Origin of the sequence: Stenotrophomonas sp. LST15-1-1.1 (assembly GCF_040815575.1) — a bacterium.
Taxonomy (GTDB): Bacteria; Pseudomonadota; Gammaproteobacteria; order Xanthomonadales; family Xanthomonadaceae; genus Stenotrophomonas; species Stenotrophomonas lactitubi_B.
In genome coordinates this window covers 180762-236341 of the sequence record NZ_JBFPNJ010000032.1, presented here as the reverse complement: position 1 = coordinate 236341, position 55580 = coordinate 180762, and the positions used below count along the sequence as shown (strand labels likewise).

General features: G+C 64.8%; 38 protein-coding genes (1 of these 38 only partly in view). 7 read left to right on the top strand and 31 right to left on the bottom strand.

Translation table 11 applies throughout. From position 1 onward, the window contains the following. Nucleotides 1-107: 107 nt before the first annotated feature. The 7 genes from MRBLST15_RS18845 to MRBLST15_RS18810 all read right to left on the bottom strand — a co-directional run bounded on the left by MRBLST15_RS18845 (nt 108) and on the right by MRBLST15_RS18810 (nt 23016). On the bottom strand, nt 108-2390 hold the full coding sequence (locus MRBLST15_RS18845) for a hemagglutinin repeat-containing protein (RefSeq protein WP_414716161.1): 2283 nt from the start codon (nt 2388-2390) through the stop codon (nt 108-110). A gap of 410 nt (nt 2391-2800) precedes the next feature. Beyond that, nucleotides 2801-3448, bottom strand: coding sequence for a hypothetical protein (locus MRBLST15_RS18840; protein WP_367787336.1), 648 nt, complete (start codon nt 3446-3448; stop codon nt 2801-2803). After that, on the bottom strand, nt 3345-5225 hold the full coding sequence (locus tag MRBLST15_RS18835) for a hemagglutinin repeat-containing protein (RefSeq protein WP_367787334.1): 1881 nt from the start codon (nt 5223-5225) through the stop codon (nt 3345-3347). Before MRBLST15_RS18835 ends, MRBLST15_RS18840 begins: the two co-directional genes overlap by 104 nt. 287 nt (nt 5226-5512) lie before the next feature. Then, nucleotides 5513-7828 carry a hemagglutinin repeat-containing protein gene (locus tag MRBLST15_RS21075; RefSeq protein ID WP_414716162.1) on the bottom strand — a complete coding sequence of 772 codons (2316 nt, stop codon included), beginning with the start codon at nt 7826-7828 and terminating at the stop codon, nt 5513-5515. 743 nt (nt 7829-8571) lie between these two features. Further along, nucleotides 8572-8922, bottom strand: a complete 351-nt coding sequence (locus tag MRBLST15_RS18820) for an Imm8 family immunity protein (RefSeq protein ID WP_367787332.1) — start codon at nt 8920-8922, stop codon at nt 8572-8574. Nucleotides 8923-8934: 12 nt separating this feature from the next. Continuing rightward, nucleotides 8935-21318 carry a hemagglutinin repeat-containing protein gene (locus tag MRBLST15_RS18815; protein WP_367787330.1) on the bottom strand — a complete coding sequence of 4128 codons (12384 nt, stop codon included), beginning with the start codon at nt 21316-21318 and terminating at the stop codon, nt 8935-8937. Nucleotides 21319-21339: 21 nt separating this feature from the next. Continuing rightward, the gene (locus MRBLST15_RS18810) at nt 21340-23016 is read right to left on the bottom strand and encodes a ShlB/FhaC/HecB family hemolysin secretion/activation protein (protein ID WP_367787328.1); all 1677 of its coding nucleotides are present in this window, start codon (nt 23014-23016) and stop codon (nt 21340-21342) included. A gap of 369 nt (nt 23017-23385) precedes the next feature. Between MRBLST15_RS18810 and MRBLST15_RS18805 the strand changes: the two genes are divergently transcribed. Beyond that, nucleotides 23386-23778, top strand: a complete 393-nt coding sequence (locus MRBLST15_RS18805; RefSeq protein ID WP_367787326.1) for a barstar family protein — start codon at nt 23386-23388, stop codon at nt 23776-23778. 27 nt (nt 23779-23805) lie between these two features. Here the strand turns inward: MRBLST15_RS18805 and MRBLST15_RS18800 are convergent, their stop codons facing one another. Then, nucleotides 23806-24435: a hypothetical protein gene (locus MRBLST15_RS18800; protein WP_367787324.1), complete on the bottom strand. Its 630-nt coding sequence runs from the start codon at nt 24433-24435 to the stop codon at nt 23806-23808. Between the two features lie 322 nt (nt 24436-24757). Here MRBLST15_RS18800 and mutS point away from each other — a divergent pair, with 322 nt between their 5' ends. The 3 genes from mutS to katG all read left to right on the top strand — a co-directional run bounded on the left by mutS (nt 24758) and on the right by katG (nt 30481). After that, nucleotides 24758-27349 (top strand): DNA mismatch repair protein MutS, encoded by a 2592-nt coding sequence (gene mutS / locus MRBLST15_RS18795; RefSeq protein ID WP_367787322.1) that lies wholly within the window; start codon nt 24758-24760, stop codon nt 27347-27349. Nucleotides 27350-27478: 129 nt separating this feature from the next. Further along, a complete protein-coding gene (locus tag MRBLST15_RS18790; protein WP_367787320.1) occupies nt 27479-28096 on the top strand; it encodes a DUF937 domain-containing protein in 618 nt (205 codons plus the stop codon). A 144-nt stretch (nt 28097-28240) separates the two neighbouring features. Further along, on the top strand, nt 28241-30481 hold the full coding sequence (katG, locus tag MRBLST15_RS18785; RefSeq protein WP_367787318.1) for a catalase/peroxidase HPI: 2241 nt from the start codon (nt 28241-28243) through the stop codon (nt 30479-30481). A 140-nt stretch (nt 30482-30621) separates the two neighbouring features. Here katG and MRBLST15_RS18780 read toward each other — a convergent pair whose 3' ends face one another. From MRBLST15_RS18780 to MRBLST15_RS18770, 3 genes are all read right to left on the bottom strand, one after another. After that, nucleotides 30622-31818: a glycoside hydrolase family 5 protein gene (locus MRBLST15_RS18780; RefSeq protein ID WP_367787316.1), complete on the bottom strand. Its 1197-nt coding sequence runs from the start codon at nt 31816-31818 to the stop codon at nt 30622-30624. A gap of 214 nt (nt 31819-32032) precedes the next feature. Then, on the bottom strand, nt 32033-32440 hold the full coding sequence (locus MRBLST15_RS18775) for an RNA-binding S4 domain-containing protein (protein ID WP_265951294.1): 408 nt from the start codon (nt 32438-32440) through the stop codon (nt 32033-32035). Nucleotides 32441-32449: 9 nt separating this feature from the next. Further along, nucleotides 32450-32689 (bottom strand): hypothetical protein, encoded by a 240-nt coding sequence (locus tag MRBLST15_RS18770; protein ID WP_265951293.1) that lies wholly within the window; start codon nt 32687-32689, stop codon nt 32450-32452. A 62-nt stretch (nt 32690-32751) separates the two neighbouring features. Here MRBLST15_RS18770 and MRBLST15_RS18765 point away from each other — a divergent pair, with 62 nt between their 5' ends. Further along, on the top strand, nt 32752-34209 hold the full coding sequence (locus MRBLST15_RS18765) for an MATE family efflux transporter (RefSeq protein WP_127564167.1): 1458 nt from the start codon (nt 32752-32754) through the stop codon (nt 34207-34209). 60 nt (nt 34210-34269) lie between these two features. Here MRBLST15_RS18765 and MRBLST15_RS18760 read toward each other — a convergent pair whose 3' ends face one another. The 12 genes from MRBLST15_RS18760 to ffh form a co-directional block, all read right to left on the bottom strand. Continuing rightward, nucleotides 34270-34677 carry a DUF1801 domain-containing protein gene (locus MRBLST15_RS18760; RefSeq protein WP_265951292.1) on the bottom strand — a complete coding sequence of 136 codons (408 nt, stop codon included), beginning with the start codon at nt 34675-34677 and terminating at the stop codon, nt 34270-34272. A 34-nt stretch (nt 34678-34711) separates the two neighbouring features. Then, on the bottom strand, nt 34712-35146 hold the full coding sequence (locus MRBLST15_RS18755) for a DUF1801 domain-containing protein (protein ID WP_367787313.1): 435 nt from the start codon (nt 35144-35146) through the stop codon (nt 34712-34714). Nucleotides 35147-35222: 76 nt separating this feature from the next. Next, complete coding sequence (locus MRBLST15_RS18750; RefSeq protein ID WP_312705699.1) at nt 35223-35597, bottom strand: DUF6404 family protein; 375 nt, start codon at nt 35595-35597, stop codon at nt 35223-35225. Between the two features lie 81 nt (nt 35598-35678). Further along, nucleotides 35679-36080 carry a 50S ribosomal protein L19 gene (gene rplS / locus MRBLST15_RS18745; RefSeq protein ID WP_223494549.1) on the bottom strand — a complete coding sequence of 134 codons (402 nt, stop codon included), beginning with the start codon at nt 36078-36080 and terminating at the stop codon, nt 35679-35681. Between the two features lie 152 nt (nt 36081-36232). Continuing rightward, nucleotides 36233-36991: a tRNA (guanosine(37)-N1)-methyltransferase TrmD gene (trmD, locus tag MRBLST15_RS18740; RefSeq protein WP_312705698.1), complete on the bottom strand. Its 759-nt coding sequence runs from the start codon at nt 36989-36991 to the stop codon at nt 36233-36235. Between the two features lie 8 nt (nt 36992-36999). Next, nucleotides 37000-37512 (bottom strand): ribosome maturation factor RimM, encoded by a 513-nt coding sequence (rimM, locus tag MRBLST15_RS18735; RefSeq protein WP_025873820.1) that lies wholly within the window; start codon nt 37510-37512, stop codon nt 37000-37002. A 45-nt stretch (nt 37513-37557) separates the two neighbouring features. Then, nucleotides 37558-37818: a 30S ribosomal protein S16 gene (gene rpsP, locus MRBLST15_RS18730; RefSeq protein ID WP_025873821.1), complete on the bottom strand. Its 261-nt coding sequence runs from the start codon at nt 37816-37818 to the stop codon at nt 37558-37560. Nucleotides 37819-38008: 190 nt separating this feature from the next. Next, nucleotides 38009-38617 (bottom strand): suppressor of fused domain protein, encoded by a 609-nt coding sequence (locus MRBLST15_RS18725; protein WP_230110529.1) that lies wholly within the window; start codon nt 38615-38617, stop codon nt 38009-38011. Between the two features lie 129 nt (nt 38618-38746). Continuing rightward, nucleotides 38747-39529, bottom strand: a complete 783-nt coding sequence (locus tag MRBLST15_RS18720) for an aminotransferase class IV family protein (protein WP_367787309.1) — start codon at nt 39527-39529, stop codon at nt 38747-38749. After that, complete coding sequence (locus MRBLST15_RS18715) at nt 39526-40602, bottom strand: NAD(P)H-dependent flavin oxidoreductase (RefSeq protein WP_312705696.1); 1077 nt, start codon at nt 40600-40602, stop codon at nt 39526-39528. Before MRBLST15_RS18715 ends, MRBLST15_RS18720 begins: the two co-directional genes overlap by 4 nt. A gap of 88 nt (nt 40603-40690) precedes the next feature. Beyond that, nucleotides 40691-41125, bottom strand: coding sequence for a hypothetical protein (locus tag MRBLST15_RS18710; RefSeq protein WP_367787307.1), 435 nt, complete (start codon nt 41123-41125; stop codon nt 40691-40693). A gap of 55 nt (nt 41126-41180) precedes the next feature. Beyond that, the gene (ffh, locus tag MRBLST15_RS18705) at nt 41181-42557 is read right to left on the bottom strand and encodes a signal recognition particle protein (protein ID WP_100551878.1); all 1377 of its coding nucleotides are present in this window, start codon (nt 42555-42557) and stop codon (nt 41181-41183) included. Between the two features lie 122 nt (nt 42558-42679). On the opposite strand from ffh, the gene MRBLST15_RS18700 reads away from it, so the two are divergent. After that, the gene (locus MRBLST15_RS18700; RefSeq protein ID WP_265951284.1) at nt 42680-43474 is read left to right on the top strand and encodes a cytochrome C assembly family protein; all 795 of its coding nucleotides are present in this window, start codon (nt 42680-42682) and stop codon (nt 43472-43474) included. Between the two features lie 68 nt (nt 43475-43542). Here MRBLST15_RS18700 and MRBLST15_RS18695 read toward each other — a convergent pair whose 3' ends face one another. The 4 genes from MRBLST15_RS18695 to radA form a co-directional block, all read right to left on the bottom strand. Continuing rightward, nucleotides 43543-44007, bottom strand: coding sequence for a hypothetical protein (locus tag MRBLST15_RS18695; protein ID WP_367787304.1), 465 nt, complete (start codon nt 44005-44007; stop codon nt 43543-43545). A 106-nt stretch (nt 44008-44113) separates the two neighbouring features. Then, nucleotides 44114-46420 carry a tetratricopeptide repeat protein gene (locus tag MRBLST15_RS18690; protein WP_367787302.1) on the bottom strand — a complete coding sequence of 769 codons (2307 nt, stop codon included), beginning with the start codon at nt 46418-46420 and terminating at the stop codon, nt 44114-44116. 47 nt (nt 46421-46467) lie between these two features. Then, nucleotides 46468-48324, bottom strand: a complete 1857-nt coding sequence (locus MRBLST15_RS18685; RefSeq protein ID WP_367787300.1) for an ATP-binding protein — start codon at nt 48322-48324, stop codon at nt 46468-46470. A gap of 170 nt (nt 48325-48494) precedes the next feature. Continuing rightward, nucleotides 48495-49871: a DNA repair protein RadA gene (gene radA / locus MRBLST15_RS18680; protein WP_100551874.1), complete on the bottom strand. Its 1377-nt coding sequence runs from the start codon at nt 49869-49871 to the stop codon at nt 48495-48497. A gap of 148 nt (nt 49872-50019) precedes the next feature. Between radA and MRBLST15_RS18675 the strand changes: the two genes are divergently transcribed. Continuing rightward, the gene (locus MRBLST15_RS18675) at nt 50020-52077 is read left to right on the top strand and encodes a putative bifunctional diguanylate cyclase/phosphodiesterase (protein ID WP_265951280.1); all 2058 of its coding nucleotides are present in this window, start codon (nt 50020-50022) and stop codon (nt 52075-52077) included. A 127-nt stretch (nt 52078-52204) separates the two neighbouring features. On the opposite strand, the gene cyoD is transcribed toward MRBLST15_RS18675, so the two are convergent. The 4 genes in view from cyoD to cyoA are tightly spaced (at most 2 nt apart) and all read right to left on the bottom strand, a layout consistent with a single transcriptional unit that may run on beyond the window. Next, on the bottom strand, nt 52205-52546 hold the full coding sequence (gene cyoD, locus MRBLST15_RS18670; RefSeq protein ID WP_025873831.1) for a cytochrome o ubiquinol oxidase subunit IV: 342 nt from the start codon (nt 52544-52546) through the stop codon (nt 52205-52207). Beyond that, nucleotides 52546-53184, bottom strand: a complete 639-nt coding sequence (gene cyoC, locus MRBLST15_RS18665; protein ID WP_265951279.1) for a cytochrome o ubiquinol oxidase subunit III — start codon at nt 53182-53184, stop codon at nt 52546-52548. The genes cyoD and cyoC overlap by 1 nt, the downstream gene beginning before the upstream one ends. After that, on the bottom strand, nt 53181-55178 hold the full coding sequence (gene cyoB, locus MRBLST15_RS18660) for a cytochrome o ubiquinol oxidase subunit I (RefSeq protein ID WP_336025919.1): 1998 nt from the start codon (nt 55176-55178) through the stop codon (nt 53181-53183). Before cyoB ends, cyoC begins: the two co-directional genes overlap by 4 nt. 2 nt (nt 55179-55180) lie before the next feature. Continuing rightward, nucleotides 55181-55580, bottom strand: the final stretch of a protein-coding gene (gene cyoA / locus MRBLST15_RS18655; RefSeq protein ID WP_265951278.1) for a ubiquinol oxidase subunit II. It continues 641 nt past the right edge of the window; the window shows 400 of its 1041 coding nt (coding positions 642-1041); its start codon lies beyond the right edge, outside the window; the stop codon is at nt 55181-55183.

Sequence of the window (55580 nt, the reverse complement as noted above, 5' to 3'; positions counted from 1 at the left end):
CCGGCCTCAGCTTCGCGTAGGAAGCCGATGATCTGCTCTTCGGAAAAGCGCTTCTTCACGTCCAATCTCCTTCTCATTGAGGATTGGACTCCAAACCGCTTCGCTACTCAATCTCGGGGGGACGTCGTTCCGATGTCAAACGTGAGCTTTCCACCAATGTCAGCCGCTTGATCTACGTCTTCAAAATTCCACGAGTTCCTACCACCAGTCAGGTAGTACGCAAGGCCTGCCGTCTTTTCCATGTACCCATTGATGGCCTGACTTATCGCGTTGTTGCGTTTTTCAGAGAAGGCTTGCAAGCCAAGCTTGTCCATCTCCTTGTAATCCGAGAAAAGGCCCAGCAGAACACTGATCTGGTTCATGCTTGCCGCACCAGCTACAAGGTCCTTCCCCCCGGTCCAGAGCCCGTTTACGAACGCAGCACCAGCGACCGCTCGATTCGTCGACAACAGCCAGTCGGCTTCCGCACCGTAGCCTGCGCCACGCAATAGATCGACAGTGTTCGAACCACACTCACCAACCAGCGAACAGTACACCTTCCTTTGCAGATCTTCGGTGGAAGAGTGAATTGCCAACGTGTCAAGGTTGACCCCAGAACCGGCATTCTTGCTCGCAGCGATGAGCTTATCGGCGTTTTCCGCCATCCAGGCGTCATACTCCCCCTTATATATAGGAGAGTTATGCGATTCCAATGCAATCTTCGCAAGTGATCGCTGCTCACTGCACGCGATAGACCCTGGCACTTGGCATGCCATCATCAGCTTGTAATCGCGCTCAGCGGAGAGCCGCTCGAAGTTCTCCTTGATATCGCAGTCTTTACCTGCATCAGAACAGATAACAGTCGCCTGAAGGTACTCCATCCGCTCGTCGTGATTCAGGTAGTTGTTCTCAACGGAGTTTTTCGCGATACCCATGCCCAATGTCGCGCCAGAAATTCCTGCACCGGAAAGTCCTCCCGCCATTGCGCCGACCGCTTGTCCGAGCACCCTTACTTGCTCCGCCTGCTCGGGCGTCAACTGCCCCTTATTCTGTTTGGCGTAGTAGTCGCCCAGGAACTTCGCTGCCAACTCACCACCACCGGCCGCAAGCGCCCCACTCCCCGCCGAGCCACCATTGGCCTCAGCCAACAACGCGCCCAGCAGCGCGTGCGACAGCATCTGCATGGCCTCGCTGGGCACGGCACTCTGCTTGTTCGGGTCGAACGTCTTGCCGATCAGTTCAGCCGCATACGGTGCCAGCGCGTTGGAACCGAGCTGGCCCAGCCCCTGCCCGGACATGCCTCCCACCAGAGCGGTGGTTACCGCGCCAAGCGCGCGGCCGTAGACGCCGTCAGGAGCCCACTTCTGCTGCGTGACCAATGCCTCGGGGTATGACGGATCGAACACTTTCAGGCGATTGAACTGCTCTTCCGAAGGAAGGTCATCAAATACCCGCCTTTCTTCAACGCTCAGCCCTTCCCGATACTTGTCAGTGATCCTGTTCGCTCCAGCACTGCCAATGTCGTTGGCGATCTGCTGGCTCGTGGAAACCACCGTCCCTATCGCACCCGCCATCGCCTGCTGGTCCGCCAGCAGCTTGCTGGCATCCGGCAACGCCTCCAGCGCACGATGCGCCGCACTGGCATCGGTGTTGATACCCAGTTCCGCCGCCGTGGTCTGCTTGCCACCGATGGTGATGTTGCCTTCGGTCAGCGTTGCAAGCGTGGAGCTGCTGTCGCTGCCGCTCTCCGACATCGGCATGCCCGGGCCACCGCGCGCAGCGGTGGTGCCTTCCTTCGCGTCCCAACCGTTCATCTTGCCGCCCGCACCACCGCTGATGCTGCCGGAGCTGGCCGAGTAGTCCATCTGGTTCTGCAGGTCGCTGAAGGTCAGCGTCTGTGCAGTCAGTTCACTGTTGGCCGCGTTGGTGCTGGAAATCGCGCCGCCAATCAGGTTCACGTGTCCCGCATCCACGTGATAGCCACCGTTGCCGGCAAACAACCCACTCTGCTGGCCCACGCCCTGGTAGCTGCCCTCGGCCTTGCCTGCGCTGGCGTAGCCATCGGCATTCCACGCATTACCGAAGGCCACCTGCACGCGCCCACCCACCTGGCTGTTCTTGGACATGCTCTCGGCCATGTCCTGCAGCGATTCGATGGTCAGCGTGCCGCCGGTCTTGACGTCGATGCGGTCGGCCGTGGCGGTCGCGCCGCGCAACGTGGTGTCACCCTCGGCCTTCAGCGAGATGTTCTGGCCGGTCAGCGTGGTGTTCTGCCAGGTATTGCTGTCCGAGTTTGCCTTGCTGCTGCCCACGCTGGCTTCGGCATACACATACACGCCTGTCTGCGCGCCCACCACAACGCCAACGCCCACTTCGGCGCCGGCATTGCTGCTTTTGCTGCGGTCTGCCACGTGCGCCTTGCCCGCTTCCAGCAGGATGTCGCCGGCAGAATCCAGGCTGAGATCACATCACCGTAGCACCGTCCGATGCGCTGCTTAACTCCGAAAGAAAGAAAAGTTGTACAAAAATAGAATGCAGACCACGATCGCGAGTGGCACCTCAAAAAAAGCGAAACGGTTCCGCTGCGCCAATCGGATGATCAGAGCAATGGTCAAAACGGGAGCACCGCAAAAGCAGACCCAGAACACGGCGTCCCAGCCAGGCCCTCTGAGAAGATCATAAAGACCAAGGGAGTTTCGAGTGTTCCGGTTGAAGGTGATCGCCCCCCAATAGGCGAACATGAGAAGCCAGCCCAATCCACTGAAGCACGCCAGAAAAACTGCCCTCCGCCCCGCCCCCCTCCCTGCGCTACTCATATCTATCACCTACCAAGCTGATTGAACCTGCTCCAATCGATGACAGGCGCAAATGGCCCTTGGGGCAGACCCTCATTGTATATGTCCCCTAATCTGGAGTTTATTCTTTTTGTAGCGGGAATCCATTGGCAGAGCAGCCCACAGTCCCCAATCGGCGCATGCACCAGTCCCGATTTTCTGGAAGTAGTAAAGAACGCCGCCGCTGTATCTAGAATGGCCTTCTGCCGCTCCGGCTCTGGCTCCAGAGTCACCCTACGCGCCAGATCTTGCACGTATGAAGAATCACGCAGCGAGGTTGACTTGTAGGATCCCGTCGCAGCCTCGTAGATGGCAAGACTGTAATTGACATAGGCCTCGGGATGGGTGTTCGGGTTGTCCGGATCGTTGCCAGTGAGGGAGCCGATGAGATGGCCATACACCGGATTGAAGTGCGATTTATCCGGCATGACATGTGCAAATGAATCCCCCATTGCATGCAATGCGCGCTGCGTCTCAGGATCTTGGAGAATTCGCTTCTTCTCCTCCGGATTGTTCTCATTCCTCTTGATATCAGCAACGATCTCGCCAACCTTGGCGGTCCAATAGGACTGTGCTGACTTTACCTTCTCGGGATCGCTCAGTCCATCGAGCAGGTGATTGTACTGCTGCGGCATATCCGGCTTCAGCCCCCCCCCTAACGTTCTCATCCGTAATGGCATTGCGTGAATCTGTGTCTGGCCCCCATGCGGCCAGTGCCAGCGCACGCGCATCCTGCTCGTTGAGGCCTCCAAGATAGAGGACTACCGCCATCGTCGAGTAGTGGCCCACCTCCTCCCAGTTATTCTCCAATGCGTTCTTCGCAGCATCAGTACCAGTGGCACTGCCTGCCAGTCCCCCCTTGAAGGAACCAATGATCGCTCCACCTGCGCCCACAATTGCGCTGACGACATCCTTCTCTGGGGCGGTCAGATCCTTACTGTCCTTTCCATACATCAGTTTGGAAACAGCAGGAGCAATGGCCTCTGCCCCCCCAGCCGCGATTGCACCTATCAGTGCGTTCCTGTCTCCAGCAGAAGCAACCGCCGCACCCAACAAAGCGTGCGCCAACAGATGGGTTGCGCCTCCTTCTTCACCTCGACTACCGCCATCTTGCATGTTACGCACGGCATTTTCTTTGAAGTACTGACCAATCTGGTAGGACAGCACGGGAGCAAGTGTTCCGGCAGCGATGTTACCAACACTACCAGTAGTTCCGGCCAGGCCTCCGCTGATTGCACTCACCAGCACGCCAGCCTTTTGCAGGCGCTGGATCTCGTTCTCGGACTGCACGACTGTCATGACCAAGACTGCTTTCTCTTCGGCGCTCAGACGCGAACTGAGCTCGGGATTGGCCAAGATTGATTTCGCGTCCTCCTTCTGCTGTTTCATCACGTCGATGGCTGCGTCCATGTCGGCACGGATTCGCTGTCCCGTCGAAACCACCGTCCCTATCGCTCCCGCCATCGCCTGCTGGTCCGCCAGCAGCTTGGTGGCATCAGGCAACGCCTCCAACGCCCGATGCGCCGCACTGGCATCGGTGTTGATACCCAGTTCCGCCGCCGTGGTCTGCTTGCCACCGATGGTGATGTTGCCCTCAGTCAGCGTTGCAAGCGTGGAACTGCTATCGCTGCCGCTCTCCGTCATGGGCGTACCCGGGCCACCGCGCGGAGCGGTAGTGCCTTCCTTAGCGCCCCAACCCTTCATCTGCCCGCCTGCACCGCCACTGATGCTGCCCGAGCTGGCCGAGTAGTCCATCTGGTTCTGCAGGTCGCTGAAGGTGAACGTTTCCGCCGTGAGCTCACTGTTGGCCGCGTTGGTGCTGGAAATCGCACCGCCAATCAGGTTCACGTGTCCCGCATCCACGTGATAGCCACCGTTGCCGGCAAACAAGCCACTCTGCTGGCCCACGCCCTGGTAGCTGCCCTCGGCCTTGCCTGCGCTGGCGTAGCCATCGGCATTCCACGCATTACCGAAGGCCACCTGCACGCGGCCGCCCACCTGGCTGTTCTTGGACATGCTCTCGGCAATGTCCTGCAGCGATTCGATGGTCAGCGTGCCGCCGGTCTTGACGTCGATGCGATCGGCCGTGGCGGTCGCGCCGCGCAGGGTGGTGTCACCCTCGGCCTTCAACGAGATGTTCTGGCCGGTCAGCGTGGTGTTCTGCCAGGTATTGCTGTCCGAGTTTGCCTTGCTGCTGCCCACGCTGGCTTCGGCATACACATACACGCCTGTCTGCGCACCCACCACAACGCCCACGCCCACTTCGGCGCCGGCATTGCTGCTTTTGCTGCGGTCTGCCACGTGCGCCTTGCCCGCTTCCAGCAGGATGTCGCCGGCCGAATCCAGGCTGAGCGTGTTGCCCGCGCTCAGGTTGCCCTGCACTACGTGGATGTCGCCCGTCGTGCTGGTCATTCGACGGCACAGAAATATGCAAATGTGATTAACCACCAAAACCACCTCCCTCCTATAGAACGGAGAGGACGCAGACCGAGGCTACTGTTCAATCCCCTCTCGCTCCATGAGATGCATCAGTTCATCACCAAGTGCGCTTCCTACGTCCATCGTTACGCCAATCCTCGTTTGATAAGACTCTCTACCCAATGTTGCGAACGACTCACGAAGACATGCGAAAAGAACGTTCAGCTCATCCGCCGTCAAACTCAGTCCAAAGCAACCATCATCCATTTTTTTAAGATCCATCACTTTCCTCCAGTTCCCGGCGGATTAGTCCGCTTGGGAAGTTTAGATATGTAGTCATTCCAATCAGCTGGACGGAAGGCGGTACCTTCCGCCGCCGGATTCCTGAACACCACCGTCTTTGTGCTCTCTTGCAAATAGACAACCCGCCCATCCGCATAGTATCTGATAGAAGATGGGTTGCTAACCACGCTTTCAATGTGCTCAGCAAATTGCTTTCGTGTTCGCACCCCCAACCCAGCAAACTCTCCTTGAACAAGGACATGCTTCTCGAACGCATGACCGGCTGCAATTTCCTCCGCGATCAATTGCGTACGAAGTTTTGCTGGATCTCCTGCGCTTCCAATACCCGCGGCGGCGCCCCCCGGTTTGGCGGTTGCAACCTTTCCGCTTTTCCAAGCCGCACCAAACAGGGCCAAGTCGACGCCTGCGAGATTTCCGATCTTGTAACCTCCGGCTTCGATTGGGTTACCAGATGTGTCGCCAAAGAATGGCGTTCCCACGATCATGCGTTCGTACTTGAACTCGCCCGTAGCAGGATCACGATGATATTGAGGAGCGAATGCGAGATCTCCTAGGGCGAGCGCATAGCCCAATCCTCCCGTAACGAGTTCGGATGCGGTATCCACCGCCCCCTTCCCCATTTGCAGGAAGAATGAGCCTGTTCCTCCCCTGTAGGGTTTTCCGGCGGCAGTCTCAAGGAACCTCATGACAAGTTCTTTGCTCGTCGCTTGGTCAAGACCCAAGCCAAGGTGGCCAACATCAGTCTTTCCATATGCCCATGCCTGAGCGAACTGAAGATCACAGGCGCCATCAGCTAGCTGACATGTCGCCCACATCTCCTTGCCCTGCAATTTTGACACCTTGGCCCAGCGCTCACTTGCCGAGTTCTCGCAGGCTTCGTTGCCTTTGCACTCCTCTCGCTCCTCGGCCAATGCAGTTAGCTGCTTGGCATCCAGATAGTTATTGTCGACTGAGTTCTTCGCAAGGTTCGCCCCTAAAGCAACACCGAAGAGCTCATCACCAGCGATGCTTCCAGCCAAAACCCCAACCGCCTGCCCGAGCGCACCTACCTGCGCCACCTGCTCGGGCGTCAACTGCCCCTTATTCTGTTTGGCGTAGTAGTCGCCCAGGAACTTCGCTGCCAACTCACCAGCACCGGCCGCAAGCGCCCCACTCCCCGCCGAGCCACCATTGGCCTCAGCCAACAACGCGCCCAGCAGCGCGTGCGACAGCATCTGCATGGCCTCACTGGGCACAGCGCTCTGCTTGTTCGGGTCGAACGTCTTGCCGATCAGTTCAGCCGCATACGGTGCCAGCGCGTTGGAACCGAGCTGGCCCAGCCCCTGCCCGGACATGCCTCCCACCAGAGCGGTGGTTACCGCGCCAAGCGCGCGGCCGTAGACGCCGTCAGGAGCCCACTTCTGCTGCGTGACCAATGCCTCGGGGTATGACGGATCGAACACTTTCAGGCGATTGAACTGCTCGTCCGAAGGAAGGTCATCAAATATCCGCCTTTCTTCGACGCTCATCCCTTCCCGATACTTGTCGGTGATCCTGTTCGCACCACTGCCAATGTCGTTGGCAATCTGCTGGCTCGTGGAAACCACCGTCCCTATCGCTCCCGCCATCGCCTGCTGATCGGCCAGCAACTTGCTGGCATCAGGCAACGCCTCCAGCGCACGATGCGCGGCACTGGCATCGGTGTTGATGCCCAGCTCCGCCGCCGTGGTCTGCTTGCCGCCGATGGTGATGTTGCCTTCAGTCAACGTTGCAAGCGTGGAGCTGCTGTCGCTGCCGCTCTCGGACATCGGCATGCCCGGGCCACCGCGCGGAGCGGTGGTGCCTTCCTTCGCGTCCCAACCGTTCATCTTGCCGCCGGCACCACCGCTGATGCTGCCGGAGCTGGCCGAGTAGTCCATCTGGTTTTGCAGGTCGCTGAAGGTCAGCGTCTGTGCTGTCAGTTCACTGTTGGCCGAGTTGGTGCTGGAAATCGCGCCGCCAATCAGGTTCACGTGTCCAGCATCCACGTGATAGCCACCGTTGCCGGCAAACAAGCCACTCTGCTGGCCCACGCCCTGGTAGCTGCCCTCTGCCTTGCCTGCGCTGGCGTAGCCATCGGCATTCCACGCATTACCGAAGGCCACCTGCACGCGCCCACCCACCTGGCTGTTCTTGGACATGCTCTCGGCAATGTCCTGCAGCGATTCGATGGTCAGCGTGCCGCCGGTCTTGACGTCGATGCGGTCGGCCGTGGCGGTCGCGCCACGCAAGGTGGTATCACCCTCGGCCTTCAGCGAAATGTTTTGGCCGGTCAGCGTGGTGTTCTGCCAGGTGTTGCTGTCCGAGTTCGCCTTGCGCTGCCCACGCTGTCACGCACACCTGCCCCGGCCTGCCTCTGCCGAACATCCCTCCTAAACAAGCGTAGACCAGACGAGATGTATTGTTGGCTCAAGCACCAATTCAACCCTGGACAGACCCAGTTCAGGAATGAACTCAATACGCAAACCAGACCTTCCATCTGATTCAAACATCGAAACTGAATCCACACCCTCCGATGAGATAACAGAAACCTCCACCCCATCAATGAACATTGAAACCTGGAAAGACCTCACCAAGCTAAAGGAGAACTCAACGTCAACCGGTCCTTCCGAGCCCGCCCTATAGACGAACAGGCTAATTTCGGGGTCCACCTGAAAAGGCTCAAGCCCAAACCTCTCAAGAAATTCTTCTCGCGCTGGATATATCAGCGCCCACCTTACTTGTCGAGAAGGAATGAGGGCACTGAATTTTCGAGCACCGCCATCCATTATCTTAAAAACTTTACCTTATCATGACAGTATGCCCAAAGGGCCCAATAAGCGATGACTCACGGGCCTCGCATCTACCAAATCCGTTCGAGTAAGAGCTGACAACATTACCCTCCGCACGAACCACCTTGTCAAGATTCCCCATCAGGCCATTCCACCCGAACGCATCATCATTAATCCTCCGACGAAGCATCTCAACGAGCACACGAAATCAGCCACTCTTATATTAGACATTACTTATCGAAGATGAACTATTGGGCAATAGAGTAGTCGTCGAACTCCCATTTCATCACCATACATAGTTTGGCAACTATTTCATCCCACGAATCGCCGTCACACCCATCAATGTACAGGGCGATAATATCCTGAATAACGGAATAATTAAAATCATTCACAATCAACAACCCTCTCCCCCAGCGAGGCGCGAACGAATTATCACGCAGCCAGCCAGGCGTGCATACATTCAATTCAAAATCATCAGCGCCCGATATACCAGCAGCACCAACAGAGACTCTAAGATCAATCATAAAGTCGACGCCATCGGGCGCCCACCCACTCAAATCAAAGAGATCATTTGATACACCCTTCAAAATCGCCTTCATGCCCAACCCCGATCACCTATCAATATCCAAATGGCCGTTGCTAACCTTCGTTCGAGCACCTGTAATTACATTAATATCGTACCTCTCAAAGTTCGCCTGCATTCCAGTTCCCGCCAGCTTGCTAGCCTTTTCTGATGGTGGCCGATATGCCCTGGTTCCATCGGCACTGATCCAACCAATCCCGTCGCTCATCCGTCTTGCCCCCTCGCCAACCCATATCATACCCATTCGCTCCGCATCTGCATGAGTACCTCTACCAATACCGAAGTTTGGGTTACTCGACCCGCTGCCTCCGACGGCAGCACCGAGGCGGGGATCCTTGGCACCAATAGCTCTGAGATTCTCAGCCGTTAGCGCATCCTTGAGTCGTTGATAGTCTGCGGAATTTGTCGATGCGCCCGAACCAAACCCCCCATTTCCGCCAACAATGTTAACAACCCCATATTTTCGAAGCAGCACCTTTGCAAGACCCAACCCTAGCTCGGCAGATGCTTCCTTGGAGAAGATTCCGTACTGATCGACGGTCTTGTCAAAGTTGCCAGTCCACTGTGCAAGCGCAGCGACCGTGTACTCCTGAGGCATGATGTAGACAGGCTTTAGCCCGCCGTTTTCAAAGATGAGCTGGCGGTAAGCAGTTCCGTTCATGGAGTGCGCGAACGAGCTAAGTGCCTCACTGCTGCGGCTCAGATCATCGTAGATCCCAAGATCGCCGGCCCAAGTGCCGTACTTGTACGCGACAGCAGCACCCACAAAGGCTTGGCAGGCTGGGCTTGCAGAGTTAGCAGTGCAGACTGAGAGCAACTCGTAATCCATGCTCCGGGACACTTCCTTCGACACATTCCGCACCATCTGTTGGCACGCCAGATCCGAGCCACACTCGTCCAGTTGCTCCTTAAGCACCAGCGCCTGCGGCTCGGTCAGGAAATTATTCTCAACAGAATTCCTGGCAATCCCCGCATTCAACGCGATGCCCGCCAGATCCTGTCCCGACAACCCGCCCGCCAGAGCTCCCATTGCCTGCGACAGCGCCAGAACTGTTTCCCTTTCCTGTGGGCTCAGCTTCGAGGGATCCCCGCCGAATAGCTTGTCCGTCAGGAACTTCGCCGCCAACTCACCACCACCGGCCGCAAGCGCCCCACTCCCCGCCGAGCCACCATTGGCCTCCGCCAACAATGCTCCCAGCAGTGCGTGCGACAGCATCTGCATGGCCTCACTGGGGACCGCGCTCTGCTTGTTCGGATCGAACGTCTTGCCGATCAGTTCCGCCGCATACGGCGCCAACGCATTGGAGCCCAGCTGGCCCAAGCCCTGCCCGGCCACGCCACCGACCAACGCGATGGTGACCGCACCCAGCGCGCGGCCATAGACGCCATCGGGGGCCCACTTCTGCTGGGTCACCAGCGCTTCGGGATAGGTGGGATCGAACGCCACCAGGCGATTGAACTGCTCGTCCGAAGGAAGGTCATCAAATACCCGCCTTTCTTCGACGCTCAGCCCTTCCCGATACTTGTCAGTGATCCTTTTCGCTCCAGCACTGCCAATGTCGTTGGCAATCTGCTGGCTCGTGGAAACCACCGTCCCTATCGCTCCCGCCATCGCCTGCTGATCGGCCAGCAACTTGCTGGCATCCGGCAACGCCTCCAGCGCACGATGCGCGGCACTGGCATCGGTGTTGATGCCCAGCTCCGCCGCCGTGGTCTGCTTGCCGCCGATGGTGATGTTGCCTTCAGTCAACGTTGCAAGCGTGGAGCTGCTGTCGCTGCCGCTCTCCGACATCGGCATGCCCGGGCCACCGCGCGCAGCGGTGGTGCCTTCCTTCGCGTCCCAACCGTTCATCTTGCCGCCCGCACCACCGCTGATGCTGCCGGAGCTGGCCGAGTAGTCCATCTGGTTCTGCAGGTCGCTGAAGGTGAGCGTCTGTGCGGTCAGTTCACTGTTGGCCGCGTTGGTGCTGGCAATCGCGCCGCCAATGAGGTTCACGTGTCCCGCATCCACGTGATAGCCACCGTTGCCCGCAAACAAGCCACTCTGCTGGCCCACGCCCTGGTAGCTGCCCTCGGCCTTGCCTGCGCTGGCGTAGCCATCGGCATTCCACGCATTACCGAAGGCCACCTGCACGCGCCCACCCACCTGGCTGTTCTTGGACATGCTCTCGGCAATGTCCTGCAGCGATTCGATGGTCAGCGTGCCGCCGGTCTTGACGTCGATGCGGTCGGCCGTGGCGGTCGCGCCGCGCAAGGTGGTGTCACCCTCGGCCTTCAGCGAGATGTTCTGGCCGGTCAGCGTGGTGTTCTGCCAGGTGCTGCTGTCCGAGTTCGCTTTGCTGCTGCCCACGCTGGCTTCGGCATACACATACACGCCCGTCTGCGCGCCCACCACCACGCCAACGCCCACTTCGGCGCCGGCATTGCTGCTCTTGCTGCGGTCTGCCACGTGCGCCTTGCCCGCTTCCAGCAGGATGTCGCCGGCAGAATCCAGGCTGAGGGTGTTGCCTGCGCTCAGGTTGCCCTGCACTACGTGGATGTCGCCCGTCGTGCTGGTCAGGTTGACGTTGCCGCCACCCTGGATCGTCGAGCCGCGCGAAACCGTACTGCTGCCGTCTGCACTGCTGTTGGCGGTCTTGAAGCCGATGCCGGCCTCAGCACTGAACAGGTCGCCGCTGCCGGCACGGCCGGACAGCGCCGAGATCGCACTGGCCGCTTGATAGGCGTTGGCGCCGGCGGCCATGCCCTGCATCTTCTGCAGACGATCATCGGACTGGCGGGCTGCGTCCACGTTGTTGATCAGGTCGATCAGCGGCGACTTCACCCGCGCGAACACGCCGATCTTCAGGTCCTTGTCGCTCTGCGAGTAATGACCGCTTTCGTCGGCGGTCAGCAGCTCGATCTCGGCGGCAGTGATGTTCACGTCCTTGGCGGCCACCACGTTGCTGGCCGTCTGCGTGTACTTGCCACCAGCCGTCAGGTTCACGCTGCCGCCCAGGCTGCCGATGCTGCTGGCCACCTGTGACACCTGCGCGCTGTCGTCCTGATGCTGCTCCCGGTGCCAGCCGGAGAACTTTTCGGTATCGGAAATCTGTACCGAACCGATCGCCTTGCTGTCCGACGTATTGGCGTTGCTGACCGTGTCCTGCCCGCTGCGCACCAGCAGATCGCCAGCCGCGCGAATGTTTACGTCCTTCTCGGCGGCGATGTTGGCCGCGGTCAGGCTGATGTTGCCCTCGGTGGTGGCCATGCGCACGCCACCGCCCACCGACAGCTGGGTGCCGGTGATGGTGTCGCTGCTGCCGCTGCCCTGGCTCTGCGAGTTGTTGGTACCAAACGGCAGCCCACTCGTGTTGTTGGCAAGGCCCCAACCCTTGCCGCGGCTGCTGCTGTCGCTGCGCTCGGTGTTGTGGGCCACGTCGAACACGATGTCCTTGGTGGCCAGCAGCACGGCGTTACCCTCGGCCGACATCTGCGTGCCCTGGCTGAGGATCGAGCCACCGTTGGCAATCAGCGTGAGATCGCCTCCTGCAGCCAACTGGCTGACACGAGCGTCACTGGTCGAATGGCTCTGCTCGCTGTTGGAGCGCTGGCTGCCGGCGGTCACCACGGTCGAGGTGGTGGCCGCACGCAGGCCGGACGCAGCGCCTTCAGCGGTGCGGGTGATCCGTCCCATCGCCGAGCCGCTGTCGGCCATACCTTCGGTGGTCGAATCACGGGCGCTGCGGTAGGCCTTGGTCGGGTCGTAGGTCACGCCCACCGAGAATCCGCTGGACTTGCTCGCTTGGCTGGATTCACTGTCCGTGGTGTCCTGCCGCGCCAGCAGGGCGATGTCCTTGCCCACCAGCGTCAGGTTCTCGCCAGCGGCGACGTCCGAGGCCGCAATCGTCAGCTGGTTGCCAGCATTGATCAGCACATTACCTTCGCGCGAGGCGATGGCCGACCCGACCTGGGTGGTGGACTGCTCGGCGCTGGTGCTGCTGTTCTTCGCGCTGCTGTAGCCCACCGATGCCACGCCGCTGCCAAAGCCTCCGGTAATGCCGGATTTCTTCTTGCTCTCGCTGGACTCACTGCTGTGATGGTCCTCTGCAGCGGTGATCAGTACGTTGTTGCCCGCCCCCAGAATCACGTTACCGGTGGCATCGACCACCGCACCGACTGCGGTCAGATCGCGACCGGCAGTGATGTTGATGCTCTCGCCCTGAATCGCCGTACCGATGGCATAGCTGTCGCTGTTGTCGACACTGCGCGTGGTAGTAGTGCTGGAGAGCGTCTTCTTTTTCTTCTCGTAGCTGTCCAGGCTGTAGTCGTGCGTCTCGTTGGCCGAGAGCAGGTTGACGTCGCGGCCGGCGGCTACGCTGACTGCGCCATCGCTGCTGTCGACCAGTGCGGCCGTGAGGTTCACGTCGCGCCCTGCGCTCAGCAGCAGATTGTCACCTGCCTGCAGCGTGCTCCCGCGCACCGTCTCGTCACTCTGGCTGACCTGCAGCGAGCTGCGCTTGCCGGCATTGGCGAAGTCGCGGCTCTCACTGTCCACCAGTGCCTGGCTGTTGATGTCACCACCGGCCTGCAATGCCAGGCCACCACCGGCCTTGATCTGCGCTGCAGCGAGGTTGATGTCCTTGCCGGCAGCCAGCACCACATCGCCGCCGCCCTGCACCGACGTGGCAGCGTGCGTTGTCTTGCTGCTGCGCTGGTGGTTGCGGTCGTCGAAGGTGGCGTCGCGGCGCTCGTCCAGCGCAATCGCGCCGACATCCAGATTCCCACCTGCCGCCAACTGGGTGAGACCATCGGTACCGGCGTTGCGGATCTGAGCGGCCTGCAGGCTGATGTCACCGCCGGCCACCACCGACAACATGCCATCACCGCTGGGGTTGGTCACATACAAGCCGGCGACCCGGTCGATGCGGTTGGTCTCGTACTGGTAGGTGCCACCACCCCGCTGCGTTTCCACCGTGGATGCCACCGTCACATTGCCCACCGCCTGCACCGACAGCGCATCGGTTGCGCTAACGGTCGCACCGGCAATTCGAATGTCCTTGTCCGATGACAGCCCGACGTACTGGCCGGAGATGCTGCCGCCCAGGTGTTCGATGTTGCCGGCGTCGATGGTCACCAGCTTGCGGCCAGCGATGTCACCGGTGTTGACCAGGCCATTGGCCAGTTTGATATCGACATTGGCGCCGGCCAGCAGCGCCCCCTGCCCGTCCAGGTCACCCGGGCGCAGGCGCAGGTACACCTGCGGCACCAGTGCGGTGGTGGTGCTGCCGTCGGCCAAGGTCACGGTCTGTTCCACCAGCCAGACAATGTCGCTGGTCAGCTGCGCCATCTGTGCTTCGGTCAGCGCCACGCCGGGGCGCAGGCCCCATTCGCTGGCCACGGTAGCGCCGGCTTCAAGCAGCGCGCGGTACTGCGCCTCATCGTTGGCATAGCCGTCAAGGAAGCGGCGGCCGGTCAGCTCGCCGATCTGCTCGCGCACCAGCTTCTGTTCGTAGTAACCGTCACCCAGCCGCTTCTGCACGGTATCGGGCGAGTAGCCCATCTGTCCCAGCAGGTGGTCCGAGCTCAGCCATGTCTTGTGGTCGGTGAAGCGCGGATCGGTTTCAACCAGATAGTTGCCGCCGTTGCGGTTGACGTTGAACAGGCTGGCCGTGGGTGCACGGGTATCCGGCGCGCCCATCGCGATGCGGTCCGGCGAGTCGCCGGCGGCCGCAACCACGCGCGACCCGGATGCGGCGCCGTTGCCGGCGATGCCGCCCACCGTGCCGCCCTGCTGCGTGCCAGCCGCATCGGCCGCCTGCGCCAGCGCGCGTTCCGCACCTGTTCCACCGGCATGGCCCGGCCCCTGTGCGCCACCGTGGCCAGGGCCGTCCGGCAGCGTTTTCGGCCCCTGCACGTTGAGGTTGGCCATTGCCGCGCCATCCTGCACGTTGGGCGCGTTGCGCCCCTGGTTGAGGTTACTCAGGTCGCCCACGTCGATGGTGAGCGTGCCGTTGGCAGTGATCTGCCCGCCCAGTTGGCCGATCTTCTCGGAGATGGGTGCTGCTTCCCACTGCGTGCGGGTGCCGTTGTAGGCAATCGATGTGTTGTTGAACGTATGCGTTCGAAACAGCTCCACGCCCTCATTACGCACACGGCTGTCCGTACCGTGGCCAACGATCTGCATGTTGCCGCCGGCAGCGATCTGCGCGTAGAGGTTGTTCAGCTCATCTACCGAAAGGCGCATGTTGCCACCCGATCGAATGACCGCATCGGCGCCGACGCCAGGCTGCAGCTGGTCCTCGTAGGCGACGTGGTGCGCCAGGCGGTTCTGCTCGTTGAGGCTGGTTTCCTGGGTGTGCTGGCGTCGCCCGAAGATCGTCGCGTCCGGATTGTTGAAACCGGCGGGGGTGATGAACTGGATGCAGCTGGTGCTGCACGTTCCATACGCATTGGAGAAGGTCAGACGGTCGGTCTGGTAGGTGAACTTCTCCTTGGATTTGAGCACATCGAAGGGGTCGCCACCTGCCACCTGGTCCGGATTGGCGGCAGTACCCTTGCTGACGTAGTAGATCGTGACCGTCCCGTTCACCGGGTCCATGCGCCAGCGCTCGCCACGCACGTCATAGCCCAGGCCGCCGGAGCCGAAGAAGAAGCGCGAGGTGTTCGCAGTCAGGCGGATCACCGCCTTGCCCAGCCGGGTGCCGTCGGCAGCAATGAAGGGCTCGTCCTGCAGCACGTCTTCCGGCGCGATGTAGTAGAACTCCCATGCTTTGTAGTTGCTGGTGTCGCTGACCGTTCCCGCCGTGTTCTTGCTGTTCTTCTGCCACGACGCAACAGTCATGCTCGCGGTGGTGTCGATCGTCTTTGTCGAAACGACCGACACATTCTCACGGATGTTGTTGATCGCACCCGCATCGATCGCCAGGTTGCCGGCCACATCGATGATCGAACCGATGTTGTCGATCCTGCCGGCCGTGCCCGCAGCAATGCGGTCAGCCCCCAGCGATCCGCCGATGGCCGCATCGCCGCCGCTGTAGATCAGGCCCTTGCCGGTGTTCTGCAGCTCGCGCACGCCCAGGTCCAGGCGCTCGCGCGCGGCCACGGTGCCGACGCGGGTGGCACCGTTGGCATCCTCGGCATGGTTCTTCAGCACGCCGGCGGAGATCGCCATGTGGTCGCCATAGATGCGGCCGGTGCCGAGGTTGTCCAGCACGTCGGCTTCAAGGTGGGTCACCTTGCCGTCGATCAGGCCGCGGTTGGTCAGCTGGCCGCGGGCATTGAGATGGGTAACGCCTTCGCTGGATATCTCGCCGTTGGCAGCGTTGGTGATGTTCTGCGCGTTGAGATCGAGGTTGCCGCCGCGCAGCACGCCCTGGTTGTCCAGGTCGCCGGACAGATGCAGGGCCAGCGTGCCGTTGGCCACCCATTCGCCGCGGTTGCTCAGGCCCTGCTGCAGGGTCAGGCTCAGGTCGCGCTGGGCATGCACCTGACCGTCCTCGCTCAGTGCACGCGCCACCAGGGTCTGGCTGCCATCGGCCCGCAGCAGGCCGCCACTGTTGGCAACACTGTCGGCACTGCTGTCGAGGTTGCCGCCGGTGGTGATGACACCCCCGTTGTTCTGCAGCTGGCCGTTGACCTGCAACCGCGCGCCGCCATCGGTGACGATCTGTCCCTGGCTGTTGTCCAGCCACTGCGTTCCGAACTGCAGCTGGCCCGCCTGCAGGCCACGGGTGCCATCGCCGCCGCGGGTATTGCGGTTGTCGACGCTGGCTGCGGTGAGGGTCAGCAGCTGGCCAGCGGCAATCGCGCCGGCCGTGTTGTCCAGGTGCCCGCTCAGGGTCAGGTCGAGAGTGCGCCCGGCCTGCACGCGCCCGGCGCCGTTGGCCAGCGTCATCGCCTGCAGCGACAGGCCCGCCGCGCTGGCAAGCGTACCGCCGGCGCTGTTGTCGACACTGGCCAGCAGCAGGCGCGCATCGCCCTGTGCGTTCAGCGTGCCACCGCGGTTGTCCAGCGCCCCCCCATCCACCTGCAGCGTGCCCGCCGCCAGCAGGCCACCACTGCTGGTGGTGCCGCGGTTGTCGATGGCCTGCCCTGCGGTATCGATGCGCAGGTCGGCGGCCGACTGCACCCGGCCGCCCTGGTTGTCCAGGGCGCCGCTGTGCACGCTCAGCGCACCCTTCTGCGTACCCAGCGTGCCGCCGCGGTTGTCCAGTCGCTGGCCGCGGGTATCGACGGTCAGCTGGCCGCCCAGCAGCGTGCCGCGCTGGTTGTCGAGGCCGTTGGCCTGCAGCTGCAGCAGCTCGCCGGCCTGCATCGCGCCATCGCTGTTGTCGACGCCTGCGACCGTGGTCAGCAACAGGTCCTTGCCTGCCACCACCGTGCCATGCCGGTTGTCGAGGCTGGCCGCGTCCAGCGTCATCGCACCGGCGCTGGACAGCAACCCCTGGCTGCCGTTGTCGAGGCGACCGTCGATGCCCAGTACCAGATCGCTGCCACCGGCGTGGACGGTACCGCCGCGGTTGTCGACGCTGGCCGCATTGATCGTGCCGGCGCCAGCCAACAGGATGCGCCCGGTCTGGTTATCCAGTGCCTGGCCGATGGCCAGGGTGGAACGGCCGCTGCCGGCACCCTGCAGGGTGCCCTGCGCATTGATCAGCTGCTGTGCGGCAACGTCGAGCACACCGTTGCCGGCCAGCGAGCCGCCGCGATTGTCCAGGAGCCCCTGCACGCGCAGGCGCAGCGCCTCTTCGCCAGTGGCAGTGAGCGCACCGCCGGCCGTGGTCAGGCTATCGGCAGCGATATCGATGCGGCGCGCAGAGGTGGTCGCCTTCGACAGATCGAGGGTCTTGCCCTCCAGCAGGAACGTACCATTGCTGAGCACGCTGCCGCCCGACCCCAGCAGGGTCTGCGCGAGCACCTGCAACTGGCCGCTGCCGGCGTGCTGGATCTTGCCTGCGCTGTTGTCCAGCGTCTGCGCCTGCAGCGTGAGGTCACCATTGCTGGCCAGCGTACCGCCGGCACTGCCCAGTGAGGTGGCACTGATGCGGCTGGCGCCCTCGCCACTGGCAATGATGCGGCCACCGGCGTTGTCCAGCGTTCCGGCCTCGATGTCGAAGCGATCAGCGCCCAGCGTTGCCTCGCGATGGTCCACCTCGTCCGCACGCAGGGTCAGCGTGGCCGCGGACACCAGCGTGCCCTTGCTGCCATCCAGGCGGGTCGTGGTGATGTCCAGGCCCTGGTTGCCGGCCTGGCGGATGGCACCGGCAGTGTTGTCCAACTGCGCGGCGCTGATGGCCAGCCGATTGGCATTGCTGGCGATGGTGCCTTCATGGTTGTCCAGCGTACCGTTCACCAGCAGCGTGCTGTCGGCGGTACCGGCGGCACTGAGCGTGCCCTTGCGGTTGAGCAGTTCACCGGCCTGCACGTCCAGCGCGCCGTTGCCGGCGATCGTGCCGCCGCTGTTGTCCATGGTCTGCGCCACGCGCACCTGCAGCGTATCGCTGCCGGTGGCACTGAGGTTGCCGCCGGCGTTGTCCAGGCGTTCGGCATTGATCGCAATGCGCTCGGCCTGGGTGGTGCTGCCGGCACCCAGCACCAGCTCCCCACCCTCAAGCGTCAGCGACGACTGGCTGAGAATCCGGCCCGCCGCGCCCTGCAGCGCATCGGCACGGATCTGCAGCGTGCCGCTGCCCGCGTGTTCGATTGCACCGCTACGGTTGTCCAGCCGCGCCGCCTGCAGCATCACATCGCCCGTGCCCGCCAGACGGCCGCCGTTGCGGTTGTCCAGCAGTTTGCGGGCCTGCACCTGCAACAGGCCGCTACCCGCAGCCAGTACCTTGCCGCCCTGGTTGACCAGACTGCCGACCTGAAGCTGCATCTGGCCGTTACCGGAGATCGTACCGGCGCTGTTGTCCAGATCGTCGCGCACGCTCAGCGTCGCACCCTGGGTACCGGCCGACTGCAGCGTGCCCTTCTGGTTGTCGATGCGGCCGGCGTCGATGCGCAGGCCCGCATTGCCGAGCACCTGCCCGCCCTGGTTGTCGAAGGTCCCACGTACCTCCAGCGCCAGCTCGGAATTCCCGAGCGAGACAATCTGGCCACCGGCATTGCGCAGGCCATCGGCGTTGATCTGCATGCTCTGGGCAGAGGTGGTGCCGCCACTCACATCCAGCTGCCCACCGGTCAGCGTCAGGTCGCCGTTGCTGAGCAGGCGGCCTTCGCTGCCATGCAGGGTATCGGCGTGCACGCGCAGAGAGCCATTGCCTGCCTGCTGCAGCAGGCCCCTGGTGTTGTTCAGCGTGGTCGCTGTCAGGTTCAGATCGCCATTGCCGGCCACGGTGCCGCCGGCACTGTTGTCCAGCGTATCGGCGCGCAGCGTGCTGCCCTGGCTGCCCAGCGACAGCAGGTTGCCACCGCGGTTGTCCAGCGTGCCGGCGACGATCTGGAACTGCCCTGCAGTGAGCGTGCCATTGCGCACGTCCGCGCTGCCCACCGTCCAGTCCAGGCGACCGAGCGTGCTCAGGCGACCACCGAAACCGGTCCAGTCGCCGCTGGTCAACAGCAGCCCGCCGTCACCGGCATGCTCGATGCGACCGCCTGCATTGGATACCCGGCCTGCGCCCAGGGTCAGACGCTCGGCATTGGTGGCCAGCAGGCCACCATCGTTGTTGAACGTACCGTGCACCGTCCAGGCCGATGCTGCACTGCCGGCATGGCGCAGCTCGCCTGCCCGGTTGTCCAGCGACTGTGCCTCCAGCTGCAGCGCACCGGCCACACTCAGCGCGCCCTTCTGGTTGGACAGCGCACCCAGCTGCAGCGCAGCGTCGCCGTGCACCTGCACGGTGCCGCCGTCGTTGTTCAGATCGCCCCTGGCCTGCAGCGAGGCCACGCCAAGGCGACCTCCGCTGTTGTCCAGACCATTGCCGGCAACCAGCGAAACACGACCGCCGCTGCTGATGCTGCCGCCGTCGTTGTCGAGAAGGCCGGCGATGTCCAGCACACCCGTGGCCAACGGAACCACCGGCGTCACCGGCGTACCGCTCCCCGTGCCGGTACCGGGGGTACCTGTACCGGGCGTACCGGTTCCGGGCGTTCCAGTACCTGGCGTTCCGCCGCTTCCCGGAGAGGTGCCGCTGCCGGGGGTACCGCCGGTACCGCCCGACGCCACCGCATCCAGCGCACCGATCAGGCCGTCGCTGCGATTGCTCACGCTGCCCGCGTTGGCGCTGAATGCCTGCACGCCGGTCTGCTCGATGGCACCGCCACGGTTGCGTAGCCCCTGCGCCTGCAGCTGCAGGCGCTGTGCATTGAGCTTGCCGCCACTGTTGTCCAGCGTGCCGCCGGAAGTGATTGCAGCCTCGCGCGTAGCGGCTATCGTGCCGCTGTTGACCAGGTCACCGCTCGCCTGCACGCGCACGTTCTGCAGCGACTGCAGCGCGCCGGTATTCTCCAGCCGGCCATCCACCGTGACCACGAGCTCGCCGGCCTGCGCACCGATGCTGCCGGCATTGCGCACGCCCACGCCGTGTTCGTTGCCCACCAGCCAGATCTTGTTGGCGAACATGCCGCCCAGCGCACCCACGTCCAGCGCGAAAGTCGGTGCCTCGCTGCTGGCCGCCTTAGCGGTCACCTGGTTGTGATCGACGCTGACCACGTTGTTGCCGAGCGTCGCCTGCAACTGGTTGGCCCAGATGCCGGCGTTGACCTTCAGCGATCGGGTGATCAGGTCGGTGTAGTCGGCGCGGCTGGTATCCAGACCATCACCGTTGACCTCGATCGCCCCACCACTGACCCGGTAGCCTTCCAGCGAACCGCTGCCGCTGAACACCGGCGTGCCGGTGGTGAGCGTGACGCGGCTGGCATTGAGGAAACCGCCGCCGTTGACCTGGATGCCGGCCGGATTGGCGATGATCACTTCGGCGCGCTGTCCTGCCACTTCCACGTAGCCATTGAGTCGGCTGGCCGGGCCATTGACCTCATTGAGGATGACCCGTGCGCTGCCGGTGGCCAGCCATGGATTGCCCTGCACCCAACCGCCCAACTGCGTCTGCACCTGCCCACGCGCGTTGTTGAGGATCACGCCCTCGCGGCCGACATCGAACTGCGAATAGCGGTTGCGTGAGACGCCACCGGCCGACGGCGTGGTGATGTTGACCATCGGCACACCGTTCGGCGCGGTCACCACGGTGGGGCGCTCACGGCCGGGCGCATTGGGATCGGACACGATGTGGCCACCCGACTGCGCCTGCGCCAAGGGCAGCAGGCTGACCCAGCCCAGCGAACACATCAGCGCGAAGCCCAGGGGCGACAATGCGGCGCTCTGCCGGCCAGCGACCTGGCCGACCAGGCCGCCGCCGCCCTTCACCAGTTCCGAAGCGACCTGCCACACGCGCAGCGCGCGGTTGAAAACCAGGCGATAGATGCTGTTCATTTCACGAATCCTTGTGTCAGATCAGTAGCGCCACGCCAGGCTGAAGCCGAAGGTGGTGTAGTCGGTCGGGAAGTTGGCCGGTTTGTGCAGGGCCGAGCCCACGAAGCCATCCCAGGAAAGCTGCTGCCAGCCGCCGCGCAGGCCCAACGCCATGCCGGCCAGATCGCGGCCGGATTGCCATTGCGCCGATGGCCCGCCAATGCGGCCGTAGTCGGCGGCGACGTAGAACTCCTGGCCGCCGCCAATGCCCAGTGACAGATCGTTGCGCAGCGACCAGCCGCGCTCACCACTGAGCGAGCTTTCGCCGTCGAAGCCGCGTACCGTGTAGCGACCACCAATCGCAAAGCGATCCTGTGGCGACAACGGCGTGCGGTTCCACTGCGCGCGCCAGGCACCGGTGTAGCGCAGGCGCTGCTTGCCCAGCTGGAACGGCACGCTGAACTGTGCGTCGGCGGTGATCACCTTCATGCGCGAGGTGCCTTCCAACGGCAGGGTCGGATCCCACGCCTGCGCCATTTCTTCCGGCGAACGCAGTGCCTGGAAGGCGCCGGTTCCGCGGCGGTAGGCCAGCGTCGCATCGAGCGTGGCCGCGCCGATGAACTGCTTGTGGGTCAGACCCAGTTCCCAGCCGGAGGTACGGCGGCGCTGCACTTCGATCTCGGTATCGTCGATGTAGTTCTTCGACGTGCGCTGCCAGCCGCGGCCGTAGATGCCCAGCTTGGTCTTGGCGTTGCGCAGCAGCAGGCGATCCACCCGTGCCTCGGCGTTACCGCTACGGCCGCTGTAGTCATAGCTTTCGTAGGCCCCGACCACGGTCTGGCGGTAGTCGTAGGCACTGGCCGTGGCGCCGAACAGCCAGTAGCCGTAGGGCACGTCGTAGTGCGCGGTCCAGCTGTTGGTGTCCTTGCCTTGGCCGTTGAACACGCCGCGCCCGGCACTGACGTAGAACAGCTCGTTCAGGCCCATCGGATTGTCCAGCGACAGCGTGGCGTTGGCCTGCAGTTTGCCGGTACCCCGGCTGCCGGTGTCATCCAAGGTGACGCTGGCACGCACCGGCGAACGCTGCTTCCAGTCGATCTGCAGGTCGCTCTGCCCGGGTGCGGCACCTTCGCCATCAGCGGGTGCGATCTTGATGTCGGCGCTGACGGTGGGCACGCGCTGCAGGTTTTCCAGGCCCTGCTCGATGTCACGCAGGTTCAGCAGGTTGCCGCTGCGGATCGGCAGCGCATTGGCGATGGCCGGGTGCCGCGCATCCGCCTCGGAAAACACCGCCTCGCGGAATCGCCCCGGTAACACCGACAGCGTCAGCGTGCCGGTCTTCAGATCCTGCGGTGCCGACAGCACACGGGTGGTGACATAGCCACGCGCGATGATCGCGTTCTGCACCCGCTTCATCACTACGTTGATGCCTTCAGTGCCCAGGCAACGGCCGCTGGCGGGATCTTCGCGCGGATCGGCTGCGACCAATGCCCACTGGAAGCCTTTGGCGCCCTCGCCTTCCAGAAAGATGCGGTCGATGCGCACGCAGGGCTGTTCCTGTGCCGGCAGGCGCTCACCCTGCTCCCCCGGGCTGCTCTCCAGGCGAACATCGGGCCGGCTTTCCTGCTGCTCGCGCAGCGCGCGTTCGCGCTCCTGCTGGCGCAACAGTTCCTGTGCACCCGGGTCACCCACCTGCTGGGCAGCAACACTGAAAGCCATGCCCAGAAGCACCAACCCTCCACCACCGCGGCGCGCACAGCGCGCAGACTTCTTCCTTGCTCGCACAATCAATTCCAGGTTTTGATGCCACGCGTCGGTGGCCCTGCTCCCGGAAGGGGGAAGAGCCAACCCGATGGCTTGAATCGAGGTTCGCCGGGGATATGCAACGGCATGCCACCGCGCCCGACGCGAAGTGGCGCATAGGCTATCGGCTGCCTGGAGGATTTCTATAGGGAAATTTTCAAAAGCCCACGACTACGGGAAAGCACACCGCAGACAGACGTTGTGAGTATGCGTGGGCGCGCGCCACGTCGCAAAGCAACAGCGTTCAGCACGACGTCTTCCGCCGGCCCACGCTACAGTCGGTGCATGACCGTATTCCTGCAGATCGAAGGCGCCGCCATCGTTGACATCCCCAGCCTCTATGCGGAGATCAACCGCGTTTTCATGGCCGGCGAAGACTGGCAGCTCGGGCCCAGCCTCGATGCGCTGGACGATCTGCTGTACGGCGGCCATGGCGCGCTGGCCGGGCACGGAACCGCCACGGTGGTCTGGCGCGACATCGAGCGCAGCCGCGAGGCACTGGGACTGGAGACCACACGTGCGTGGCTCGAGGACAAGCTGCGGCAACCGTGTACGTTCAATGCCGAAACCATCGGCCGCCAGCTGGACGCCCTGCAACGCGGCGAGGGGCAGACCTACTTCGACATCGTGATGGAGATCTTCGCCGGCCACCCGAATATCAATCTGCTACAAGAATGACGCCGTCAGGCCTGTTGCCACTCCACATCAGGGGACATGGCAACAGGTGCCACAAGCACAGCAGGAACTTGCCCCGCAGCATTTGAGCGACTGACCGCTGCCATCCTGACGCTTCGCGCCACAGCAACCGCTGTTGCGCACAGATGCTGCCGTCGTGGCGATCGCACACGCCTTCAACACGCCATCCGGCTCCAGAGCCGCCGTCTCCATTGAATAGTCAAGTACCTGAACGTCGGTCGGACCCGCATCCGGTTCCTGCTTGTGAAGCCCCAACGGTCGCCCGCTTCGCGCTGCCGCCTGCACCATTATCGGAGAAATCGTCAGTGCACCCTCCTGCAACAACGTACCGCTGAACTGTTCTCCCTCCCACAGACTCCACTGCAGGTCTGCGGCCGCTTCACCGACAAAGGCCAATGCTTGGGCAACATCGAGCACCAACGTGTAGCGCCGGCCGTGCTTCTCCTCCAGCGTGAGGATCGCCGTGCGTCCTTCCTGCACGCTTACCCGCGGCGAGAACACGGGGTTCGCGTGGTGCAGCACCCGCAGAGTGAGGTGGTGCAGGTCCTTTGGTCCGGATACCTCTGCCGCCAGGGACGGGGCCGCAGCACTGATCAGGGACATCGCAAGCAACATACCAAACAGCGTACGAAGGAACATGCAGGAACTCCGTTGACCGCCCGATTGCGGCCGTCAACTCTCCACCTGCGATTCAAACGCAAGTTGTGACCCACACAGCACATTCATCAAGCTCCCGCGACGGCGCGCCCACAGCGACCATTTCATACGTGATCGCCGCTATCCTGCGGCATCCATGCAGCCACTGTCCGCCACGGCCGCCACCGCCGCTGCTTGTCTGCGACATCTCCCAGGACACCAACGAAAGCGCCCCTTCCCCCCGACCAGTTACCATGGACGACCCTGTACCCGCTCCGCCCCGCTGCCTTCCGGCGCGGGCGGACGCCCCTGATCCACGAGTCCCATGTCCAAAGACAAGTCCGCCGAACACACCCCGCTGATGAAGCAGTTCTTCGCAGCCAAGTCCGACTACCCGGACCTGCTGCTGTTCTTCCGCATGGGCGATTTCTACGAGCTGTTCTACGACGACGCGCGCAAGGCCGCGCGCCTGCTCGACATCACCCTGACCCAGCGCGGCAGCTCCGGTGGCGCACCGATTCCGATGGCCGGTGTGCCGGTGCACGCCTACGAGGGTTACCTCGCACGTCTGGTGGCGCTGGGCGAATCGGTGGCGATCTGCGAACAGATCGGCGACCCGGCACTGGCCAAGGGGCTGGTCGAACGCAAAGTGGTGCGCATTGTTACCCCTGGCACCGTCACCGACGAAGCGCTGCTGGACGAGCGCCGCGACACCCTGCTGATGGCACTGTCGCGCAACAAGAGCGGCTATGGGCTGGCCTGGGCCGACCTGGCCGGCGGCCGATTCCTGGTCAACGAAGTCGACACCGATGACGCGCTGGAGGCCGAGCTGGCCCGTCTGGAACCGGCCGAACTGCTGGTGCCGGATGAAGAGAACTGGCCCGATTTCCTGCGCCAGCGCAGCGGCGTGCGTCGCCGCGCGCCGTGGCTGTTCGATGCCGACAGTGGTCGCCGCCAGCTGCTGAACTTCTTCAAGCTGCACGACCTCAGTGGCTTCGGCATCGACGACAGGCCGCGCGCCACGGCCGCTGCCGGCGCCCTGCTCGGCTATGTCGAGGAAACCCAGAAGCAGCGCCTGCCGCACCTGACCTCCATCTCGATGGAGACCGCCAGCGAAGCGATTGCGATGAACGCGGCAACGCGCCGCCATCTGGAGCTGGACACCCGCGTCGACGGCGATACCCGCAACACCCTGCTCGGCGTGCTCGACAGCACGGTGACGCCGATGGGTGGCCGCCTGTTGCGCCGCTGGCTGCATCGACCGCTGCGTCTGCGCGAGGTGCTGGTGCAGCGCCACCACGCGGTGGAAACACTGATCGACCGCGGTGCGGAGGCGGATATCCGCGAGCAGTTCCGTCGTCTCGGCGACCTGGAACGCATCCTCACCCGCGTCGCCCTGCGCTCGGCGCGGCCGCGCGACTTCTCGACCCTGCGCGATGGCCTCGGCCTGCTGCCGGCCGTACGCGAGGTGCTGGCACCGTTGGATTCACCGCGACTGCAGACCCTGCACGCCGCGCTCGGCGAGCACGACGAGTGCGCGCACCTGCTGGCCAGCGCCATTGCCGAAATGCCACCGCTCAAGCTCAGCGATGGTGGCGTGCTGGCCGATGGCTTCGACGCCGAGCTGGATGAACTGCGGCGCCTGTCGACCCACGCCGACCAGTTCCTGGTCGACCTGGAACAGCGCGAGCGCGAGAGCAGCGGCATCGCCACCCTGAAGGTCGGCTACAACCGTGTGCACGGTTACTACATCGAAATCAGCAAGGGCCAGTCCGAGCGCGCGCCGGTGCATTACACCCGCCGGCAGACGCTGACCAATGCCGAGCGCTACATCACCGAAGAACTGAAGGCATTCGAGGACAAGGTGCTGTCCGCGCGTGACCGTTCGCTGTCGCGCGAGAAGTACCTGTACGAGCAGCTGCTGGACACGCTGGGCACCCAGCTGGAACCGCTCAAGCAGTGCGCCGCCGCACTCAGCGAACTGGATGTGCTGGCCGCCTTCGCCGAGCGTGCGCAGGCGCTGGACTGGGCGCGCCCGGAACTGCAGGCCGAGCCGTGCCTGAACATCGAACGCGGCCGCCATCCGGTGGTGGAAGCGGTGCGCGACCAGCCGTTCGAGCCCAACGATCTGGACCTGCACCCGGACCGTCGCATGCTGGTCATCACCGGCCCGAACATGGGCGGTAAATCAACCTACATGCGGCAGAACGCGCTGATCGTGCTGCTGGCCCACATCGGCAGCTTCGTGCCGGCCAGCCGTGCGTTGATCGGCCCGATCGACCGCATCCTGACCCGCATCGGCGCCGGCGACGATCTCGCCCGCGGGCAGTCGACCTTCATGGTCGAGATGGCTGAAACCAGCTACATCCTGCATCACGCCACCGCACATTCGCTGGTGCTGATGGACGAGATCGGCCGCGGTACCTCGACCTACGACGGGCTGGCCCTGGCCGACGCGGTGGCGCGCCATCTCGCCTACGAGAACCGCTGCTACACGCTGTTTGCCACCCATTACTTCGAACTGACCGCGCTGGCCGACGAACAGCACGAGGGCGGCCGCAGCGGCATCGCCAACGTGCATCTGGATGCCGTCGAGCACGGCGAAGCGCTAGTGTTCATGCATGCGGTGAAGGACGGCCCGGCCAACCGCAGCTTCGGCCTGCAGGTGGCTGCCCTTGCCGGCCTGCCGCGTGCCACGGTGGCACAGGCGCGCCGACGCCTGGCCGAACTGGAACAGCGCGGCGGCGAAAGCCATGCCGCCGAGCTCGCCCCGCAGGCGCTGGATGCACCACAGCAGTTCGGACTGTTTGCCGCCCCGCCGAACAAGGCGCAGGAGGCGCTGGCCGCGATCGACCCGGACGAGCTGACCCCAAAGCAGGCGCTGGAAGCGCTGTACCGGTTGAAGGCCCTGCTGTAATCCCGGCCGCCGGGCGTGGCCCGGCGCTACCGTTGTAGAGCCGAGCCCGCGCTCGGCTGCCCTTCGCACTTCCGTCGTGTACACGGCGTTATGCTCGGGCGGTTCGTCCTTCACAGACCGGAGACCGCCATGAACACCGAATCCCTCGCTGCATCCCTCTTCCAGCAGCTGCAGCAGGGCCAAGGCCTGCAGCAGGTGTCACAGCAGCTCGGCCTGGACAGCAGCCAGGCCACCCAGGCTGTCGGCACCGCCCTGCCCCTGCTGCTGGGCGCGATGGGCCAGAACGCCAGTGAGCCGCAGGGTGCGCAGTCCCTGCTCAATGCCCTGCAGCGCGACCACCTCGGTTCGGCCGGCGGCGGTGGCGGCGGATTCGACATCGGCAGCATCCTCGGCGCGGTGATGGGTGGTGGCGGCGGCAACGCCACCAACGGTGCCGGCATCCTCGGCCACGTATTCGGTGGGCAGACCTCGCAGGCGGCCGAAGCACTGGGCCAGAAGACCGGCCTGGACAGCGGCAAGTCCAGTCAGCTGCTGGCGTTCCTCGCCCCCATCGTCATGTCGTTCCTGGCCCAGCGGTTTGCCCAGAGCGGCAACGCCGGCCAGCTCAGCCAGGCACTGGGCCAGGAAGCACAGCAGTCCGGCGGCGGCATCGGCAGCCTGCTCGGCGGTGCGCTCGACCAGGACGGTGATGGCCAGTTCGGCGCCAGCGATCTGTTCAAGCTCGGCGCGGGCCTGCTCAAGCGCTGATCGCGCACAACGATCCAAGCGCTGCCTATCATAGGCAGCCACTATCGCAGCGGTTGAATCAATCGAATTTACCCATCGTTAGGCGATGCCTATGGTGGGTAAGCGATCTGATTCCCTCATTCGCCAGTCCACAGGTAGAGACCCATGAAAAGCGAAGCGAAGTGCCCGTTCAACCATGCCGTCGTCGGTGATGCGACGACCAACCGCGACTGGTGGCCGAACCAGCTGCGCGTGGACCTGCTCAACCAGCACTCCACGCGCTCCAATCCCCTTGATGCGGGCTTCGACTACGCCACGGCCTTCAACGGGCTGGACTACAGCGCCCTGAAGGCCGACCTGAAGGCGTTGATGACCGACTCGCAGGACTGGTGGCCGGCCGACTTCGGCCATTACGGCGGCCTGTTCATCCGCATGGCGTGGCACAGCGCCGGCACCTACCGCATCGACGATGGCCGTGGCGGCGGTGGCCGCGGCCAGCAGCGCTTCGCGCCGCTCAACAGCTGGCCGGACAACGTCAGCCTGGACAAGGCGCGACGCCTGCTGTGGCCGATCAAGCAGAAGTATGGCCAGGCCATTTCGTGGGCCGATCTGCTGATCCTGACCGGCAACGTCGCACTGGAATCGATGGGCTTCAAAACGCTCGGCTTTGCCGGCGGCCGTCCCGATACCTGGGAGCCCGACCAGGACGTGTATTGGGGCCGCGAGACCACCTGGCTGGGCGGCGACGTGCGTTACAAGCACGGCTCGGAGGGTGTGGAAGAGAACCACGGCGTGCTGGTGTCCGATGACGACGCTGATGGCGACGTGCATTCGCGCAAACTGGAAAACCCGCTGGCCGCCGTGCAGATGGGCCTGATCTACGTGAACCCGGAAGGCCCGGACGGCAATCCCGATCCGGTGCTGGCCGCGCATGACATCCGTGACACCTTCGGCCGCATGGCGATGGACGATGAGGAAACCGTCGCCCTGATCGCCGGTGGTCACAGCTTCGGCAAGACCCACGGTGCTGGCCCGGCCGACAACGTCGGCAAGGAACCGGAAGCAGCAGGCCTGGAAAGCCAGGGCCTCGGCTGGGCCAACAGTTTCGGCAGCGGCAAGGGTGGCGACACCATCACCAGCGGCCTGGAAGTGACCTGGACTCGTACGCCCGCACAGTGGAGCCACGATTTCTTCGAGATCCTGTTCGGCAACGAATGGGAATTGAGCAAGAGCCCGGCCGGTGCCCACCAGTGGGTCGCCAAGAATGCGGATGCGGTGATTCCCGACGCGCACGATCCGTCGAAGAAGCACCGCCCGACGATGCTGACCACCGACCTGTCGCTGCGCATGGACCCGGCCTACGAAAAGATCTCGCGGAAATTCCTTGCCGATCCGCAGGCCTTCGCCGATGCGTTCGCCCGCGCCTGGTTCAAGCTGACCCATCGCGACATGGGTCCGCGTGCGCGCTACCTCGGCCCGGAAATCCCCGCCGAGGAATTCATCTGGCAGGACCCGGTGCCGGAAGCCAAGCACCCGCTGATCGACGCCAAGGACATCGCTGCGCTGAAGCAGAAGATCGCGGCCACCAGCCTGAGCGTGGCGGAGCTGGTGTCGACCGCGTGGGCTTCGGCGTCGACCTTCCGCGGCTCGGACAAGCGCGGTGGTGCCAACGGTGCGCGCGTGCGCCTCGCGCCGCAGAAGGATTGGGCGGTGAACCAGCCGCAGCAGTTGGCCAAGGTGTTGGGCGCGCTGGAAAAGGTCCAGACCGAGTTCAACGGCGCAGGCAGCAAGCAGGTGTCGCTGGCCGACCTGATCGTGCTGGCCGGCGGCGTCGGCATCGAGCAGGCGGCAAAGGCCGGCGGCCACGACCTGAGCGTGCCGTTCACCCCGGGTCGTACCGATGCCAGCCAGGAGCAGACCGACGTCGAATCGTTCGCGGTGCTGGAGCCGGCTGCCGATGGTTTCCGCAACTACCTCAAGGGCGCTTACAGCGTGCCGGGCGAGGCGCTGCTGATCGACAAAGCGCAGTTGCTGACCCTGACCGCACCGGAAATGACCGCGCTGGTCGGTGGCCTGCGCGTGCTTGGCGCCAACGTCGATGGCGGCAGGCACGGCGTTTTCACCAACCGACCCGGCACGTTGAGCAACGACTTCTTCGTCAACCTGCTGGACATGGGCACAACCTGGAAGGCGACCGGCCGCGAAAGCTATGAAGGCCGCGGCCGCAGCGATGGCGCTGCACGCTGGACCGGCACCCGCGCGGATCTGGTGTTCGGTTCCAACGCCGTGCTGCGTGCATTGGCCGAGGTGTACGCCAGTGCCGATGGCGAGAAGAAGTTCGTGCAGGATTTCGTCGCCGCCTGGACGCGGGTGATGGAACTGGACCGCTACGACCTGCACGGTTGACATGCCCTGGTAGGTGCCAACCTTGGTTGGCACCCGACACAACGCCCACCAAGGTGGGCGACTACCAGAGCGTTCGCACCCTGATCTGGTAGGTGCCAACCTTGGTTGGCATGCGGCACAACGCCCACCAAGGTGGGCGACTACCGAGGCGCTCCCGCCTTCAACCGCTCCAGGATCGGCGCGAACAACGGCGCCTGCATCGAACGCGGCGGCTGCACGGCTTCACCCTTTTCGACCGCCTGCCAGTACGACCACGGCAGCGGCTTGTCGCCCAGTTCGTAGTCCATGCCGTCCCAGCCGTCTTCGCGGAATGCATAGAACGCCCAATGCACCTTCTGCTGCTCGGCCACCGCCAATACATCGCGCAGGTAGGCGCCGCAATCCGGCCAGCGACGCATGCAGCCGAACTCACCGATCACCATGCGGTTGGCGCCGATGCCATGTGTCTTCGCCCAGTCCATCGGCTGCTGCAGGTAGCTGCGCACGCGCGCGGAATCCCAGCGCTCGCTGCGGTCGCCGAACGGCACCTCGGCGGGATAGCGGTACGGTGTGCTGCGCTTCTGGTTCGGCGCACTGGTGGCCGCGTACGGCTCGTACATGTGCACGCTGTACAGCAGCTTCGCGTCGTCCAGCGGCGCAGGCCAGTAGTCGAACGCATCGGCCGCGGCATACCAGCCGGCATCAAGCATCAATGGCATGTCTGCATCGACCGCTCTCACACTGGCCACCAGCTCCTTGTACAGCTGGCGCAGATCGCGCGGCCCGCCCTGCACGCCCGCATACCACTTCCGCATGTCCTCGCGGGAGGCATGTTCGGCCAGCGTGGTGCCGTATTCCGGCGCCGGCTCATTGATAAGGTTGTAGGCGGCCAGCGCCGGATGCCCCTTCAGCGCGACAGCCAGATCACGCCAGAAGCGCTGGGCAGGTGCGTGGTTGTCGAAGGACTGCCACAGGCGCTGGTCGACCACATCGCCGTTCTTCTGTTTCCACCGCAGCAGCGGCAGTGACAGCGGCACCAGCACCACTTTCAATCCCGAGGCATTGGCGTCATCCAGCGCGCGGCGCAGCGTGGCCACGTCGGCCTCGACCAGTCCTTGATAATGGTCGGCATCGCCCATCAGGAAATCGCGGCCGCCGGCACTGCGCCACTTGTCCGGGGTCAGTCGTACCCAGGTGGCGCCGGTCGCACGCAATGCCTGGAAATAGGCCTTGTCCGGCGGCGCTTCATTGAAGCTGTTGCCACCGCGTTGCGGCGTATCCCAGAAGGTGATGTCGGCGGCGAACACCGGGACGGCGGCGGACAGGGCCAGGCACAGCAGGCTGCGGCGCAGGAACATGGTGGGCTTCCTTGAGGAGACCATCCAACGTGCGGGGCATAAGCCGAACGGTGGCTGAGCGCGGGCGGCACAGCGCCCACCAAGGTGGGCGGCTACCAGAGCGTGGGCCGCACCCACGACACGGTAGGGGCCGACCTTGGTCGGCACATGGCACAGCGCCCACCAAGGCGGGCGGCTACCAGAGCGCGGGCCGGTTCAGCCCGGGCAATTGCCGTCACAGCGCGTCGATGTCACCCAATGCACGGATCAACCGTCGCGCGCGCTTGTCCGGCTTGTGCTCCGGCGCCTGGTAGCCATCACGGGCGGCAACGCGCAGCGCACGCAGTTCGGCACGGCGCGCCTTGGAGGCCTCGCTCTCGGCATACAACTGCTGCGCCACCGGCGCCGGGCCGCGCTGGTCGCTCAGGCCCAGCACCTGGATCTCGAAGTGTTCTTCACCGCGATCAACCAGCAGCTGCTCCCCCACACGCACCGCACGCGAGGATTTCGGGCGCTGCCCGGCCACGGATACCTTGCCGGTCTCGATCGCCTGTTTGGCCAGGCTGCGGGTCTTGAAAAAGCGGGCCGCCCACAGCCAGATGTCCAGACGGACGCTGGGCGCCAACGGGGAAAGCTCGGACATCGGTAGGGACTACTCCGTTCGCTTGTTCAGGGGGCGCGGATTGTCGGGGTCGGTACGGCAACCCGTGCCCCCGATCAATGCCGGCGTTCCGGCCGCCAGATCCTGGCGCTGACTGCCGACCAGGCACTCGGGGCGGTCGGTCGGCCGCACCTGGGTATCGCCCAGCCGGTCACCTGACGAACATGCGGCCAGTGCCGCTGCGATCAAGGCCACCGCGATGATCCGCATCGCCTGCTGTCGTTGATGCATTGCCACATCCTGCAAACCGGCTTGATGCTAGTGTGCGCCTCCCGGGAATCGATCACCACTCCATGGCCAAAGCGCCGCTTGACCTGACCTCCGGCCCGATCGGCCGCAACCTGCTGCTGTTCGCGCTGCCGATCCTGGCCGGCAACATCGCGCAGTCGCTGAACGGCTCGGTGAATGCGGTGTGGGTGGGGCGCTTCCTCGGCGAAGCGGCACTGACCGCCACCGCGAACGCCAACAACATCATGTTCTTCCTGATCGGTTCGGTGTTCGGCTTCGGCATGGCCTCGACCATCCTGATCGGCCAGGCCATCGGCGCGCGCGACATTGCCCAGGCACGGCGCGTGGTCGGCACCAGCGCCACGTTCTTCATCGGCCTGTCGGTGATCATCGCCATCGCCGGCTGGTTCCTGGCCCACCCGCTGCTGGCGGCGATGGGCACGCCTGCCGCCTCGCTGCCCTTGGCCGAGGCCTATCTGCGCATCATCTTCCTGGCGATGCCGACGCTGTACGCCTTCGCCTTCCTCAGTGCGGCGCTGCGCGGTGCCGGCGATTCGCGCACGCCGTTCCGCTTCCTGCTGGTCTCGGTGGTGCTGGACATCGCCCTGAACCCGGTGCTGATCTTCGGCATGGGGCCGTTCCCGGAACTGGGCATCGCCGGCTCGGCCTGGGCCACGCTGGTGTCGCAGACGCTGTCGCTGGCCGGCCTGCTGCTGTACATGCGGCACAAGCGGCATACGCTGTGGCTGGGCCGCGCCGACATGCACCTGTTCAAGCTGGACATGACCATCCTGCGTGCGCTGGTGGTCAAGGGCGTGCCGATGGGCCTGCAGATGGTGCTGATCTCGCTGTCGGTGATCATGCTGATGACGATGGTCAACCAGTACGGCACCGACACCGGCGCAGCCTACGGTGCGTCGCTGCAGCTGTGGAACTACGTGCAGATGCCGGCGATGGCGATCGGTGCGGCGTGTTCGTCGATGGCCGCGCAGAATGTCGGTGCGCAGCGCTGGGATCGCGTGCGCGGTACCGCACGCCAGGGCATCGCGTTCAACTTCCTGCTGACCGGCGCGTTGATCCTGCCGCTGGTACTGCTGGACCAGTATTCGCTGGCCTTGTTCCTGCCGCAGGGCAGCGAGTCCCTGCAGATCGCGCGGCACCTGAACCACATCGTGATCGGTTCGTTCCTGTTCTTCGGCGTCAGCTTCGTGATCTCCGGCGTGGTGCGCTCCACCGGCGCGGTGCTGCCGCCGCTGCTGATCCTGGCGGCGTCGCTGTGGGGCGTACGCGTGCCGTTCGCCGAATTCCTGCAGCCATACTGGGGCGCCGATGCGATCTGGTGGAGCTTCCCGGCCGGTTCGTTGGTATCGATGCTGCTGTCGCTGGCGTACTACCGCTGGGGTGGCTGGCGCAAGGCGAGGATGATCAGTACGCCCGTGCGCGCGGAAGAACTCGCCACGCCATCGGAGATTCCGGCCTGCCCGCCGTCGCCGGTGGCCGACCCGGATGCTGTGACCCGGTAGCGCCGGGCCACGCCCGGCGAGCGCAGCGGTTGCCAGAAATCCGCCGGGCATGGCCCGGCACTACCGCTTTTTCTTCGTGGCGTTGTGCTTTGCGGCCGCACGCATCAGGGCTTTGAACGCCGTGGCGTTGGGCATTTCGCCTTCGTGGATGTCGATCGCGCGGCGCGTGCCGCCTTCCAGGCTGGCATTGAACAGGCCCTTCGGGTCCGGCAATGCAGCGCCGTGGGCGAAGGTCAGCTTCACTGCCTGCTTGTAGGTCTCGCCGGTGCACAGGATGCCGTTGTGTTCCCACACCGGTGTGCCACGCCACTTCCAGGTTTCCTCAACGTCCGGCAGCGCCTCGTGGATCAGCGCGCGCACGCGGGCGAGGATGTCGCCACGCCAATCACCGAGCTCGGCAATACGGGCGTCGATAAGGGCGGCGGCAGGGAGAGCGGCATCTGCGGGATCGGTCTTCTGCGTGGCCATCTCGTGGTCTCCTACGGGGAAAGATCCTGGGGAATTACATGCGTTCGCCGGGTAGCTCGCTGGCCTGCCGCACCCAGTCGAGGAACCGCGCCTCGTCCAGCGCCCCATCCTCAAGGATATGCAGGTAGCGCGTGTCGGCGCTCCTGGACGGTTCCGGCGGAACAGGCTGCAACCGCGCGCCGCAGAAAAAGGCGACCTTGATGTAGCGGGCGAAGCAATGGAAGCTGAGGAACCAGCCCTCGCCGGCAGCGATGCCGTACATCGGCGAGTTCCATTTCACCGCCTTGTGCACGCCGGGCACGGCCTGCTCGATCAGTGCATCCAGACGTGCACCAACGGCCCGTTTCCAGTCCGGCATGGCGGCGATATAGGCCTGCACGGGCGCATCGCCTTCACCCTTGGCGATCTGCGGATTACCGCCGGACAGCAGCTTGGGCGCAGCACTGTGGGCAGGTCGCTTGGCAGGCATCGCAGGGGCCATGGGGGTCGAAGGCCCGAGCGTACGCCGCCGCCCGGCAGCGGTCACGGCGCACTGCGCCATGGCCTCAGAGGCTGCGGCGGAACTGCTGCCAGGTGGGCAGTTTGCGGGCGCCGCGCAGGAACCACATCAGGGTGGCCATCACCAGGCCGAACATCGCGCCGGATGCGCCCCCGGCAAGCAACAGCAGTTCCAGCGCCGGGGCCCTGCCCTGCCACAGCAGCAGCCACATCAGCACCGTCCAGAACACGCCGAACAGCAGCCCCTGCAGCAGCGTATTGGTCAGGAACCCGGCCAGTATCGGTGGCGGCAACGCGACACCCAGCCGCCACAGCATGCGGTGCAGCAAAGGGGCCGCTTCCCTCCGTGGCACGCCGGAACGGTCCAGGAAGCGCAACGCGACCTGGATGTCCGCCGGGTATCGATGGTCGGTCTCATCCATTCATTGAAACTAACGAGGCGACGCCACAAACGCAAACGGCCGCCCGAAGGCGGCCGTCGCGGCAACAACCGAAGTTGTTTATCAGCCCTTGGTTGCCAGGCGGGCAGCCTTGGCGGCAGCAGCGGCAGCCAGATCTTCCTTGATGCGGGCAGCCTTGCCTTCCAGGCCACGCAGGTAGTACAGCTTGCCGGCGCGGACCTTACCACGGCGCTTCACTTCGACCGAGTCGATGATGGCGCTGTGGGTCTGGAACACGCGCTCGACGCCGTAGCCGTGCGAGATCTTGCGCACGGTGAACGAGGAGTTCAGGCCGCCGTTCTTGGTCGCAATGACAACGCCTTCATAGGCCTGCACGCGCTCGCGGGTACCTTCCTTCACCTTCACGTTGACGACAACGGTGTCGCCCTGGCTGAACTGCGGCAGTTCACGGGTGATCTGGGCGGATTCGAATTCCGCGACGATGGACTTGTTCAGCTTGCTCATGGGTTACACCGATTCATTGTTCGGGTGGGCGTGTCATTCGACAGCGTGGGCTCATGCAGTCACCGGACTGTGCTGCACGTTTGTTTTGGGTATTGCACGCCGGCCTGGGCTGGCGGTAATTGGCCATGATAGCCGATAAAGCGGGGCTGGCGCTAGGGCCTGCCCTTTTCTGCCGGGGCCTGGCGGGCCAGGGCCAGCAGCTTGCGGTCAGCCTTGCCCAGCGCGGGTTCATCCAGCAGGTCCGGGCGCCGCTGCGCGGTACGGATCAACGACTGCTGCCGGCGCCAGGCGGCGATGGCGGCATGGTTGCCCGAGCGCAGCACGTCCGGCACGTCACCCAGCGGATGCTGGGCCGGCTGGCTGTAATGCGGGCAGTCGAGCAGGCCGAGGTCGCCCTCGAAACTGTCCTGCGCGGCCGATTCGGCGTCATTCAAGGCGCCTTCCTGCAGCCGGGCCACGGCGTCGATGATGACCGCAGCCCCCAGCTCGCCGCCGGACAGCACATAGTCGCCGAGGGAGATCTCCTCGTCGACATTGGCGGCCAGGAAGCGTTCGTCGATGCCTTCATAACGCCCGCAGAGCAGGACCATGCGCGGCAATGCCGCCAGTTCCCGCACCTTGGCCTGGGTCAGCGGCGCACCCTGCGGGCTCAGATAGATCACCCGCGCAGGCGTCGGATCGGCCTCGCGGATCGCCTGCAGGCAGGCCTGCAGCGGTTCGATCAGCATCACCATGCCCGGGCCACCGCCGAACGGACGGTCGTCCACCCGACGGTAGTTGCCCTCGGCGTAGTCACGGGGATTCCAGCCATGCAGGCTGAACAATCCCTTTTCCTGCGCACGGCCGACCACACCCAGTCCAGCGGACTGGGCGAGGAAATCGGGGAACAGGGTGATGACGTCGAAACGCATGCTCACACTCAGAACTCGGGGTCCCAGTCGACCACGACCAGATTGGCCTCGAAATCGACGGATTTGACGAACTCCGGCACGACGAACGGAATCATCCGCTCGCGATCACCGCGTACGACCACCACATCGTTGGCGCCGGTACTGAACAGGTGCGAGACCTGGCCGAGGGCAACGCCTTCGACGGTCTTCACATCCAGGCCTTCCAGATCGACCCAGTAATACTCGTCGGCATTGGGCGGCGGCAGCGCACTGCGGGCCACGAAGACCTCGGTGCCGTGCATCGCCTCAACCGTGTCGCGATCCTCGATGCCCGGGAAACGGGCCACCAGGTGCTTGCCGGTATCCCGGCCACGGGCGCCTTCAAGCGTCGATTCCTGCCCGTTGGGGCTGCGCAGGATCCACGGTTGGTAACGGAAAATAGCGGAACGCGGCTCGGTCCAGGACTCGAGCTTTATTTCGCCGCGCACACCAAAAGCGCCGACAATCCTGCCAAGCAGGATGCGGCGCTCGTTATCTTTCATCTGCGTTCAATCAGATGGGCCGCACCAGGGCGCGGCCCGTCAGGATCAGGCCGCAGCGGCCTGGGACTTGCTCGCTTCCTTGATCAGGTTGCGAACTTTTTCGGTCGGCTGGGCGCCGTTCTTGACCCAATGATCAACGCGGGCCAGGTCCAGCTCGATGCGCTTCTCGCCACCCTGTGCAACCGGGTTGTAGAAGCCGACGCGCTCGATGTTGCGGCCGTCGCGGGCGCTGCGGACGTCGGTGACGATGATGTGGTAGAACGGACGCTTCTTGGCGCCGCCGCGGGTCAGTCGAATCTTGACCATGGTGGTTTTTTCCTATTGCCCAGTCGCCAGGATGGCGCGGTAAGCGGGAGATTATAGCGGCAGAGTCCGGCCGAGCCAACCCCGCGGAAAAACAGACCTGTCCGGTAGCGCCGGGCCATGCCCGGCGGCTTTCATTCAGCAAAGTGATGGATTCAGCGACTGATCCCGCGTCCCGCCAATGCCAAAGGCGTCACGCGACGCCCAATGCCGGCAGGGCGACACGATCCATATCGAACACGTCGACCTCGTGACGTTGCAGCAGATCATCAAACGCGTCCGCGCCAATCTGCTCGATCAGACGCCGCTCAGATTCATGGATGGCGATGCACTGGAGCCAGTTGATCGCGAGAGGTGGCAGCTGCAGCCCCGCAAACCTTCCCTCACGCCAGAAGAAGGGAGGCACCAGATAGATATGCGGCATCTTCGACGACGGGAAGTAGTCCAGCAGGATGTCCAGAATCACGCTGCCCGGTAGCACCGCCGCACGATCACGCATGATCGCAAATGCAGTGGAGGCAACGACGTTGTCCCAGTGCAGTCTCTCCTCAGGTACACATGCGCAAAGCTCGACGCGCGTTTCCAGTTCATGACCATTTGAGTGGCGTAGTGCGAAATCAGATAGTCCGATGGACGAAATCGACTTCAGGCCCGCTTCCGGAGCGTTGGGCGTCGTGAGGATGTCGACCGAACGCTGGCGACGGTCATCGTGAAAGGCCTGGACCTTGGGCCGTGCGTCGCCGCCCATGATCTTCATCGCGTGCATCGCTACCGCGCGATGCTGCTCGGTGACTGTGCCCATATCTGATTGGAACTCCTGAACTGTCCTGTGCTGCGAAAGCATCCGCCGGGCATGGCCCGGCGCTACCCACCCTGGGTCTTCACGGTAGCGCCCGGGCACGCCCGGCGAGCAACCGCCAGCGCACCTCGTTCAGGAAAGCGGCTGCCAGGGCACCCGGGCCAGCACCGCCCTGCCCTGTTCGGCCAGGGCCTGCGAACCCGGCAGCACGTGACCGTCGATGGCGTCCAGCGCCCACAGCCCGCTGGCGTTGCAGGCGAAGGCGGCCTGCATGCCGGCCAGCTCATTCAGTTGCAGCGGGCGGATCTGCTGTGGACCCACCCAGCCCGCCTGCAGCAGCGCTTCAGCGGTTCCCCGCAGCGCAGGCGCCTGCGGCCAGACCAGGTGTTCGCCGTAATGCACGGCCAGGTTCCAGGTCGTGCCCTCGCTGATCTGCCCATCGGCAGTCACCAGCAGCGCATCGTCGAAACCCGCTGCCAGCGCGGCACGGCGCTGGGCGAACAGGCCGAACGTGCCGACGTGCTTGATCTGCGGCAGCTCGCGCTGCCAGGTCACGCTGCGTACGCGCTTGGGCGCGGTCAGCGCGACTGGTGCGGAGACGGCAACCAGTACATCCACCGGCACGCTGGCCAGCGGATCGCGGAAATCGAAACGGCGCGAGAACACGGTGACCCGCATCGATGCGTCGACCTGACCGGCCTGCTGCAGCGCCTGTGCCATCCACGCCTGGACCTGCGCGATATCGAGCGTGCTGCCGAACAACTCGCGCGTTGCCTTCGCCAGCCGTTGCAGATGCAGATCGAGCCCCTGCACCGCGTGGCGGCGCACCTGCAGCGAGGTGAAGTGGCCATAGTTGGTCAGCGCCGGCAGCAGGTCTTCGGCCCGCGCCGTGGCGCCGTTGCAGGTCACCATCATCGCAGCAGTGCCTGCGCCTGTTCCCACATGCCACGCAGCACGTCGGCGGCCGGCGCGGCCGATGCCATCCACGCCGACTGACCGGCCCAGGCCTGCATCGCGGCAAGCCGGTTTTCCTGGGTGGCCTGCTTGCGCATCGGAGCGGTCAGGCCGCGCTGCACCGGATACGGGCGCGGTGCGGGCGCGCCCTCGGCGGCAGCGGCGCGCACGTAAGCGGTCGCCAGGCCACGTCCCAGGCGCCCGCTGAAGGCACGGGTCGGCCAGGTATCTTCGGGTTCACTGCGGGCCAATGCGTCGGCCCATGCCGGTGCCACCGCCGCTTCGGGTGTGCGCAGGAAAGCCGTGCCGATCTGCACCGCGCTGGCCCCAAGCATCAAGGCAGCGGCAATGCCGCGACCATCGCCGATGCCACCCGCAGCGATCACCGGAATCTTCAGGTTGTCCGCCAGCCGCGGCAGCAGCGCAAACAGGCCGACCAGCTGCTGCTCGGCACGCATCGGATCGAAGGCACCGCGATGGCCACCGGCTTCAGCACCTTGCGCGACCACGGCGTCAGCACCCGCATCCTGTGCCGCGCGCGCTTCGGCCAGCGTCGTCGCGCAGGCGATCCAGGCGATGCCCGCATCCTTCAACTGCTGCACATGACGCGGTGACAGCACGCCCATGATGGTCGAGACCACCGCCGGCCGTGCCGCCAGCAGCGCGCTGAACTGCTCCTCGAAATCAGCAGGCGTGGCATCTGCGGCGCTGGCCGCGACCTCCGGCCCCCATTGGCCCAGGAAAGCACGCGTGGCGGCCTCGGCGGCCACATCGCGCACCGGTGCGGGATCGGGCAACCACAGGTTCACCTGCGCCGGACCGCTGGACGCGGCCCGGAAGTCCTGCATCCATCGGCCGATATCCGCCGCGGGCGACAACACCGCCCCCATCGCGCCCATGCTGCCGGCGTTGGCCAGCGTGGCCGAAAGCGGAACCGGGCAGGCGCCGGCCATCGGTGCCAGCAGGATCGGCAGCTGCAATGAAAAACGCCGACAGAAATCGTCGGCGCGTTCGAGAATCGGCGAAAGGCTCACGCGACGCACCTGTGGGAGGAGTCGCTGCCAGCATACGCCAGACATTGTGGACGGGAGCGTCGCCTCGGGCGATCCGCTCCCGGGTTGCTCAGCGTGCAGACACCGCGTAGGTGCGGACCAGCTGGCTGTCCATTTCTTCGTTGAACTTGAAAGTTACATAGCGCGCGTCATCCGCGGCGAACTCTTCCTCGGCGCTGGCGCGGCCGATCTCGGTGCCCTCGGCATCCAGTGCACGCGCCACCAGCTTGCCCTTGAAGACCTTGTCGGCCACCACGTAGACCGCTGCGCCCTTGGAGCCCATGCCACGGCTCTTGCCGAGGGTGACGGTGAGCCCGCGCGCGGCCAGGGCCGGATCGGCCTGCAGCGTCACGTTCATCTTCTTGTCCACGCCCTCGCCCAGCCCAGCGACGAAATCGGCAGCGGTGCCGCTGATGGCACTGCCGGCCTTCTGCGACACGGAGGTGTCGTCCTTGCAGGCAACCAGGCCCAGGGCCAGCGCCATCACCACGATCGACTTGTTCATGCACATTCCTTTGATTGATTCCGCGGGTTGTTCAAGCGTTCGATACAGCGCGCGCTCAACGGAACGGCATGCCACGGCCGCCCATGGCGCCCATCATGCCCTTCATGCTGCGCATCATGCCCTTCATGCCGCCGCCGGCCATCTTGCTCATCATCTTTTCCATCTGCATGTACTGCTTCATGAGCTTGTTGACGTCGGCCGGGGTCACGCCCGAGCCCTTGGCGATGCGGGCGCGACGCGAGCCGTTGAGCAGGTTCGGGTTGCGCCGTTCCTTCTTGGTCATCGAGCCGATGATGGCGATCATGCGCGGCACTTCCTTGCCCTGGCTGACCTGCTGCTTGAGGTGCTCGGGAATCTGGCCCAGGCCCGGCAGCTTGTCCATCAGGCCGCCGATGCCGCCCATGTTCTGCATCTGCTCGAGCTGGTCGCGCATGTCGTTCAGATCGAACTTCTTGCCCTTGGCGACCTTTTCGGCCAGCTTCTGCGCCTTGTCCTTGTCGACCTGCTGCTCGACCTGCTCGACCAGCGACAGCACGTCGCCCATGTCGAGGATGCGGCTGGCGATACGGTCCGGGTGGAACACGTCCAGGCCTTCCGGCTTTTCGCTGACACCGACGAACTTGATCGGCTTGCCGGTGATGTAGCGCACGCTCAGCGCGGCGCCGCCACGGGCGTCACCGTCGGTCTTGGTCAGCACCACGCCGGTCAGCGGCAGTGCATCGCCGAAGGCCTTGGCGGTATTGGCAGCATCCTGGCCGGTCATGGCGTCGACCACGAACAGGGTTTCAGCCGGGTTGACCGCAGCGTGCAGGGCCTTGATCTCGGCCATCATCGCTTCGTCGATGGCCAGGCGGCCGGCGGTATCGACCAGCAGCACGTCGACGAACGACTTGCGCGCGTCATCGATGGCAGCGCGGACGATGGCTTCCGGCTTCTGGTCGGCGCTGGACGGGAAGAACAGCACGCCCACCTGCTCGGCCAGCGTCTTCAGCTGCTCGATCGCCGCCGGACGGTAGACGTCGGCCGAGACCACCATCACCTTCTTCTTGCGCTTTTCCTTCAGGTGCTTGGCCAGCTTGCCGACCGTGGTGGTCTTGCCGGCGCCCTGCAGGCCTGCCATCAGGATGATGGCCGGAGCGGGAACGTTGAGGTTCAGGTCGCTGGCTTCGGCGCCCATCACCGCGGTCAGCTCGTCGCGCACGACCTTGATCAGGGCCTGGCCCGGGGTCAGTGACTTCAGCACTTCCTGGCCGACCGCACGCACCTTGATGCGCTCGATCAGGGCCTGCACCACCGGCAGCGCGACGTCGGCTTCGAGCAGCGCGATGCGGACCTCGCGGGTCGCCTCGCGGATGTTCTCTTCGGTCAGGCGGCCACGGCCACGCAGGCGCTCGATGGTGCCGGAAAGGCGCTGGGTCAGGGACTCGAACATGCGGCGCAACCTGTCTGAAAGCGGGGGACAATAAGGCCCACAGTATAACGGGTCCACCGCGCCCCCCGGACTGCGACGCCAGGCCCGTCGCCAGCACCGCGGGGGTATGCGAAACTTCAACGATGACAATCGTTCTCATTGCCGTCCTGCTCTACCTGGCCGCCAGCGTTCTGCTGGTGCGCGCCCTTGGTCGCAACGACGGGGTGACCGCGCCTGTGTGGCTGTGGCCTGCGCTGCCGGCGATGCTGCTGCATGGCGGCTACCACGTGCTGGTGGCGATGCGCACGACCGGCGGACCGGACATGCACTTTTTCGCCGCGCTGTCGCTGGTGGGCCTGGGCATGGCCTGGTTGACCTCGCTGGTGGGCGCGCGCGGGCGCATGTCCACCCTGGGCGTGGTGGTGTTCCCGCTGGCCGCGCTGCTGTTGCTGGTCTACCACGGCTACGGCCACGAACCGAGCAAGCTGCTGGGCTGGCGACTGGCCAGCCACGCCTGGTTGGCGCTGCTGGCCTACGCCACGTTGAGCATCGCTGCGCTGCTGGCGATCATGCTGTGGCTGCAGGAACGTGCGCTGCGCCGCCGGGAATTCCGTCCGTGGCTGCGTGCGCTGCCGCCGATGGCCGACCTTGAATCACTGCTGTTCCGGGTGATCACCGTCGGCTTCGCCCTGCTGACCCTGACCCTGGTCACCGGCGTGCTGTTCGTCGACGACCTGCTGGCGCAGAAGCTGGTGCACAAGACGGTGCTGAGCGTGCTGTCGTGGATCGTGTTCGGCGTGCTGCTGATCGGCCGCCGTCGCTATGGTTGGCGCGGCGCGAAGGCGGTGCACTGGACGCTGACGGCGATGCTGTTGCTGCTGCTGGCGTTCTTCGGCAGCCAGTTCGTGATCGAGCTGGTGTTCGGGCATTCGCGATAGAGGCGTGCCGGCCAACGGCCGGCAATCGGAGCCAGTAGATCCACGCCATGCGTGGATGCCCCATGGGCTCAAGGAAGCGGCTGGGCCAGGATCTTCCGCACCGAGCGGCCGCTGTTGGTGAGGATGTCATCGACCTGCCAGCAGCCCTCGCGCTTGCGCACCATCGGCAACCGCGTCACGTAGGCCTTGCCCCAGACCGGGTAGCGCATTTCGACCTGGCCGGCCGTGGCCGACGCCTGCTTCCAGCTGTAGCGCACCGGGCTGTCGATATCCCCGTCCTGCGCGTCCAGCCACGGATCGGAATCGATCGTGCAGATGCCCTCTTCGCGCACCTGGCAGGCACGCTCGGCGTGCAGCGCCTTGGCGAATGCCGCGCTGACCAGCGCCTGCGGCGGCTGCAGCAGGTCGCCCTTGCCGGTGGTCGCTTCGAAGAAGGCGCGGGCCACCTCGGCCGGTTCCCGGCAGGCAGGCGCAGCCTGCACGGTGGGGGCCAACAGCAGGCTGACGATCGCCAACATCCCTGTCTTTCGCATATCCAGTTCCTTGATGGTGGAGAGACGCCGGGCATGGCCCGGCGCTACCGGCAACACGTATGGGTAGCGCCGGGCCATGGCCGGCGAGCGCGCAGCGCGACGGAGATTACAACCCGTACCGCTCGATCGCATCCAGGTGCGGCTGGCGATCCTGGTCACAGGCCTCGGCCAAGCGCAGCCAGCAGTGCGGGTGCGCCCAATCCGCCGTCGCCTGCTGCAGGAAGCGATGCAGCGCCAGCGGCGCGTGATCCTGCGGCTGGGCGACAGTGAACAGCAGCCCCGGCAGCGTGCCGTCTTCCGCGTCCGGATCGGTCACGGTGTAGTCCGCACGGCTGTGCGCCCAGACCTTCCAGCCCTGTGCTTCGGCCGCTTCGACGAAGTCTTTCCATGCCTCCTCGCCCGGGTGCGCGCCGTCGATCAGCCAGCTGCGTGCGAAACCACCCCGCTCCAGCACATGCACCTGCGCATAGGTCGGAATGAAGTGCTCGCGCTCCGCTTCGTCCTCTGGTGCGGGGTGCACCAGGCCGGCGTCGAACACCACCCAGTCACCCACCTGCTGTGCGCGGTTGGCCGGTGCGTTCTCGACGATGCGCGCGGTCACCGGACCGCTGCGGCGGGCGTAGTACTCCATCGGCTCGCCGCCTTCCTCGCTGCGGATGATCACCCAGCCCCACGGTTCTTCGACCACGCCCTGCTGGCTGGACAGCTCCATGCCGATCGCTGCTGCCGAGCGGCGCACCGCATCCCAGTCGCGCGCCGCGCTGGCCGCACTCATGTGGTCCCAGTGCGCGGCGTTGGGCTCTTCCAGCAGTTCCACCAGCTGCGCATAGCAGGCCTGTGCCTCGCTGAAGCGGCCGGTCTCCATGTACATGCGCGCAAGCGTCCCCCGTGCACCGTTCGATCCCGGCGACAACGCCAGCAATGCCTGCGCGGCCTGCTCCAGCGCCGGCCAATCCGAAGCGCGCCGTGCACGCTGCACCTCGCACCAGTGCGCGAACACCGGCACGCTGTCGCGGTAGGTCGCGGCCAGCCTGCGCAGGCCGTCATCATCGCCCTGCTCGGCCAGCCAACGCATCAGCGTGTAGGCCGCTGCGCCATCTTCCTGCGCGTGGCCGCGCACGAAGTCCCACAGCAGTGCCTGCGCTTCGCTCTTCGCGCCACAGGCATGCAGCGCCGACGCGGCGACCTCGGCCAGCGCGCCGTCGTCCGGCCGCTCGGCGTGCGCCTGCAGCAGCCACTGCGCTTCACGCTCGGGATCGCGCGACTGGTTCTGTTCGCCCTGCGCCTGCAGCCACGCCAGCAGTTCATCGGCAGGCACCGGCAGCGGTGCCGTCTGCGGCAGCGCCTCGATCCGTGCCGCCAAGCCAGCCACCAGCGCGGCAGCGCCGCGGTCCTGCCGCAGCTGCGCCAGATGGGTGCGGGCCAGGCCCAGCTGGCGCTGCGCCACCCAGCGCGCACCGCGCTGCAGGGCCAGTTCCAGGCTCAGTGCAGCGATCTCGATCACCAGGCGGTGTGCGCCAACAGTGGCGAAGTGCTCGATGATGGTGTTGAAGCGCGTGCCGAGATCCCAGGTGTTGCGTTCGCCATCACGACTGCACAGCGTCGAAGCCGTATTGGCCCACAGCCGCCAGTGGTTCGGCGTCAGCTCGCTCCAGGGCACCAGCTGCTGCAGCGCCTCTTCATCACGCCCCAGCTGGGCCAGCGCCCAGGCCTTGGACAGCCGACGCGGCACCGTGCAGTTGGCCGGCTCGTATTCGCCTGCAGCGGCCACTTCGGCCTCGCGCTGCTCGATCAGTGCCAGCGCCTCCGCAGCACGGCCGCTGGCCAGCAGGATCTTGATCTGCATTTCCGGGAAGCTGTCAAACACTTCCTTGCCGCGCGCCTGGATCGCCGCCGCCTGCACCTGCAGGTAGTCCAGCGCGTCCTGGCCGCGGCCGTCGTCCAGCAGCGCGTCGGCCTTCTCGCAGCTCAGGCACTGGAAACAGGCCCAGCTCGGGTCGATGCGGCCCAGCGTCTCGTCGCAGACCTCGATGCGCTCGGGCACCCAGCCCGGACCATCGATGTTGCCGTAGCAGGCGGCAAGGTCCTGGGTGACGCAGATCGACTGCGGGCAATCCAGCGTATCGGCGCGGTGTGCGCGCTCGAACAGCGCCACCGACTCGCCCAGCGCGCTTTCACCCTCGACACGGTTGCCGACGCGGTTGCGCAGCGCCCAATGGCCGACATAGACGTCGACCCAGGGGTTGTCCAGCGCCTTGCCCAGCGCGCGTGCTTCGGGAAGCAACGCATCGACGCGGTCGACCTGCAGTTCACTGACTTCATCGGCAAGGCGGGTCAGCAGGTGGGCGTTCTGTGCCTGCCCGGCCTGGCGCAGGTCTTCCTGCAGTTTTTCGACCCAGTTCCAGATATCCATGGGGTAATACTCCTTTCTAGCGAAGGCTGGATGAGAGGGGGCGGTGCTCAGCGCAGCATCTGCTGCAGGGCACCGGCAATATCAGTGAATGCACCATTGAGATCGGGGCCCGGCGTCGCCGCACTGCGCTGCAACGGCCGGCCCTGCGCGGACACGATGATCTTCAGCGAGCGCAGCAGGCGCGCGGCCGCTGCGGCCTGCGGGTGGCCATCGCGCTGGGCCTGCAGCAAGGCCTGCACGGCTGGATTGTCCAGGTTGAGGTAAAGCCGCGACGGTGCGCGGGCCTCGATGCGCGCGGTGAACTGGCGCGCCAGCCGCAATGCCGCCATCGATACGCGCTTGTCGTTCTCGTCGTCTTCCAGGCGCTGCTTCAGTTCGGCTTCGCGGTCAGGCACCACCACCACCGGCAGCGCCTCGGGGCTGAACCGCGCCGGCAGCAACTGTTCGCCATCGCCCAGGTGTTCGCGCAGCCAGGCCAGCTGCGCATCGTCAAGGCTGTCGTCGGTGCGGAACAGTGCGCGATTGCCCTGCTCGGTACCGAGTTCGACCAGGCGCAGGCCCTTGGCCTGGGCCCAGCGGCGCAGGAAAGGCACCACGGCATAGCGATGGCCATGCGCGACCGGCACGCCCATCGCACGGAACAGCATTTCCTCGAAGCCGCCACCGTTGTCGAGGATCACATGCACCGCGCCGCGCGCCGGCAACGCGCTGGCCGGCAGGTCACCCTGCGAGGTCGGCACGCGCACGTGTTCCAGCAGCAGGTCGAACAGGCGCTCATCGCACAGCGCCGCGCCCAGCAGGGCTTCGTTGTGGCGGCTGAGCACGCGTCGCCAGGCTTCGGGCTGCTGCCGCGCCACGTCGGCCAGGCCATCGATCAGCGCTTCCAGCAGGGCGTGCTGTACTGCGCGATAGTGGTCATCGCGCTGCAGGTCCTCGCGGCTGGCGGTCGGGGTCAGCTTCGACGATTCGATCACCCCACCGATGAAGCCGGCCCACGGCGGCAGCAGGTCGCGCGCGTCGTCGTCCAGCAGCATGCCGCGCACGAACACCGACAGATTGCGGTTGTCGCTGGTGCCGTAGGTGGCACCGTCCTGCACCCAGAGCATGCCGACGGCGTCGCTGCTGCCATCGGACTGCAACGGCATCGTCACGATGGGCTCGAAATCGTGTTCGAAGCGGGCCGCGAACTGCTGCGCCTGGCGGCGTGCCTGCACCGGATGCAGCACGACGTCACCCTGCCCGCGCCACGGCGGCGGTTCGGGATTGATCGCGGCGGTCGCCGCACCGATGAAGATCGGCTCGGACAGCAGCGCGCAGTAGCGGCCCAGCACCTCGTGCAGGCGCAATTCGTTGGCCAGCGGCAGGAAGTCCGGATGCAGCTCCAGCTCGACCTCGGTGCCGATCGCGCGTGCCGGCACTTCGCTGACGGTGTACTGCTCGGCGTTGCTGGACACGTACAGGTGGCCCAGCTCCGGCGCTTGATAGGAGGTGGTGCGCACGCTGACACGGCGCGCCAGCACGAAGGCCGACAGGAACCCCAGGCCGAACATGCCGATCAGGCCTTCATTATCCTCGCCCTCTTGGCGCAGGCCGCGGGTGTAACCGACCCCGACCGTGGCCAGGTAATCGTGGATTTCCTGCCGGGTCAGGCCGGCACCGGTGTCGGTGATGCGCAGCACGCCGGCGGCGACATCGACCTGCACGTCGATGCGCGACACACACTGGATGCCGGGCTGCTCGATACGGCGACGGATGATCGAATCGTGCGCGTTCTGCACCAGCTCACGCAGCGCCACCATCGGGGTGGAATACAGGTGCTTGCCCAGCACCGTCATCAATCCATTGAGATCGACCCCGGCGCGGCGGATTTCGGCGGCGGGGGTGCTGAACATCGGGTCCTGCATGTAATCGATTACTCCTTGCCACGGAAAGGCGCCAGGGGGCGCCTTCGTCGAGCCGGGAAAACTAGCACAGGCAGGCTGACCGTTGCCGCATGTGACGTTTGTAGAACCACGCTCGGCTGCCCTTTGCCGGAAAAGCAGCCGAGCATGGCCTCGGCTCTACAGTACCGGCATCACGCCGCGTCGATGGCCTCGGACAGGCGTTCGACCGCGATCACTTCCATGCCCTTCACCGAGCCGCCCTTGGGCGCATTGGCCTTGGGCACGATGGCGCGCTTGAAACCGTGGGTCGCCGCCTCGCGCAGGCGGTCCTCGCCGTTGGGTACCGGCCGGATCTCACCGGACAGGCCGACTTCACCGAACGCGATGGTCTTCTCGGCCAGCGGACGGTCCTGCAGCGAGGACAGCACCGCCAGCAGCACCGGCAGGTCGGCGGCGGTCTCCTGCACGCGGATGCCACCGACGACGTTGACGAACACATCCTGGTCGCCTACCAGCACACCGCCATGCCGATGCAGCACCGCCAGCAGCATGGCCAGGCGGTTCTGCTCCAGCCCCACCGCCACGCGGCGCGGATTGGACAGCGGCGAGGCGTCGACCAGCGCCTGCACTTCCACCAGCAGCGGCCGGGTGCCTTCGCGGGTGACCATCACGCAGCTGCCTGGCTGATGCGTGCTGGCACCGGACAGGAAGATCGCCGACGGATTGGAGACTTCCTTCAGGCCCTTGTCGCCCATCGCGAAAACGCCCAGTTCGTTGACCGCACCAAAGCGGTTCTTGAAGGCGCGCAGCAGGCGGAAGCGGCTGCCGCTCTCGCCTTCGAAATACAGCACGGCATCGACCATGTGTTCCAGCACGCGCGGGCCGGCGATGCCGCCCTCCTTGGTCACATGGCCGACCAGGAACACCGCGGTTCCGGTTTCCTTGGCAAAGCGCACCAGCCGCGCAGCGCTCTCGCGCACCTGGCTGACCGAACCGGGCGCGGCGGTCAGCGTCTCGGTCCAGAGCGTCTGCACCGAATCGGCCACGATCAGCCGCGGCCCACTCTTGGTGGCGTGCTGCAGGATGGATTCGACACCGGTCTCGGCCAGCGCGTTGACGCCCTCCAGCGGCAGCTCCAGCCGGTGTGCACGACCGGCCACCTGGGCCAGCGACTCTTCACCGGTGACATAGAGCACCGGCAGCACCGCGGCCATCTTCGCCACCGCCTGCAGCAGCAGGGTGGATTTGCCGATGCCCGGGTCGCCACCGACCAGCACCACCGCGCCCTCGACCAGGCCGCCACCGAGCACGCGGTCGAATTCACCGATGCCGGTGCTGACCCGGTTGTGCTCGGTCTGCGCCACGTCCTTCAGTGCGGTGATCTTCGGCGGGTCGATCTTGCCGGCCCAGCCGGCACGGCGCGAGGCGGGCGCCTTGGCCGCCGTCGCGCTTTCAAGGACGATTTCCGACAGCGCGTTCCAGGCATTGCACTCGGTGCACTGGCCTTGCCACTTGCTGTATTCGGCGCCGCATTCATTGCAGACATACGCGGTGCGGGCTTTGGCCATCGGAGATTTCCTGCTGGGGCAACGAGCGTGGCAGGATAGCCGAGCCGGGTCGCACGTGCTGCGACCACTCAAGTCCCACCCGCCGGTGCCGATAGCGGTGGCGGGCGTGCGCCTTGCGGGCGCCCTTCCCCTCTCCTCTGGATTCAACATGACTGGTAGTTACAGTCAGAGCCTGGTCGCCATCTCGCTGCTGGTGGCCATGCTGGCATCGTATACCGCGCTCGACATGGCCGGCCGCCTGGCCACGGCCGAGGGCCGGGTCGCCCGCTGGTGGCTGGCCGGCGGTGCCGCCGCGATGGGCCTGGGCATCTGGTCGATGCACTTCATCGCGATGCTGGCGTTCAAGCTGCCGATTCCAGTCGGTTACGACCTGGCGATCACCCTGTATTCGCTGGCCGTATCGATCGGCGCATCGGCCTATGCGCTGTGGCTGGTGTCGCGGCCCAGCCTGCCGCTGCAGCGGCTGGCCGCCGGTGCGGTGCTGATGGGACTGGGTATCGCGGCCATGCACTACCTGGGCATGGCCGCGATGCGGATGCAGCCGGGCATCGACTACCACCCCGGCTGGTTTGCCGCGTCGATCGCGGTGGCCATCGGTGCCGCAGGTGCAGCGCTGTGGATCGCCTTCCGGCTGCGCGTCGAACAACGCAACACGGTGCGCCTGCGGATACTGGCATCGCTGGTGATGGGCCTGGCCATCGTCGGCATGCACTACACCGGCATGGCCGCCGCGCGCTTCCCGGCGGGCAGCATCTGCGGCGCGGTCGGCAGCGGCGGCATCGACCCCCGCTGGTTGGCCGTGCTGGTGATCGTGACCACCCTGGCCACGCTGGGCATCGCCCTGGTTGCCTCGTTGTTCGACCGCCAGATGCGCGTGCGCACCGGTCTGCTGGCCGATTCCCTGGCCCACGCCAATGACAAGCTGATCCAGGCCGCGCTGCACGATCCACTGACCCAGCTGCCGAACCGCATGCTGCTGCAGGATCGGATCGAGCAGGCCATCGAGAAGGCACAACGCCGCCAGCAGTCGGTGGCGGTGATGTTCTGCGACCTCGATGGCTTCAAGGCCGTCAACGATGCCTATGGCCACCAGCTGGGTGATCGCCTGCTGGTTGCGGTGGCCCAGCGCATCGGGGCTCAGCTGCGGCCGCAGGACACCCTCGCCCGCCTCGGTGGCGACGAGTTCGTGATCGTGCTGGCCATTGATGCGCCTGACGATGCGGCGGTGGTCGCCGAACGGGTGATCGCGGCGGCCAGCGAACCGTTCGTGCTGGACGCGGCGGAACTGCAGGTCACCGCCAGCCTGGGCATTGCCCTGTATCCGGACGATGCCAGCGACGAACGCGAGTTGATGGCACATGCCGATGCGGCGATGTACCACACCAAGGAAACCGGACGGAACGGCTACACCTTCTTCATCCCTTCGATGCAGCTCAGTGCCAACCGCCAGCTGCGCCTGCTGCAGGACCTGCGCAAGGCGATCGCGCGCAACGAACTGCTGCTGCACTACCAGCCGAAATTCCCGGCGGCCGATGCGCCCGCCACCGGCGCCGAGGCGCTGCTGCGCTGGCAGCATCCGGAGCTGGGGCTGCTGGCACCGGACGTGTTCATTCCCATCGCCGAGCGCAGCGGCCTGATCCTGCCGATCGGCGACTGGGTGCTGGACCAGGCCTGCGCGCAGCTGCGGGCCTGGCATGACGGCGGGCACAGCCACTGGACGATGGCAGTGAACCTGTCGCCGCTGCAGTTCGCCTCGCCGGCGCTGCTGGACAGCGTGCGGTCGGTGCTGGCGCGGCATCGCATCGACCCGGCGCGGCTGACCCTGGAGATCACCGAAACCACCGCGATGAAGGATGTCGAAGCCAGCCTGGCGATCCTCAACGATCTGACTGCGATGGGCGTACACATCGCCATCGACGACTTCGGCACCGGCTATTCCAGCCTGCTGTACCTCAAGCGCATGCCGGCCACCGAACTGAAGATCGACCGGGCGTTCGTGCATGACCTCGAACGCAATGACGAGGATGCGGCCATCGTGTCCTCGATCATCGCGCTGGGCCGCACCCTGCAGCTGCAGGTGGTGGCCGAGGGCGTGGAGACCCAGGCCCAGCGCGATTACCTGAGTGAGCTGGGCTGCGACCAGCTGCAGGGCTATCACCTTGGACGGCCGATGGAGGCCGAGGAGTTCCTGCGCAAGGTGGGGTGAGAGGCAACCGCATCCACGCATGGCGTGGATCTACTGGCTGCCGGCCAGCGGCCGGCACTACCGGACAACGGAAAAACAGAAAGGCCGCCCGGGGGCGGCCTTTCTGCGTGGCAACGTCGCGAAGACGTCAGTGCATCATGTGCACGTTCATGTTGTGCATGACCCACAGGGTACCGACCACGATGATGCCGATCACCACCACGGTGAAGGCCGCAGCGTTGACGTTCCAGCGGCTCTCCGAAGAGCGATCCAGGTGCAGGAAGAACACCAGGTGGACCAGCATCTGCAGCACCGCGGTGATGGCGATCACCACACCGTTGACGGTGCGCGAGAAATCACCCGACATCACCATGTAGAACGGGATGACGGTCAGCACCACCGCCAGCACGAAGCCGATCAGGTACGACTTCACGGTGCCGTGGCTTTCGCCGCCGGCGGCGTGGTCGTGTGCATGGTTGTCATGTGCCATTACAGCGCTCCATTGAGGTAGACGACGGAGAACACGCCGATCCAGATCAGGTCCAGGAAGTGCCAGAACAGGCTCAGGCACGCCATGCGGGTCTTGTTGGTCGGGGTCAGGCCGTACTTCTTCAGCTGCACGAACATCACCAGCAGCCACAGCAGGCCGGCGCTGACGTGCAGGCCGTGGGTACCGACCAGGGCGAAGAACGCCGACAGGAAGGCACTGCGGTCCGGACCGTAACCCTGATGGATCAGGTGGTGGAATTCATAGACTTCCATGCACATGAAGCCGAAGCCCAGCAGCCAGGTGATGCCCAGCCACAGGAACATCTGGCCGACCTGCTTGCGGTGCATGGAGATCATGCCCAGGCCGAAGGTCAGCGACGAAGTCAGCAGCAGCGCGGTTTCCCACGCCACGAACGGCAGCTCGAACAGGTCCTTCGCGCCGGGGCCACCATCGGTGCCGCCGGCCAGCACCACGTAGGTGGCAAACAGCGAGGCGAAGATGAGGCAGTCGCTCATCAGGTACACCCAGAAACCGAAGACGGTGTTGCCGCCGGTGTCGTGGTGCTCGTGATCGTCATGGCCATGGGCCGCCGCGTGTGCGGCGTGCCCGTGGTTCACGGTGGAGGTATTGGTGCTCATGCCTTCAGCTCCGACTTCACCAGGCCCTGGGCTTCCAGGTGCTTGCGGTGTTCGTTCTCGATGCGTTCCACCTCGGCGGCCGGGACCCAGTAGTCCACGTCCTGGTCGAAGGTGCGGTAGATGAACGTGGCGATCATGCCGACGAAGCCGATGATGGCCAGCCACCAGATGTGCCAGATCATCGCAAAGCCGAACACCATGCTGAAGGCGCCGATGACAACGCCGGTGCCGGTGTTGCGCGGCATGTGGATGTCGGTGTACTTGGCCGGCTTCGGCCAGGCTTCACCACGCTGCTTGCGCTCCCAGAAATCGTCCAGCTCGGTGACTTCCGGCAAGGTGCCGAAGTTGTAGAAGGCCGGCGGCGAAGAGGTTTCCCACTCCAGCGTACGGGCATCCCACGGGTCGCCGGTCAGGTCGGCAGTCTTCTTGCGGTCGCGGATCGACACGGCCACCTGGATGATCTGGCACAGGATGCCGGCACCCACGATGAAGGCGCCCACAGCGGCCACCAGCAGGAACGGCTCGTACGCCGGGTTGACGGTGCTCTGCAGACGACGGGTCATGCCCATGAAGCCCAGCACGTACATCGGCATGAAGGTCACATAGAAGCCGATGAACCAGCACCAGAACGCGCACTTGCCCCAGAACTCGTTGAGGCGGAAGCCGAACATCTTCGGCCACCAGTAGGTGATGCCGGCGAACATGCCGAACACCACGCCGCCGATGATGACGTTGTGGAAGTGGGCGATCAGGAACAGGCTGTTGTGCAGCACGAAGTCGATGGCCGGGATCGCCAGCATCACGCCGGTCATGCCGCCGATGGTGAAGGTGACCATGAAGCCGATGGTCCACAGCACGGGCGTGGTGAACTGCACGCGACCGCGGAACATGGTGAACAGCCAGTTGAAGATCTTCACGCCGGTGGGGATGGAGATGATCATCGTCGTGATGCCGAAGAAGGCATTGACGTTGGCACCCGAGCCCATGGTGAAGAAGTGGTGCAGCCACACGATGAACGACAGCACGCCGATGCAGGCGGTGGCGTAGACCATGCCCTTGTAGCCGAACAGGGCCTTGCGCGAGAAGGTCGCGATGACCTCGGAGAACACGCCGAAGGCCGGCAGCACCAGGATATAGACTTCCGGGTGACCCCAGATCCAGATCAGGTTGATGTACAGCATGGCGTTGCCGCCACCGTCATTGGTGAAGAAGTGCGTACCCAGGTAACGGTCCAGGGTCAGCAGCACCAGGGTGATGGTCAGCACCGGGAAGGCGGCGACGATCAGCACGTTGGTCACCAGCGCGGTCCAGGTGAAGACCGGCATCTGCATGAGCTTCATGCTCGGGGTGCGCATCTTGAGGATGGTGATGAAGAAGTTGATACCACTCAACGTGGTACCCAGACCCGCCACCTGTAGTCCCCATATGTAGTAGTCCATACCTACATTGTTGCTGTACTCGATGCCCGACAATGGCGGGAAGGCCAGCCAGCCGGTGGCGGCGAATTCACCGATCCACAGCGACAGCATGATCAGCACCGCACCGGACACGAACAGCCAGAAGCTGAGCGAGTTGACGAACGGGAACGCGACGTCGCGCGCACCGATCTGCAGCGGCACGGCCAGGTTCATCAGGCCGGTGATCAGCGGCATCGCCACGAAGAAGATCATGATCACGCCGTGGGCGGTGAAGATCTGGTCGTAGTGGTGCGGCGGCAGGTAACCCTCGGACCCGCCGACGGCGATGGCCTGCTGGGTACGCATCATGATCGCGTCGGAGAAACCGCGCAGCAGCATGACGAAGGCGACGATGATGTACATCACGCCGATCTTCTTGTGATCCACCGAGGTGAACCACTCCTTCCACAGATAGCCCCACAGCTTGAACTTGGTGATCAGGGCCATGACGCCCAGGCCACCCAGCACCGCACCGACCAGGGTGGTCAGCACGATTGGATCGTGGGGGATCGACTCAAGAGAGAGTTTTCCCAACATGTTCATTCTCCCGAACCCGCGTGGCCGGCATGGCCTGCGTGTTCGTGTTCGGTGGCATCCAGGTTCTCACCGGATTCCTTGGAATCGTGGGCCTCGCTCGGGGCATGGCCCTCGTGCGCTTCATGGCTGGCAGCGTCGGCAGCAGCGGCACCGGCGTGGGAATGCTTCATGCCGTAGTGCTTGTTGTCGCCCATGTGCTTGGCGATGACCCAATCGAACAGGCTGTCTTCAACCTTGCCGAAGTAGGTGACCGGGTACCACTCGGAATTCTTCGCTTCGCCCAGCGCCTTGAACGAGGTCTTGTCCAGGGTCTGCTCGCCGGCACGGACCTGGTCCAGCCACTGGCGGTACTGCGCATCGGTGACCGAATAGGCAGTGAAATGCATCTTGGCGAAGCCTGCA

Bases quoted from the DNA above. Each gene is read 5' to 3' on its own strand.
- MRBLST15_RS18840 (WP_367787336.1), bottom strand. From the start codon at position 3,448: ATGCCGCAGCAGTACAATCACCTGCTCGATGGACTGAGCGATCCCGAG.
- MRBLST15_RS18835 (WP_367787334.1), bottom strand. From the start codon at position 5,225: ATGACCAGCACGACGGGCGACATCCACGTAGTGCAGGGCAACCTGAGC.
- MRBLST15_RS18820 (WP_367787332.1), bottom strand. From the start codon at position 8,922: ATGAAGGCGATTTTGAAGGGTGTATCAAATGATCTCTTTGATTTGAGT.
- MRBLST15_RS18815 (WP_367787330.1), bottom strand. From the start codon at position 21,318: ATGAACAGCATCTATCGCCTGGTTTTCAACCGCGCGCTGCGCGTGTGG.
- MRBLST15_RS18810 (WP_367787328.1), bottom strand. From the start codon at position 23,016: ATGGCTTTCAGTGTTGCTGCCCAGCAGGTGGGTGACCCGGGTGCACAG.
- MRBLST15_RS18805 (WP_367787326.1), top strand. From the start codon at position 23,386: ATGACCGTATTCCTGCAGATCGAAGGCGCCGCCATCGTTGACATCCCC.
- MRBLST15_RS18800 (WP_367787324.1), bottom strand. From the start codon at position 24,435: ATGTTCCTTCGTACGCTGTTTGGTATGTTGCTTGCGATGTCCCTGATC.
- mutS (WP_367787322.1), top strand. From the start codon at position 24,758: ATGTCCAAAGACAAGTCCGCCGAACACACCCCGCTGATGAAGCAGTTC.
- MRBLST15_RS18790 (WP_367787320.1), top strand. From the start codon at position 27,479: ATGAACACCGAATCCCTCGCTGCATCCCTCTTCCAGCAGCTGCAGCAG.
- katG (WP_367787318.1), top strand. From the start codon at position 28,241: ATGAAAAGCGAAGCGAAGTGCCCGTTCAACCATGCCGTCGTCGGTGAT.
- MRBLST15_RS18780 (WP_367787316.1), bottom strand. From the start codon at position 31,818: ATGTTCCTGCGCCGCAGCCTGCTGTGCCTGGCCCTGTCCGCCGCCGTC.
- MRBLST15_RS18775 (WP_265951294.1), bottom strand. From the start codon at position 32,440: ATGTCCGAGCTTTCCCCGTTGGCGCCCAGCGTCCGTCTGGACATCTGG.
- MRBLST15_RS18770 (WP_265951293.1), bottom strand. From the start codon at position 32,689: ATGCATCAACGACAGCAGGCGATGCGGATCATCGCGGTGGCCTTGATC.
- MRBLST15_RS18765 (WP_127564167.1), top strand. From the start codon at position 32,752: ATGGCCAAAGCGCCGCTTGACCTGACCTCCGGCCCGATCGGCCGCAAC.
- MRBLST15_RS18760 (WP_265951292.1), bottom strand. From the start codon at position 34,677: ATGGCCACGCAGAAGACCGATCCCGCAGATGCCGCTCTCCCTGCCGCC.
- MRBLST15_RS18755 (WP_367787313.1), bottom strand. From the start codon at position 35,146: ATGCCTGCCAAGCGACCTGCCCACAGTGCTGCGCCCAAGCTGCTGTCC.
- MRBLST15_RS18750 (WP_312705699.1), bottom strand. From the start codon at position 35,597: ATGGATGAGACCGACCATCGATACCCGGCGGACATCCAGGTCGCGTTG.
- rplS (WP_223494549.1), bottom strand. From the start codon at position 36,080: ATGAGCAAGCTGAACAAGTCCATCGTCGCGGAATTCGAATCCGCCCAG.
- trmD (WP_312705698.1), bottom strand. From the start codon at position 36,991: ATGCGTTTCGACGTCATCACCCTGTTCCCCGATTTCCTCGCCCAGTCC.
- rimM (WP_025873820.1), bottom strand. From the start codon at position 37,512: ATGAAAGATAACGAGCGCCGCATCCTGCTTGGCAGGATTGTCGGCGCT.
- rpsP (WP_025873821.1), bottom strand. From the start codon at position 37,818: ATGGTCAAGATTCGACTGACCCGCGGCGGCGCCAAGAAGCGTCCGTTC.
- MRBLST15_RS18725 (WP_230110529.1), bottom strand. From the start codon at position 38,617: ATGGGCACAGTCACCGAGCAGCATCGCGCGGTAGCGATGCACGCGATG.
- MRBLST15_RS18720 (WP_367787309.1), bottom strand. From the start codon at position 39,529: ATGATGGTGACCTGCAACGGCGCCACGGCGCGGGCCGAAGACCTGCTG.
- MRBLST15_RS18710 (WP_367787307.1), bottom strand. From the start codon at position 41,125: ATGAACAAGTCGATCGTGGTGATGGCGCTGGCCCTGGGCCTGGTTGCC.
- ffh (WP_100551878.1), bottom strand. From the start codon at position 42,557: ATGTTCGAGTCCCTGACCCAGCGCCTTTCCGGCACCATCGAGCGCCTG.
- MRBLST15_RS18700 (WP_265951284.1), top strand. From the start codon at position 42,680: ATGACAATCGTTCTCATTGCCGTCCTGCTCTACCTGGCCGCCAGCGTT.
- MRBLST15_RS18695 (WP_367787304.1), bottom strand. From the start codon at position 44,007: ATGCGAAAGACAGGGATGTTGGCGATCGTCAGCCTGCTGTTGGCCCCC.
- MRBLST15_RS18690 (WP_367787302.1), bottom strand. From the start codon at position 46,420: ATGGATATCTGGAACTGGGTCGAAAAACTGCAGGAAGACCTGCGCCAG.
- MRBLST15_RS18685 (WP_367787300.1), bottom strand. From the start codon at position 48,324: ATGCAGGACCCGATGTTCAGCACCCCCGCCGCCGAAATCCGCCGCGCC.
- radA (WP_100551874.1), bottom strand. From the start codon at position 49,871: ATGGCCAAAGCCCGCACCGCGTATGTCTGCAATGAATGCGGCGCCGAA.
- MRBLST15_RS18675 (WP_265951280.1), top strand. From the start codon at position 50,020: ATGACTGGTAGTTACAGTCAGAGCCTGGTCGCCATCTCGCTGCTGGTG.
- cyoD (WP_025873831.1), bottom strand. From the start codon at position 52,546: ATGGCACATGACAACCATGCACACGACCACGCCGCCGGCGGCGAAAGC.
- cyoC (WP_265951279.1), bottom strand. From the start codon at position 53,184: ATGAGCACCAATACCTCCACCGTGAACCACGGGCACGCCGCACACGCG.
- cyoB (WP_336025919.1), bottom strand. From the start codon at position 55,178: ATGTTGGGAAAACTCTCTCTTGAGTCGATCCCCCACGATCCAATCGTG.